Here is a 57671-nt window from a genome sequence, read left to right on the forward strand (position 1 = left end):
CGGGAAGTGATGTTTCAAGGGATTGGCCGCTCCGGGACCGTCCGCGTAGACACGTGTCCGGTGCTCCCAGCCGAGCGACTAGAGAACACTACGCCGCCGGGCCGGGCGATGCAAACAGCCGCCGGCCGGACCCCGGGGAGAGGGGGCCGGCCGGCGGCGGCAGTGCGGCGGGGGCTCAGCTGTTAGTCGGGAACCCGAGGTTGATGCCGCCGTGCGAGGGGTCCAGCCAGCGCTGGGTGACGGCCTTGCCGCGGGTGAAGAACTGCACGCCGTCCGGGCCGTACGCGTGGGCGTCGCCGAAGAGCGAGGACTTCCAGCCGCCGAAGGAGTAGTAGGCGACCGGCACCGGGATCGGCACGTTGATGCCGACCATGCCGACCTCCACCTCGTACTGGAAGCGCCGGGCCGCACCGCCGTCGTTGGTGAAGATGGCGGTGCCGTTGCCGTAGGGGTTGGCGTTGATGAGCGCCACGCCCTCCTCGTAGGAGGAGACCCGCACGACCGACAGCACCGGGCCGAAGATCTCGTCGTTGTAGACGGACATGCCGGGCTTGACGTGGTCGAACAGGGTGGGGCCGAGCCAGAAGCCGTCCGAGGTCGGCGCGCCGTTGCGGTCCTCGGCGGTGATCGGGTGCTTGCGGCCGTCGACCGCGAGCTCGGCGCCGTCGGCGACACCGGACTCGACGTAGGAGGTGACCTTGTCCCGGTGCTGGCCGGTGACCAGCGGGCCCATCTCGGAGTCGCCGTTGCAGCCCGGGCCGACCTTCAGGTTGGCGATCCGCTGCTTGATCTTGTCGACCAGCTCATCGCCGATCGGGTCGACGGCGACCAGCACCGAGATGGCCATGCAGCGCTCGCCGGCCGCGCCGAAACCGGCGTTGATGGCCGCGTCGGCGCTGAGGTCCAGATCGGCGTCCGGCAGGACGAGCATGTGGTTCTTGGCGCCGCCGAGCGCCTGCACGCGCTTGCCGTAGCGGGTGCCGGTCTCGTAGACGTAGCGGGCGATCGGGGTGGAGCCGACGAAGCTGACCGACTTGATGTCGGGGTGCTCCAGCAGACGGTCGACGGAGACCTTGTCACCGTGCACGACGTTGAACACACCGTCCGGCAGCCCGGCCTCCTTCCACAGCTCGGCCAGGAAGTTGGCGGCGGACGGGTCCTTCTCGGACGGCTTCAGGACGACGGTGTTGCCGGCCGCGATCGCGATCGGGAAGAACCACATCGGCACCATCGCCGGGAAGTTGAACGGCGAGATGACGGCCACCGGGCCGAGCGGCTGGCGGATCGAGTAGACGTCGATGCCGGTGGACGCCTGCTCGGTGAAGCCGCCCTTGACGAGCTGCGGGATGCCGCAGGCGTACTCGACGACCTCCAGGCCGCGGGCGATCTCGCCGAGCGCGTCGGAGTGCACCTTGCCGTGCTCGGCGACGATGATCGCGGCCAGCTCGTCCCGGCGGGCGTTGAGCAGCTCGCGGAAGTTGAAGAGCACCGTGGTGCGCTTGGCGATCGAGGCGTTGCGCCACTCGACGAAGGCCGAGGCGGCGGCGGCCACCGCCTGGTCGACCTCGTCGATCCCGGCGAAGTCGACGTGACCCGAGACCTGGCCGGTGGCCGGGTCGAAGAGGTCACCGCGGCGGGGTGCGGCGCCGGCAGTGGCGACCGGCCGGCCACCGATCCAGTGAATGATGTGCTTGCTCATGGTCCGTCTGCCTCCGAAGTCCCGGGCGGCGTCCTGCCGCCGGTCCCTTGTGTGGCGCCGCCCGCGAGAGGGCCGGGCGACGGGATCACGGGGCTACCGCGCTCATCACCCAGTCTGCTGGCCGTCACCGCCCGCCTCAACGAACAGGCTGACGGGGATCCGGGATTCAGCCTTACAGGTCGTCGGCCGTATCGGCCGGACGGGCGAAGCTCAGGCCCCACCGGACCCCGTCGCCCCGTCCGCCTCCTCCCGGGCACCGGCCGACCGCGCGCCCGCCGCGTCCTCGACCGGTGCCGCCTCGCCGGTGTCCTCCACGAGCTCCCGGTCCTCCCGGTCCTCCCGGTCCCCCAGGGCCTCGACGTCGTCCTCGACCTCCCGGTCCTCCAGGGCCTCGACGTCCTCCAGGTACGGATCGTGCAATCCGTCCGCGGTCTCCTGGGTCTCCAGCAGGTCGAGGCGGAGGTCCTGCGACCACGCCAGCGCCCACCGCTTCAACCCGGCCACCGCGCCGGCCGCCGCTCCCCGGGCCCGGAACCGGCCGTCGGCGGCGTCGGCCAGCGTCTCCAGCCGGTCGGCGAGGACGGCGGGCTGGAAGTCCGCGTCCAGCGCGGTGGCCAGTGCGAGCAACTCCCCCTCCCGGTACCAGGCGGTCAGGGCGTGCACGTCGAGCAGGTCCCGGGGCAGGCCCCGGTCGGCGAGCAGCGCGGTGGCGAGTCCGGCCGCGTCCTCCAGGGCGACGACGGTCATCGTCAGCGGGGGCTCGCCGGCCGCCGGTGCGCCGAGGTCGAGGCGGACCGGGCGGTGGCCCAGTGGCTCCTTGCGCAGCTCCACCGTGTGCGACCGCCCGCCGAGCGTCAGCCGGACGGACAGCTGTTCCAGGCGCGGGGTGCCCGGGCGCTCGGCCACCCCGCCGCCCGCCGCCCGGTAGGCGGCGGCCAGCTCGGCGGCGGCCTGTGGCAGATCGGTGCCGCCGTCGGCCACCAGGGTCAGCCCGTCCTGGGCGCAGGCCGGCACCCCGTGGGCGCGCAGCGCGTGCCCGCCGGCGAGCGCGAGCCCGAGCCGGTCGCAGACGGGCCGGGCCGGCTCGGCGAGCCGCAACTGCGCCCGACCGGGGCGGAGGAAGGGGTCGACGGCGTCCGGGGCGGTGGTCATCCTTCCAGTCTGGCGCGGCCGCCCGGGCCGTGCGTCGGGCCGCGTCCGGTCGGCCGCCCCGGCTCCGGCGCCGCGGCGGCGTCACCAGTCGCTGAGCCGGGCGGCGGCCTCGTGCAGGGCGAGTTCCAGCACGACCGGGTCGTTGAGCCGTCCGGAGCCGTCGGGCGGGACGAGCCAGCGCACGCCGCGGCTCTGCCGTTCGGGGTGCGGTACGACGATCCAGGTGCCTTCGCCGGCGCACCGGACGCCCGTCCCGACCCAGCGCGCGGCCGTGCCGACGGGGACGAGGAAGCCGACGCTCTCGCCTGCGGAGTCGCCGAGGACCGGCCCGCAGGAGCGGGAGTCGAGGATGTCGATGACGGGACGGCCGAGCCGGCCGGGTACCGACAGTACGTCCCAGCGCCGGCCGGCCGGCAGCAGCATCAGGCCCAGCCCGCTGCGTTCCCACTGTTCCCGGAAGGCGTCCGGGTCCGGTGCCGCCTGGGCGAGCCAGTGCAGTCCGGTGCTCTCCATGTCCTGTCCCCGTTTCTCAGCGCGCTGCTGATCGTGGCGCGGCGGGAAACCGAGACCCGCCGTCACCAACGAGAGGCGGACGGCGGGTCTCTCTTACACGGATAGCGCGATCACCTCGCCGAACGGATGGATCGGCTCGAATCGGCTCGGCTCGGATCAGCTCGGATCGGCTCGGATCGGCTCGGATCGGCTCGGCTCGGATCGGCGGATTCTCCGCGCCGATCACCGGATCAGCCGGTGATCGGAGCGGAAGGCCGTCGGGACGGCCGCTCAGCTGTCGAAGCCCAGCCCCATCCGGTCGAGGGTGCGCAGCCAGAGGTTGCGGTGCCCACCGGTCCGGTCGGCGCGCTCCAGCGAGCGGGTGGTGAGCTCGATGCCGGCCCAGCGCACCGGCTCGGGCGGGAACGGCAGCGGCTTGGAGCGGACCATCTCCAGCGAGGTGCGCTCGGTGCGCTCCCCGGCCAGCAGGTCGAGCATCACCTCGGCGCCGAACCGGGTGGCGCCCACCCCCAGCCCGGTGTACCCGGCGGCGTAGGCGACCCGGCCGCGGTGGGCGGTGTCGAAGAACGCCGAGAACCGGCTGCAGGTGTCGATCGCGCCGCCCCAGGCGTGGGTGAAGCGCAGCCCCTCCAGCTGCGGGAAGCAGCGGAAGAAGTTGTGCGCCAGCGTGCGGAAGGTCTCCGGCCGCTGGTCGTACTCGTGCCGGACGTGTCCGCCGTAGTGGTAGACGGCGTCGTAGCCGCCCCAGAGGATGCGGTTGTCGGCGGAGAGCCGGAAGTAGTGGAACTTGTTGGCGCTGTCGCCGAGCCCCTGCCGCCCCTTCCAGCCGATCGCGGCGAGCTGCTCGGCGCTGAGCGGCTCGGTCATCAGCGCGTAGTCGTACACCGGGACGACGAACGGGCGGACCCGCTTGACCAGCGACGGGAAGACGTTGGTGCCGAGCGCGACCCGGCGGGCGAAGACCCGTCCGTACGGGGTGCGGACGGCCATGCCGCCGCCGTGTTCCCTGAGGTCCGTCGCCCGGGTGTGCTCGAAGATCCGCACGCCCTGGGAGAGGCAGGCGTCCTTGAGGCCCCAGGCGAGTTTGGCGGGGTGGACCATCGCCACGCCCTCCTTGTCCCAGAGCCCGCCGAGGAAGGTCGGCGAGTCGACCTCGGCCCGCAGCTCGTCGCGGTCGAGCACGGTGATGTCGAGTCCGTACTCGGCGACCGCCTCGGCGACCTCCTGCAGCTCGGCGAGCTGGTGGGGCTGGGTGGCGACGTCGATCTCGCCGGTGCGCTCCCACTCGGCGTCGATCCCGTAGCGCGCGATGGTCGCCTCGATGCCGTCCAGGTTGGCCGCGCCGAGGCGTTCGAGCTGGGCGAGTTCGGCGGGCCAGCGCTGCAGCCCGTTGCCGAAACCGTGGGTCAGGCTGGCCGCGCAGAATCCGCCGTTGCGCCCGGACGCGGCCCACCCCACCTCGTTGCCCTCGACCAGGACGACGTCCAGGGAAGGGTCGCGCTCCTTGGCGACGAGGGCGGTCCAGAGGCCGGAGTATCCGCCGCCGACGACCAGCAGGTCGCAGGTGGTGTCGCCGACGAGGGCGGGCAGCGCAGCCGGCCGGCCCGGGTCCTCCAGCCAGAAGGGGGTGGGCCTGGCGTCACTGAGCGCGCGGGCGGAGTCCATGCATTATCAGCCACTTTCTGCACATCGATGATGGTTGTCGGCCGCTCCCGACGCTACGTCGGGGGCGCCGGCGGTGCCGGTCAGGCGGTGGCCTTCCGGCGGTTCCCGAGCCACTGGCCGGCGACGGTCAGCACCACCGCGGCGATGAACATCGCGGTGCCGATGACGTTCACCTGCACCGGGATGCCGCGCTGCGAGGCGCCCCAGACGAACATCGGGAAGGTGACCGTGGTCGGGCCCGAGTTGAACTGGGTGATGATGAAGTCGTCGAAGGAGAGCGCGAAGCTGAGCAGCGCACCGGCGGCGATGCCGGGGGCGACCAGCGGCAGGGTGACCCGCAGGAAGGTCTGGGTCGGGGTCGCGTAGAGGTCCTGGGCTGCCTGTTCGAGCCTCGGGTCCATGCTCATCACCCGCGCCTTGACCGCCGTCACCACGAAGCTCAGGCAGAACATGATGTGCGCGATGAGGATCGTGGTGAAGCCGAACGGGATCCGCATGTTGAGGAAGAGCGTGCCGAGCGAGGCGGCCATCACCACCTCGGGCATGGCCATCGGCAGGAAGATCATCGCGGTGGTGGCGGAGCGGCCGCGGAAGCGGTAACGGGCCAGCGCGAAGGCGACCATGGTGCCGAGCACGGTGGCGCCGACGGTCGCGAGCACCGCGACCTCCAGGCTCAGCGACAGCGACTGGCACATGTCGGCCACACCGCAGGGATCGGTCCAGGCGTCGGTGGAGAACTCGGACCACTCGTAGTTGAACTTGCCGACCGGCTTGTTGAACGAGAAGGCCAGGACCACCAGGTTGGGCAGCACCAGGTAGGCCAGGGCCAGCAGGCCGGCCAGCACCACCAGGTGGGCCCGGATCCACTTGATCACTCGGGACATCAGACCAGTTCCTCCGTCCCGGCCTTGCGCATGTAGACCGTCACCATCCCCAGGATCAGGGCCATCAGGATGAAGCTCAGCGCTGCCGCGGTGGGGTAGTCGAGCACGTTGAGGAACTGCTTCTGGATGCCGTTGCCGACCATCTGCTCGCTCGGCGAGCCCAGCAGCTGGGCGTTGATGTAGTCGCCGGAGGCCGGGATGAAGGTGAGCAGCGTGCCCGCGACCACACCGGGCAGCGAGATCGGGAAGGTCACCTTGCGGAAGGTCGTGAACGGGCGGGCGTACAGGTCCCCGGCCGCCTCGTGCAGGCGCGGGTCGATCCGCTCCAGCGAGGTGTACAGCGGCAGGATCATGAACGGGAGGAAGTTGTAGGTCAGGCCGCACACCACCGCGAGCGGCGTGGCCAGCACCCGGTCGCCGGAGGTGAGGCCGACGGCGCTGGTCAGGTCCAGGACGTGCAGCGCGTTGAGCGCGCCGACCACCGGGCCGCCGTCCGAGAGGATCGTCTTCCAGGCCAGCGTGCGGATCAGGAAGCTGGTGAAGAACGGCGCGATCACCAGGATCAGGATGACGTTGCGCCAGCGCTTGCTCGCCTTGAAGGCGATCGTGTAGGCGAGCGGGTAGCCGATGGCCAGGCAGAACAGCGTGGCGGTGGCCGCGTAGCCGAACGAGCGGACGAAGTGCCAGCGGTACTCGACCAGGGCGTCCCAGTAGGTGGCGACGTGCCAGGTGACCTTGAAGCCGCTCTCCAGCGAGCCGGTCTGCAGCGAGGTGGAGGCCTGGTAGACCATCGGCACCGCGAAGAACACGACCAGCCAGGCTATGCCCGGCAGCAGCAGCCAGTACGGGGTGAGCTTTCGCCTGGGCCGCGCGGCCGGTCCGGGCAGCGGGCCGCCGTCGGGGGGTACGGCCTGCGGCGGCGCCACGGCGGTGGTGGTGGTCATGCCGCCTCCTCCCCGGTGCCCGCGTCGATCGCCTGGGCGGCGTCCAGGGCGAAGGAGTGCGCCGGGTTCCAGTGCAGGACGACCGGCGCACCGGGGACGATCCGGGTGTCGCGCTCCATGTTCTGCTCGAAGACGGTCACCTCCTGGCCGCCGTCGGTGCGCACCAGGTACTGGGTGGAGACGCCGATGAAGCTGGAGTCGACCACGGTGCCGCCCAGCCGGTTGCGGCCGTCGGCGACCTCGGCGGAGGAGTGCTCGATGGTGATCTTCTCCGGCCGGACGCCGAGGTGGACCTTCGTCGCGTCGGCGGCGCACCGGGCCTTCGGCACGGAGAGCCGGGCGCCGGCGGCGCTGAGCAGGAGGTCGCCGCCCTGCTGCCCGGTCACGTCGGCGGGCAGCAGGTTGGACTGGCCGAGGAAGTTGGCCACGAAGGTGGTGGCGGGGTTCTCGTAGAGCTCGGCGGGGGCGCCGAGCTGCTCGACCCGGCCGCCGTTCATCACCGCGATGGTGTCGGCCATCGTCATGGCCTCCTCCTGGTCGTGGGTGACGTGGACGAAGGTGATGCCGACCTCGGTCTGGATCCGCTTGAGCTCCAGCTGCATCTGGCGGCGGAGCTTGAGGTCGAGGGCGCCGAGCGGTTCGTCGAGGAGGAGCACCTGGGGGTGGTTGATCAGGGCGCGGGCGACGGCGACGCGCTGCTGCTGGCCGCCGGAGAGCTGGTGCGGCTTGCGGCGGGCGTACTGGCCGAGCTCCACCAGCTCCAGCATGTCGTCGACCTGCTTCTTGACGTCCTTCTTGCCGCGCCGGCGCAGGCCGAAGGCGACGTTCTCGAAGATGTCGAGGTGCGGGAAGAGCGCGTAGCTCTGGAAGACGGTGTTCACCGGGCGCTTGTACGGGGGCAGGGCGGTGACGTCCTGGCCGCCGATCAGGACGGTGCCGCTGGTGGGCTCCTCCAGCCCGGCGATCATGCGCAGGGTGGTGGTCTTGCCGCAGCCGGAGGCGCCGAGCAGGGCGAAGAAGGAGCCCTGCGGGACGGTCAGGTCGAGCGGGTGGACGGCGGTGAAGGCGCCGTAGGTCTTGCCGATGCCGGTGAGGCGGACGTCGCCACCGGTGGCCGCGGAGCGCAGCTGCTCTGTCATGGGTGGTGTCTCTCTGGTTCTCTGCCGTCAGGGGGTCAGGCGCCGATGAGCTTGGAGAACTTCTCCTCGAAGGAGCTCTCCTCGGCCTCGGTCAGGCTGCGGAACACGTGCGCCTTCGCCGCCATCTCGGGGGTGGGGACGACCAGCGGGTTGGCCGCGGTGTCCGGGGCGATGGCCGCGAGCTCCTTCTCCATCCCGGTGACGGCGGAGACGTAGCCGATGCCCGCGGCCAGCTGCGCCGCGATCTTGGGCTGATAGTAGAAGTCGATCAGCTTCTCGGCGTTGGCCTTGTGCCGGGCCTTGGCCGGGACGAGCATGTTGTCGGTCCCGTAGACGAAGCCCTGCTCCGGGACGACGAACTCGATGTCCGGGTTGTCGGCGCGGAGTTGGATCAGGTCGCCGCCCCAGGCGACGCAGGCCGCGATGTCCCCGGAGGAGAGCTCCTGGCCGTAGTCGTTGCCGGTGAAGCGGCGGATCTGCTTGCTGTCCACCGCCTTCTGCAGCCGGGCGATCGCCGCGTCGTAGTCGTCGGCGGTGAACTTCGCCGGGTCCTTGCCCATGTCCAGCAGGGTCATCCCGACGCTGTCGCGCATCTCGGAGAGGAAGGTGACCCGGCCCTTGAGGTCCTGGTCCTCCAGCAGTTGGGCGACGCTGGTGACCTCCTTGCCCCTGGTCGCCTTCCGGTTGTACGCGATCACGACCTGGATGCCGGCCCACGGGTAGGAGTAGAGCCGGCCCGGGTCCCAGTCGGGGGCGCGGAAGCGGGCGTCCACGTTGGTGATCGCGGTGGTGACGTTGGCCGGGGTGAGCTTCTGCGCCCAGCCGAGCCGGATCAGCCGGGCGGCCATCCAGTCGGTGAGCACCATCAGGTCGCGGCCGGTGTCCTGGCCGGCCGCGAGCTGTGGCTTGACCTTGCCGAAGAACTCGACGTTGTCGTTGATGTCCTCGGCGTACTTGACCCTGATCCCGGTGGCCGCGGTGAAGGCCTCCAGCGAGCCGTGCTTCTCCTGGTCGTTCTCGTCGGTGTCGATGTAGAGCGGCCAGTTGGAGAAGCTCACCTCCCGCTCGCCCTCCGACAGGTCGGGGGCGGCGTTCGCGGTGGAGTCCCCGGTGCCGGCGGTGCCCGCCGCCGGGATGCCGCAGGCGGCCAGCGTGCCCGCACCGGCGGTGAGGGCGGCGGCGCGCAGCAGGGCCCGCCTGCCGACGGCGGCCCGGCCACTGGTCAGACTGCGTTCCCAGGCCCTGCGGACCGGTTCGGGCAGACCGTCGGTGAGCTCGTTGAACACCATGGAACGGGCCTCCTGGGGGGAGAGGTCGGGTCGGGGCGGTGGGGGAACGCCCCTGGGAGGGGTTATCTGTCTCCGAAGACGGTGCGGTGCCAGTCCTTGCGGGCCACCGCCGTGGTGTCGAACATGACGTGCTTGACCTGCGTGTACTCGTCCAGCGAGTACTGCGACATGTCCTTGCCGTAACCGGAGGACTTGTAGCCGCCGTGCGGCATCTCGCTGATGATCGGGATGTGGTCGTTGACCCAGACGCAGCCCGCCGCGATCTCCCGGGTGGCGCGCAGCGAACGGTGCACGTTGCTCGTCCAGGCCGAGGCGGCCAGGCCGTACGGGGTGTCGTTGGCCAGCCGCAGGCCCTCGTCGTCGCCGTCGAAGGGCAGCACGACCAGGACCGGGCCGAAGATCTCGCCCTGGACGATCTCGCTGTCCTGCGCCGCGTCGGTGACGAGAGTCGGCAGGTAGTAGGCGCCGCGGGTGAGGTCGGTGCCGTCGTGGCCCTTCTCGGGAGCGTGTCCGCCGGTGACGACGGTGGCGCCGTACCCGCGGGCCCGCTCGACGAAGCCGGCCACCCGGTCGCGGTGGGTGTGGGAGACCAGCGGGCCGAGGTCGGTCCGCGGGTCCAGCGGGTCGCCGAGCCGGATCGTGCGGTAGAGGTCGGCGACGTCCGCCACGAAGGCGTCGTAGAGCGGGCGCTGCACGTACGCGCGGGTGGCGGCGGTGCAGTCCTGACCGCTGTTGATCAGCGAGGCGGCGACCGCTCCGTGCACGGCGGCGTCCAGGTCGGCGTCGTCGAAGACCACGAACGGGGCCTTGCCGCCCAGCTCCAGGTGGGTGCGCTTGACGGTCGCGGTGGCGAGTTCGGCGACCCGTCGGCCGACCGGGGTGGAGCCGGTGAAGGAGACCATCGCGACGTCCGGGTGCGCGACCAGGCGCTCGCCGGCGGTGCGCCCGGCGCCGGTGACCACGTTGACCACGCCGTCCGGGATGCCGGCCGCGGTGCAGGCCCGGGCGAACATCACCGAGGTCAGCGGGGTCAGCTCGGCCGGCTTGAGGACGATGGTGTTGCCCGCCGCGATGGCCGGGAGGATCTTCCAGGCGGCCATCTGGAGCGGGTAGTTCCACGGCGAGATCGAGCCGACCACGCCGATCGGCTCGCGCCGCACGTACGAGGTGTGGTCCCCCGAGTACTCGCCGGCCGCCTTGCCCTCCAGGTTGCGGGCGGCGCCCGCGAAGAAGGCGGCGTTGTCGATCGTGCCGGGGACGTCGAACTCGGTGGAGAGCTTGACCGGCTTGCCGGTCTGCGCGGACTCCACCCGGGCGAGGTCGGCGCCGGCCTCGGTGAGCACGGCGGCGAGCCTGGTCAGCGCCTCCGAGCGGGCGCCCGGGGTGGCGCCGGCCCACTCGGGCAGCGCGGCCCGGGCGGCGGCCACGGCGGCGTCGACCTGCTCGGTGGAGGCGAGGGAGATCTGCTCGACCACGCTGCCGTCCGCCGGGTTGACGACCTGGAAGGGCTCGCCGCTCCCCCGGCTCTGCCGGCCGGCGATGTACTGCGCGCCCGCGCCGAAGTCGGTCAGGTCCATCTGTTCCTCCAAGTGCCGGTGGTTCGACTGCCCGCAAGGCGAAAGACCGCCTGATCCGCCATGGTGCAGGGGCCGGCGGGCAGGGGACCGCACCGGCGTCGTACGACTGGTCGAGTCGCCGCGTCCTCGGTGCGGGGGGAAACCGGCCCGGTCGGTCACCGGGATGCGCGATCCTGACAGCCGGGCGTGACCCCGGCAAGGGATTCCGGTGTTGCTTTCCGGTCACGCGACGGATTCCCGCGGTTGTGTCGTCTTTCGCCACAGCCGACCCGCTGACCATGCCCTTTGCCGCCGGGGCGTGACAAGGGTCACCCCGGAAAGCTAGCCGCGCAGGGCCTTACAGGGTGCAAGGGTTCCGGCAGGGCGACAGTTCGTCGCCGCGCGCGATGATTCACCTGACACTCTGAACCCTGGAGGCCCGCGATGCTCCCCACCGTCGCCCGTGTGCTCGACCTGGAGGTGATGCGGCGCGGCCTCCCCCAGGTCGTCGCCGGCACCGACCACCTGGAGCGCCCGGTCCGCTGGGTCCACGTCAGCGAACTGCCCGACGTCGCCGGGGTGCTCCAGGGCGGCGAGCTGGTGCTGACCACCGGCATCGCGCTGCCCGAGGACCGCGAGGGACTGGCCCGGTACGTGCGCGAGCTGGACGAGGTCGGCGTGGCCGGCCTGGTCATCGAGTTCGGCCGGCGCTACTTCGACTCGCTGCCCCGCGCCCTGGTGCACGCCGCCGAGCAGCGCGGTCTCCCGCTGATCGCGCTCCGCCGCGAGCTGCGCTTCGTCGCCGTCACCGAGGCCGTGCACGCGCTGGTGGTGAACGCCCAGCTGGAGCAGCTGCGCACCTCGGAGGCGGTCCACCAGGTCTTCAACGAGCTGGTGGTGGAGGGCGCCGAACCGGCCGAGGTGGTCCGCCAGGTGGCCCGGATGGCGGGCGGGCCGGTGGTGCTGGAGAACCTCGCCCACCAGGTGCTGGCGCACGACACCGCAGGCCGGCCCGAGACCGAGCTGCTGGAGGACTGGGAACGCCGCTCGCGCGGGGTCCGCCCGCCCGGCCGCACCGGCCACGACCCGCGCAGCGGCTGGCTGGTCACCACGGTCGGCGCCCGCGGCCAGGACTGGGGCCGGCTCGTCCTGGTCGCCGACCCGGGGCCGCTGCCCGAGGGCACCGCGCACCCGCACACCATGCTGCTGGAGCGCGGCGCCTCCGCGCTCGCCCTCAACCGGCTGGTGGTGCGCGACCGCGAGAGCCTGGAGCGGCAGACCCACCGCACGCTGCTCTCCGGCATCCTCACCCATGCCCTGACCGTCTCCGAGGTGGCGCTGCGCGCCCAGGCCCTCGGCGTGCCGCTGGAGGGCCGCCGGCTGGTCGGGGTGGTCCTGCGGCAGCGGCGCGGACCGATCCCGGCCGCCCTGGAGGCCCAGGCCAGGCTGCGCGACTTCACCGAGCTGGCGGCCACCGCGATCCGGAGCTGCCGGCTCTCCGCACTCGTCGGCGCGCTGGACGACGAGGGCGTCGGCGTGCTGATCGCCCTCGCCGCCCAGCAGGACGAGCACGCCGCGCTGGACGCCTTCGCCGCGGCGCTGCGCCGGCTGACGGCGGAGGCCGACCGGGAGGCCGCCCCCGCGCCGGCGCCGGTGGTCGCCGCCGGCTCCTCGGTCGGCTCGGTGCGCGACGCCCGGCGCACCCTGCTGGAGGCCACTCAGGTCGCCGACGCCGCACTGCACGACGCCCCCGGCGGCCGGGCGGCCGCGTACTACCGGCTGCCCGACGTCCGGCTCCGCGGCCTGCTGCACCTGCTGCGCGACGACGCCCGGCTGCAGACCTACGTCGAGCGCGAGCTGGGCCCGCTGCTCGCCTACGACGCCGAGCACAACGCCCAGTTGGTGCAGATGCTGCGGATCTACCTGGAGCAGGGCCGGAACAAGTCGGCGGCGGCCGACGCCGCGCACCTGTCCCGGCCGTCCTTCTACGACCGGCTGCACAAGGTCGAACGGATCCTCGGCGTGGACCTCGACCAGGTGGAGTCCTGCCTCTCGCTGCACGTCGCGCTGCTCGGGCTGGACGCGGTGCGCCGCTGAGCCGCGGCCCCCTCGGCGGCCCCGTGCGGCTAGACCCCGGTGATGCGACCCCAGACCTTGTGCAGGCCGGGGCGCTCGGCCGAGGTGACGTCGCGCATGGTGTGCAGCCGGGCCCGCATCTCGTCGGTCGGGAACAGCAGCGGGTGCTCCGCCAGCTCGGCCTTCTCCTTGTCCCCGCTGTCCGCCAGCACCTCGCGGGCGGCCGGCACCGGGCAGATGTACTGCACGGCGGCGGCCAGCTCGGCGGCCACCTCGGGTCGGTAGTAGTGGTCGATGAGCAACTCGGCGTTGGTCTTGTGGTCGGCCCGGTTGGGTATCAGCAGGCTCTCCGCCCAGAGCTCGCCGCCCTCCTCGGGCACCACGAAGGCGATGTCCGGGTTCTCGGCGGTGAGCTGGACGGCGTCACCGGAGTAGGCCTGGCAGGCCAGCGCGGCCCCCGAGGCCAGGTCGCTGGTGTAGTCGTTGCCCGTGAAGCGGCGGATGTGCCGGCCGTCGACCATCTTCTGGACCAGGTCCATCGCCCGGTGCGCGTCGTCCTCGGTGAAGGCCCCGATGTCGGCGCCGTACCCGAGCATCAGTAGGCCGAGCGCCTCGTCCAGCCCGGCGAACAGGGTGACCCGGCCCTTGAGGTCGGGGGCCCAGAGGTCCGCGGTGGACCTGATGTCGCGGCCCAGCTCCTTGCGGTTGTAGGCGATGCCGGTGATCCCGGACTGCCACGGCACGCTGCGCCGGCGCCCGGGGTCGAAGGCCGGGTTCGCCAGCTGGGGATCCAGCTGGGCGGTGACGTTGGGCAGGTTGGCGCGGTCCATGGCCTGCACCCAGCCGAGCGAGACGTACCGCCCGGCCATCCAGTCGCTGACCACCATGAGGTCCCGGCCGGGGTCGCTGCCCTGGGTGAGGACCGGGCCGATCTTCCCGAAGAACTCGTCGTTGTCGTTGATGTCCTCGGTGTAGGTGACCTTGATCCCGGTCCGCTCGGTGAAGGCGTCCAGGGTCGGCCGGTTGCCGTCGTCGTCGACGTCGATGTACTGCGTCCAGTTGGAGAACGCCAGCCGCTTCTCGCTCCCCGAGCGGTCGGGCGCGGAGCGGTGGTCCTCGGCCACGTAGGCGGACGGGATGCCGCAGCCGGTCAGGGCGCCGGCGCCGATCAGCCCGGCGGTGCCGAGCACGCCGCGGCGGGTGAGGGTGGTGCGGGACAAGGTGGGCCTCCGGGGCGTGGGACGGCCCCGGGCGCACGCGGGCACCCGGGGCCGTCCTGTCGGGTCTGGTACGTCGTCGGGCCACGTGCACGCCGGACTGTGTGCTGGTCGGACTACCTACTGGTCGGACTGCCTGCTGGTCGGACGGTCCGCCGGTCAGACGGTGTGCTCGTCGGTCAGCGACAGCACCTCGTCGAGCACCGCGAGACCGGCCTTGGCCTCCTCCTCCGTGACGGTGCACGGCGGGACGACGTGGAAGCGGTTCATGTTGACGAACGGCCAGAGCCCGCGCTTCTTGCAGGCGGCGGCCAGCTCGGCCATCGGCGCGTTGGCGGGGCCGGCCGCGTTGTACGGCACCAGCGGCTCGCGGGTGGCGCGGTCCTTGACCAGGTCCAGCGCCCAGAACACGCCGAGGCCGCGGACCTCGCCGATCGAGGGGTGCCGCTCGGCCAGCTCGCGCAGACCGGGGCCGATCACGTCCTCGCCGATCCGCGCGGCGTTCTCGACGATGCCCTCCTCCGCCATCGTGTTGATGGTGGCGACGGCCGAGGCGCAGGCCAGCGGGTGACCCGAGTAGGTGAGCCCGCCGGGGAACGGCCGCTCGGCGAAGGTCGCGGCGATCTCCGCGCTGATCGCCACCCCGCCGAGCGGGACGTACCCGGAGTTGACGCCCTTGGCGAAGGTCAGCAGGTCCGGGGTGACGCCCCAGTGGTCGGCGGCGAACCAGGCGCCGGTGCGGCCGAAGCCGGCCATCACCTCGTCCAGGATGAGGACGATGCCGTAGCGGTCGCAGATCTCGCGCACCCCGGCCAGGTAGCCCGGCGGCGGGATCAGGATGCCGGCGGTGCCGACCACGGTCTCCAGGATGATCGCCGCGACCGTGCCCGGGCCCTCGAACGCGATCACCTGCTCCAGGTGCTCCAGCGCGCGCTCGCACTCCTGCGCCTCGTTCTCGGCGTGGAAGTTGGAGCGGTAGGTGTACGGGCCCCAGAAGTGCACGACACCGGAGACGCCGGTCTCGTTGGCCCAGCGGCGCGGGTCGCCGGTGAGGGCGATCGCGTTGGCGGTGGCACCGTGGTACGAGCGGTAGGTCGCCATGACCTTCTGCCGCCCGGTGTGCAGCCGGGCCAGCCGGATGGCGTTCTCGTTGGCCTCGGCGCCGCCGTTGGTAAAGAAGATCTTGTCGAGGTCCCCGGGGGTCCGCTCGGCGATCAGCCGGGCGGCCTCGCTGCGCGACTCGACGGCGAAGCCGGGGGCGATGGTGCAGAGCTTCGCGGCCTGCTCCTGGATCGCGGCGACCACCTTCGGGTGCTGGTGCCCGATGTTGGTGTTCACCAGCTGCGAGGAGAAGTCGAGGTAGCGGTTGCCGTCGTAGTCCCAGAAGTACGAGCCCTCGGCGCCGGCCACCGCGAGGGGGTCGATCAGCGCCTGGGCGGACCACGAGTGGAAGACGTGCGCGCGGTCGGCGGCCTTGACGGCCTGGCCGGCGGCTGAGTCAGCGGTGGGGATGCTCATGCGGCAAGGCTAGGGAGTCGCGGTGCCGAAGTGCAGGTTCATCCTGTCAGGCGGTCACCCGAACGGCCGACAGGATGGCAAGGCGAAGGGCCCGGATCGTTCCCGACCCGGGCCCATCGCCAGACCCTGAACCGCGACTGGATCGCAGTGAACCGACTAGATCGCAGTCATACCCCGCCCGACGGTCACGACCTGCTAGATCGCAGTCATACCCCGCCCCACGGTCACGACCTGCTAGATCGCAGTCATGACGTGCTTCACCCGGGTGTAGTCCTCGAACCCGTAGGAGGAGAGGTCCTTGCCGTAGCCCGACTTCTTGAAGCCGCCGTGCGGCATCTCCGCGACCAGCGGGATGTGGGTGTTGATCCAGACGCAGCCGAAGTCCAGGCGGCGAGACATCCGCATGGCGCGGGCGTGGTCCTTGGTCCAGACCGAGGAGGCCAGCGCGTACTCGACGCCGTTGGCGTAGCCGACCGCCTGGTCCTCGTCGGAGAACTTCTGCACGGTGATGACCGGGCCGAAGACCTCGTTCTGGATGATCTCGTCGTCCTGGTTCAGCCCGGAGACGACGGTCGGGGCGTAGAAGTAGCCCTTGTCGCCGACCCGGTGGCCGCCGGCCTCGACCTTGGCGTGCGTCGGCAGGCGGTCGATGAAGCCGGTGACCTGCTTCAGCTGGTTGGCGTTGTTCAGCGGGCCGTACAGCACGTCCTCGTCGTCCACGCCACCGGTCTTGGTCTCGGCCGCGGCCTTGGCCAGCGCCTCGACGAAGGCGTCGTGGATCGACTCGTGCACCAGCACGCGGGTGGCGGCCGTACAGTCCTGGCCGGCGTTGAAGAAGCCGGCGACCGAGATGCCCTCGACGGCCTCGGCGATGTCCGCGTCCTCGAAGACCACGACCGGGGCCTTGCCGCCCAGCTCGAGGTGGACGCGCTTGACGTCCTTGGCCGCCGACTCGGCGACCGAGATGCCGGCGCGCACCGAGCCGGTGATGGAGGCCATCGCCGGGGTGGGGTGCTCGACCATGGCCTGGCCGGTCTCGCGGTCGCCGCAGATCACGTTGAAGACGCCGGCCGGCAGCTCCATGTCCTTGAGGATGCCGCCGATGATCTCGGCCAGCAGCACGGTGGAGGCCGGGGTGGTGTCCGACGGCTTCAGCACCACGGTGTTGCCCGCGGCGATGGCCGGGGCGAACTTCCAGACGGCCATCATCATCGGGTAGTTCCACGGCGCGACCTGGGCGCAGACGCCGACCGGCTCGCGGCGGACGATCGAGGTCATCCCGTCCATGTACTCGCCCGCGGCCTTGCCCTCCAGCAGGCGGGCGGCGCCGGCGAAGAAGCGGATCTGGTCCACCATCGGGCCGATCTCCTCGGAGAGGGTCAGCGCGCGGGGCTTGCCGGTGTTGCGGACCTCGGCGTCCACGATCTCGTCGGCACGGGACTCGACCGCGTCGGCGATCTTGAGGAGCAGCTTCTGGCGGGTGCTCGGGGTGGCGTCGCGCCAGACCGGGAAAGCGGCGTCGGCGGAGGCCATCGCGGCGTCGACATCGGCGGCGCCGGACAGCGGGGACGTCGCGTAGACCTCGCCGGTGGTGGGGTCCACGATGTCGAGCGTGCGGCCGTCCGCCGCATCGACGAACTCACCGTTGATGTAGTTGCGCAGCGTGCGAAGGTCGCTCACGGGTCTCTCCTCGGTCTGGGCCTGCGGCATTGCAGATTCCGGCGCCATGGTACGTCGGCGGATCCGCCGGGCGAAGGGCGCCGAGTGGCCGCGCCGGGCGCGGCGCGGTCCACTGTTCGGGGGAACGCGCGCTGCGCTGCGAAGCCGCGCGCGTACCGGACCAGGGTAGCCGTACGACAGCCGGTATCGACAGGACAACTTCGACACGGCAATGAAATCCGTACATGATTTCCAAGATCACGACGAAATCAGCAGCTGCCGCGCTTGCGAACAGAGGGCCGATCAGGCACAGTGGCGGCGTGGCCAACCGCGACCGGAACGCCAGCGTTCCCCTCGACGCCGCCTCCAAGGCGATCATCGAGCAGCTCCAGGAGGACGGGCGCCGCCCGTACGCCGCCATCGGCAAGGCCGTCGGCCTGTCCGAGGCAGCCGTACGGCAACGCGTCCAGAAGCTGCTCGACCAAGGCGTGATGCAGATCGTCGCCGTCACGGACCCGCTCACCGTCGGCTTCACCCGCCAGGCGATGGTCGGGATCCGGGTCGAGGGCGACATCGAGCCCGTCGCCGACGCGTTGGCCGCCCTCGACGAGGTCGACTACGTCGTCTGCACCGCAGGCTCGTTCGATCTCCTGGCCGAGCTGGTCTGCGAGGACGACGAGCACCTGCTCGAAATGATCAACAAGCGCATCCGCGCGCTTCCCGGCGTGCGGAGCACCGAGAGCTTCGTTTACCTGAAGCTCCGGAAACAGACCTACACCTGGGGCACCCGATGACAGCCGACCCGGCGCAGAAGGACCTTTCCAAGACCGCCTACGACCACCTGTGGATGCACTTCACCCGCATGTCGTCGTACGAGAACTCCCCCGTGCCGACGATCGCCAGGGGCGAGGGCACCTACATCTGGGACGACAAGGGCCGGAAGTACATCGACGGCCTCTCCGGCCTGTTCGTGGTGCAGGCCGGCCACGGCCGCGTCGAGCTCGCCGAGGCCGCTGCCAAGCAGGCCAAGGAGCTCGCCTTCTTCCCGGTGTGGAGCTACGCCCACCCGAAGGCCGTCGAGCTGGCCGAGCGCCTGGCCAACTACGCCCCGGGCGACCTGAACAAGGTGTTCTTCTCCACCGGTGGCGGCGAGGCCGTCGAGACCGCGTGGAAGCTGGCCAAGCAGTACTTCAAGCTGACCGGCAAGCCCACCAAGTACAAGGTCATCTCGCGTGCGGTCGCCTACCACGGCACCCCGCAGGGCGCCCTGTCGATCACCGGCCTGCCGGGCCTGAAGGCCCCGTTCGAGCCGCTGGTGCCGGGCACCCACAAGGCCCCGAACACCAACATCTACCGTGCCCCGGCCTTCCTCGAAGGCCCGGACGGCACCGTCGACCCCGAGGCCTACGGCCGCTGGTGCGCCGACGAGATCGAGGTGGCGATCCTCAACGAGGGCGCCGAGACCGTCGCCGCCGTCTTCGTCGAGCCGGTGCAGAACGCCGGTGGCTGCTTCCCGCCGCCGCCCGGGTACTTCCAGCGCCTGCGCGAGATCTGCGACCGCCACGACGTGCTGCTGGTCTCGGACGAGGTCATCTGCGCCTTCGGCCGCCTGGGCACCATGTTCGGCGCCGACAAGTTCGGCTACCAGCCCGACATGATCACCTGCGCCAAGGGCATGACCTCGGGCTACTCCCCGATCGGCGCCACGATCATCTCGGACCGCCTGGCCGAGCCGTTCTACAAGGGTGACAACACCTTCCTGCACGGCTACACCTTCGGTGGCCACCCGGTCTCCTCCGCGGTGGCGCTCGCCAACCTCGACATCTTCGAGCGCGAGGGCCTGAACCAGCACGTGCTGGACAACGAGGCGAACTTCCTCGGCACCCTGAACAAGCTGCGCGACCTGCCGATCGTGGGCGACGTCCGCGGCAACGGGTACTTCTACGGCATCGAGCTCGTGAAGGACAAGGTCACCAAGGAGTCGTTCAACGACGACGAGGTGGAGCGCGTGCTCTACGGCTTCCTGTCGAAGGCGCTCTTCGACAACGGCCTGTACTGCCGCGCCGACGACCGTGGCGACCCGGTCGTCCAGCTGGCCCCGCCGCTGATCTCCGACCAGTCGACCTTCGACGAGATCGAGCAGATCCTGCGGACCAGCCTCACCGACGCGTGGGCCAAGATCTGACGACCTGATCTTCCTTCCCCACCCTCCGCCGCAGGGCGGTCCCGCTCCCCGCGGGACCGCCCTGCGGCGTTTCCCGGACGATCTCTCGGACCAAACACGCCTGTTTCCGGGTGATTTGCCCCTGATGGGCCAGTGCGCCGCCACCGCACCGGGCCCCGGTCGTTCTAATCTGACGACTGTCATATCCCTGCGGCCACCCAGGATGGAACCTCATGTCAGCGGCCCCGCCTGACAACGACGTGCTGTGGGCCCGGGGGATCGTCAAGTCCCATCACGGCACCCCCGCCCTGCGCGGCATCTCGCTCGGCGTCCGGGACGGCGAGGTGCTGGCGGTCACCGGCCCGCGCGGCTCCGGCAAGAGCACCCTGCTCGGCTGTCTCTCCGCCCTCATCCCGGTCGACGAGGGGGAGGTCTGGTTCAACAGCGCCCCCGTCCACACCCTCGGCCGGGCCGGCCGCGAACGGCTGCGCCGCGACCGCTTCGGCTTCGTCGGCTCCGAACCGCACCTGGTGCCCGAACTGACCGCCCGGGAGAACGTCGCCCTGCCCCTGCTGCTGGCCGGCGCCGGCAACAAGGCCGCGTACACCGCCGCCACCGAGTGGCTGGAGCGGCTCGACATCGGCGACATCGCCCGGCTGCGGCCCGACCGCCTGATCCAGAGCCAGCGCCAGCGGATCGCCGTCGCCCGCGCGCTCGCCCCGCTGCCCCCGGTCGTCTTCGCCGACGACCCGACCGCGCCGCTGCACCGCGAGGCCGCCGACCAGATCCTGCGGATACTGACCAGCGCGGCCCGCTCGCACCAGCTCACCCTCGTCCTGGCCACCCACGACCCCGAGCTCGTCCGGTACGCGGACCGCGCCGTCGCGCTCGTCGACGGACGGCTGGCCGCCCCCGCCGCCCCCGTCCCGCGCGGCACCCCCGGACCGGCCGGAACCGCCGGAACCGCCGCCGCGCCGGGAGCCACCGGAGCGTCCGCCGTGTCGGCCACGCGCCGATGACGCCGCCCCGCCGCTGAAAGAGTCGACGTGTTCTATCTCCGTCTGGCCCGGGGCTACCGGGTGCCCGACCTCGGCCGCTGGCTGCTCACCGCGCTGGCCGGCGCGGTCGTCGCCGCGTTCCTGCTGCGCGCCCTCGGCCGGGCGATGAGCGACCCGGCGGGCGGCGCCGACGCCGTCGCCCGGCTGCTCTGGTGCCTGCCCCCGCTCGCCGCGGTCGCCTGGTTCGCCGCCGTGGCCGCCCGCGCGGTACCGGCCCGGCGCCCCGAACGGATCACCGGCCTCACCGCGGCCGGCGCCGGCTCCGCCCGGATCCGGACCCTGATCGCCGGCGAGATCGCGCTCGCCTGCACCCTCGGCTCCGCGCTGACCCTGCTGCTCTTCCTGGTCCTGCGCAACGACATCGCCGGGCCCTCGCTCGCCCCCGAGGTCGGCATGGGCCTTCCGCTGCCGGCCGCCGCGCCCGTCACGCTGATCGCCCTGGTCCCGCTCACCGCGGGGATCGCGGCGGCCGCCGCGGTGCCGATCGCCGAGACCCTGCCCGGCAGGCGGCAGCCCGTACCGACCGGCTTCGGCCCCCTGCGGATCGCCCTGCCGGTCGGACTGGCCGTGATCGGCCTCGCCCTGGAACTCATCGCGCTGCGTCCCGGCGCCGCCGCCGACGGCCGCCCGATCCACCTGCCGGCCGGGCTCGGCTCCACCAGCACCGCCGCGCTGGGCGGCTGGGCGGCGAGCGCCGTCGGGCTCGCCCTGCTCACCGGCCCGCTGCTGTCGTGGACCGGAACGCTGCTCGCCGTCGGCCGGCCGACCCCGCTGCGGCTGCTCGCCGGACGGGGGCTGACCGCGCAGGCCCGCCGGCTCGGCCCGCCGCTGGCCGTGCTCACCCTGGCGGTCGCGGTGGTGCTCACCACCATCCGCTACTGGATCGGGGTGCCCGGCAGCGCCGACACCCTGCCCGCCGTCGAGGCCTGTCTGGTGCTGGGCTGCGCGGTGGCCGCCGTGGTGTCCCGGCTGGCCGAGCTCCGCACCGCCCGCCGGGACGTCGCCGACGCCTTGCTGCGGATCGGCACTCCGCCCCGGTTGCTGTTCGGCGCGGTGGCCCTGCGGACCCTCGCGGTCGGCACCGTGCTGCTGGTCACCGGCGGGCTGACCGCCGCGCTGGCGGCCGCCGGTCTGCGCTGAACCGGCGCCCGCACCGGGCCGGCGGGGCCGGTCCGGTGTCTCAGCCCGCCGCGGCGAGCTGGCCGCAGGCGCCGTCGATCTCCTGGCCGCGGGTGTCACGGACGGTGGTGGGCACGCCGTGCGCCTGCAGCCGGCGGACGAACTCGCGCTCGTCCTCGGGCCGGGAGGCCGTCCACTTGGAACCCGGCGTCGGGTTCAGCGGGATCAGGTTGACGTGCACCCGGTGGTTCTTGATCAGCCGGCCGAGCAGGTCCGCCCGCCACGCCTGGTCGTTGATGTCCTTGATCAGCGCGTACTCGATGGAGATCCGGCGACCGGACTTCTCCGCGTAGTTCCACGCCGCGTCCAGCACCTCGGCGACCTTCCACCGGGTGTTGACCGGCACCAGCTCGTCACGCAGCTCGTCGTCCGGGGCGTGCAGCGACAGCGCGAGGCGGCAGGAGAGGCCCTCGTCCGCGAGGCGGTTCATCGCCGGCACCAGGCCCACGGTGGAGACGGTGATGCCGCGCTGGGAGAGGCCGAAACCGTCCGGCGCCGGGTCGGTGAGCCGGCGGATCGAGGCCAGCACGCGGTTGTAGTTCGCCAGCGGCTCGCCCATGCCCATGAAGACCACGTTGGAGAGGCGGGCCTCACCGCCCGGGATCTCGCCCTCCTTGAGCGCGCGCATCCCGGCCGCGATCTGCTCGACGATCTCGGCGGTGGAGAGGTTGCGCGTCAGCCCGGCCTGGCCGGTCGCGCAGAACGGGCAGTTCATGCCGCAGCCCGCCTGCGAGCTGATGCACATGGTGACCCGGTCCGGGTAGCGCATCAGCACCGACTCGACGAGCGTGCCGTCGAACAGCTTCCAGAGCGTCTTGCGGGTGTTGTCGTCGTCGCACGACACGTGCCGGACCACCGACATCAGCTCGGGCAGCAGGCTCTCGGTGAGCTTCTCCCGACTGGCGGCGGGGATGTCCGTCCAGCTCGCCGGGTCGTTCGACATCCGGCCGAAGTAGTGGTTCGAGAGCTGCTTGGCGCGGAACGGCTGCTCGCCCAGCTCGGCGACGGCCTCCTTGCGCTCGACGGGGCTCAGGTCGGCGAGGTGTCGCGGGGGCTTGGCGCCACGCGGCGCGACAAAGGTGAGTTCTCCGGGCTTAGGCATGGTTCATCCAGTGTCGCAGACGTTCGGACCTCGCCAGACGGCCGAGGGGCTCCGGACGCCAGGCGTCCGGAGCCCCTCGACGGCTCCCACCGTTCGGACCCGCCCGGCCGGCTCAGCTGCCGACGAAGGCCGCCAGCAGCAGCCACACCACCGGGGCGGTCGGCAGGAGCGAGTCCAGCCGGTCCATGATGCCGCCGTGGCCGGGCAGCAGCGTGCCCATGTCCTTGATGCCGAGGTCACGCTTGATCATCGACTCGCCCAGGTCCCCCAGGGTCGCCACGACCGCCGCGCAGCCGCCCAGGATCAGGCCCTGCCACCAGCTGCCGCCGTCGATGATCAGCTCCATCAGCAGCGCGCCCGCCAGCATCGACAGGCCGATGCCGCCGGCCAGGCCCTCACGGGTCTTGCCCGGGCTGATCGTCGGGGCGAGCTTGTTCTTGCCGAACTTGTAGCCCACCGCGTAGGCGCCGGTGTCGCTGCAGACGGTGACGATCAGGAACAGCACGATCCGCTGCGGGCCGTCGTCCGCCGCCAGCATCATCGCCACGAAGGTGGCCAGGAACGGCACGTAGAACGCGGTGAAGATGCCCGCCGTTATGTCCCGCAGGTAGTTCTCCGGCGGTTCGGCCATCCGCCAGACCATCACCGCCAGGCCGGTCAGCGCCAGCGAGGCCGCCGCCCACTGGACGCCGGCCCAGTACCCGGTGGCGATCATCGCGATGCCGCCCGCGACCAGCGGGACCAGCGGCGCCTTGATCTGCTTGCGCTCGGCCAGCCGGCTGGTCAGCTCCCAGATCCCGACCGACACGGCCGCGATCACCACGAACAGGAACAGCGCCTTCACCACGAACAGCGAGGCGATGATCACCGCGCCGAGGCCGACGCCCACGCCTATCGCGGCCTGGAGGTTGCGACCGCCGCGCTGCTTGCGGGGCTGCGGCTGCGGAGCGGGCTGGGCCACGGGTGTCTCCTGCCCTGGGTGGGACAACGGCACAGGGTGGGGCTGCCCGGCCGCCGGGTGGCTCTGCGGCGGCGCGGAGTACGCCGGGACGCCCGGGTACGGCGGGCCGCCGCGGCCGGGAGCCGGGGCGGTCTCGTCGGTGATCGCGCGCAGCACGACCGTCTCCGCCGCGCCCGGCACCGCCGTCCGGGGCTGCTCGTCCCGGAACAGCGGTCCGCTCAGCCGACCGGCCTCCCGGGTCGGCCCCTCGGCGGGGTCGGGCCCTGGGTCGGCCGGTACGGGGGGCATGACCTGAGTCTCCTCCGCGTCACCGCCCCAGTACACCGGAGGCTGCTGCGAGTGACCCGTTCGGTGGCCGGGGTCACCCGCAGCGCCCGGTGCGGCCGGCTGCGGCGCGTGCGCCGGCCGGTACGGGGGGTGCGGCTGGTACTGCTGGTGCTGCTGATCGGATGGGCCCCAGTAGCCAGGGGCGTCAGGGGCGTCGTTCATCAGACTTCGAGCAGCTCGGCTTCCTTGTGCTTCAGCAGCTCGTCGACGGCGGCCACGTACTTGGCCGTGGTGTCGTCGAGCTCCTTCTCGGCGCGACGGCCGTCGTCCTCGCCGATCTCGCCGTCCTTGACCAGCTTGTCGATGCTGTCCTTGGCCTTGCGGCGCACGGAACGGATCGAGACCTTCGCGTCCTCGCCCTTGCCGCGGGCGACCTTGATGTAGTCGCGGCGACGCTCCTCGGTGAGCTCGGGGAGCACCACCCGGATGATGGACCCGTCGTTGGACGGGTTGACGCCGAGGTCGGAGTCGCGGATCGCCTGCTCGATGGCCTTCAGCGCGGTCTTGTCGAACGGCGAGACGATGGCCATCCGCGGCTCCGGCACGGAGAACGAGGCCAGCTGGTTGATCGGCGTCACGGCGCCGTAGTACTCGGCCACGATCTTGGCGAACATCGCCGGGTGCGCACGGCCGGTCCGGATGGCGGCGAAGTCGTTCTTGGCGACCTCGACGGCCTTCTCCATCTTCTCCTCGGCCTCGAGGAGGGTCTCTTCGATCACTGTGTACTCCCTGTCCGGTTCATCTGCTGTTGTCCCGACCGGTGTCGGTGTCGATGCCGGTCGCGGTGTGGCGGCCGCCGATCGCGGTGCCGGCGTAGCGACGCCGTCCCGTACGGCTGATTGCTGCTCAGGCCCGGACAGAATCCTGGCTGATGAGTGTGCCGATCTTCTCACTCTTCACCGCACGCGCGATATTGCCCTCCGCCAGCAGCTCGAAGACGAGCATCGGGAGGTTGTTGTCCTTGCACAGCGTGATCGCGGTGAGGTCGGCGACCTTGAGGTCGCGCGCGATGACCTCGGAGTACTCCAGCGCGTCGAATTTGACGGCGTCCGGGTTGGTCCGGGGGTCGGAGTCGTAGACGCCGTCCACGCCGTTCTTGCCCATCAGCAGCACGTCCGCGTGGATCTCCAGCGCACGCTGGACGGCCGTGGTGTCGGTGGAGAAGTAGGGCATGCCCATACCGGCGCCGAAGATCACCACGCGGCCCTTCTCCAGGTGCCGGACGGCGCGCAGCGGCAGGTACGGCTCGGCGACCTGGCCCATGGTGATCGCGGTCTGGACCCGGGTCTCGATGCCCTCCTTGACCAGGAAGTCCTGCAGCGCCAGGCAGTTCATCACGGTGCCGAGCATGCCCATGTAGTCGGAGCGGGCCCGGTCCATGCCGCGCACCTGGAGTTCGGCGCCGCGGAAGAAGTTGCCACCACCGATGACCACCGCGACCTCGGTACCGGCGCGGACGACCGTGGCGATCTCACGGGCGATCGCGTGCACGACGTCCGGGTCGACGCCGAGCCCGCCGCCACCGGCGAAAGCCTCACCGGACAGCTTCAGCAGCACCCGGCGGGGCGAGCCGGCCTGGGGGTCCTGCGCGGTCTCCTGCGTCTCCTGCATGGACTTCTCCTTCTACACCTACTGGTTCACAGGCGCGGGTGTGCGGATCCCCGACCTGCGCGTACACGCGAGGAGGCCACTGCCGCGGGAACCGGTACGGTGTCCTGCACGGCAATGGCCTCCTCGTCGTTCATGGTGCCGACGCGGCCCGCCCATAGACGGATGACGCTGGGTGAGCCCGTTCGGCGCGTCCCTCCCGCCCTGGTCAGCGGGCGGGGGCGGTTCCCAGCCTAAACGTGCCGGGAGTCCGGTGGAACGTGGCTCAGGCGCCGACGCGGAAGCGGGCGAAGCGCTTGAGGGCGACGCCGTTCTCCTCGAGGACCTTGGCGACGGTCTTCTTGTTGTCCTTCGCGAAGGCCTGCTCCAGGACGGAGAACTCCTTCACGAAGCCGGTGACGCGACCCTCGACGATCTTCGGCAGGGCAGCCTCGGGCTTGCCCTCCTCGCGCGCGGTGGCCTCGGCGACGCGACGCTCGTTCTCGATGTCCTCGGCCGGGATGTCCTCGCGGGAGAGGTACTTCGGCGCGAAGGCGGCGATGTGCTGCGCGACGTCCTTGGCGACCTCGGCGTTCTCCTTGTCCAGCTCGACCAGGACGCCGACGGCCGGCGGGAGGTCGGGGCTGGTCTTGTGGAGGTAGACCGCGACGAAGCCGTCACCCGCGAACTGGGCGAAGCGACGGAAGACGATCTTCTCGCCCAGGGTGGCGTTGGCCTCGTCCACGAACTGCTGGACGGTCTTGCCGGGCTCGATCTCGGAAGCCAGCGCGGCGTCCAGGTCGGCCGGAGCGGACGCGGCGACGTGGGCGGCGATCGCGTCGGCGACCTGCACGAAGTTGTCACCCTTGGCGACGAAGTCGGTCTCGCAGTTGATCTCGACCAGAACGCCGGACTTCTTGTCCTCGGCGATCAGCGCGGCGACGGCGCCGTTGGAGGCGTCACGGCCCTCGCGCTTGGCGACGCCCTTCTGGCCCTTGATGCGCAGCAGCTCGACGGCCTTGTCGACGTTGCCCTCGGCCTCGTCCAGAGCCTTCTTGCAGTCCATCATGCCGGCGCCGGTGAGCTCACGGAGCTTCTTGACGTCCGCGGCGGTGAAGTTCGCCATGGTGTGAATCTCTTCTCGCGTCTCGCGTGTCTGCGTGGGGTTGTGCCGGGACCACTGGTCCGGTCCCGGCACGGGAGAGAGGGGCACTTACCGGTGTCGTACCGGCGAGTGCCCCTCACCCTTGGTACGTCAGGCCTGCTCGGCCGGAGCCTCGTCGGCGGCCGCGGCCTCGGCGACGGGGGCCTCGGCGGCGGGGGCCTCGACCTCGGCAGCAGCCTCGGCGGCGGGGGCCTCGGTGGCGGCGTCGGCGTCGGCGGCCGGAGCCTCCTCAGCCTTCTTCTCGCCCTCGATGAGGTCCTTCTCCCAGTCGGCCAGCGGCTGGTCGGCGCCCGGCTCGGCCTTCGCGTCGCCCTTGGCGACACCCGCGCGGGACTTGAGGCCCTCGGCGACGGCGTCGGCGATCACACGGGTCAGCAGGGTGACGGAGCGGATCGCGTCGTCGTTGCCCGGGATCTTGTAGTCGACCTCGTCGGGGTCACAGTTGGTGTCGAGGATCGCGACGACCGGGATGTTGAGCTTCCGGGCCTCGCCGACAGCGATGTGCTCCTTCTTGGTGTCCACGATCCAGACGGCGCTGGGAACGCGCTGCATGTCGCGGATACCGCCGAGGGTCTTCTCGAGCTTGGTGTGCTCGCGCTCCAGAACCAGGAGCTCCTTCTTGGTGAGGCCGGAGCCGGCCACGTCCGTGAAGTCGATCTCGCCGAGCTCCTTCATCCGCTGAAGGCGCTTGTAGACGGTCTGGAAGTTGGTCAGCATGCCGCCGAGCCAGCGCTGGTTCACGTAGGGCATGCCCACGCGGGTGGCCTGCTCGGCGATGGCCTCCTGGGCCTGCTTCTTCGTGCCGACGAAGAGGACGCTGCCGCCGTGGGCAACGGTCTCCTTGATGAACTCGAAGGCGCGGTCGATGTAGTTCAGCGACTGCAGGAGGTCGATGATGTAGATGCCGTTGCGCTCCGTGATGATGAAGCGCTTCATCTTCGGGTTCCAGCGGCGGGTCTGGTGACCGAAGTGGACGCCGCTCTCCAGCAGCTCCCGCATCGTGACGACGGCCATAGCCGTACTCCTAAGGTGTTGCGCCCGGCTCCGCGCAGTCGACGTGGTGGGTCGCGCGGTGGCGCTCCCCGCTCGGCGTCTGCGTACGGCCGGGTCAGGCTCGGTTTTGTCCGTGACAGTCAGGTGACAGCCACGCCTGACGCCCCGAACGTGCCGAGCCGCTTCGGCCCGAGTGGTCCGGAGACCCTTCGGGCTCGGCGGACCGAGCGGCACTCGCACCTGGCGGGGGCGGCGGCTGAGCCGCATCCGTCCACCGGTGGCGGGGCGTGCGAAGTCGACCCGGCGGACCGGGTCGCGTGTGAAGTGTACGGGAAGCGCCGAGCCGCGGGCGACTCCACAGGGACCGGAGGTCGGTGGGGAGGCGGGCGGGGAAGCGGGAGGGAGGGTGGACGGGACCGTGCCGGGACGGCCGGTGGGGCGGTGGACGGGGGCAGGACCGCGGGGGCGGTGGGGCGGCCTGGCCCGGGCTGGGGTAGGGAGGCCGGGGGGGTGGGGGCGAGGGGGTACGTGCAGGGGTGGGTGCGGGGGCGTGCGTGCAGGGGTGGGTGCGGGGGCGTGCGTGCAGGGGTGGGTGCGGGGGCGTGCTCGGAGGAGCTCGCGCCGGGGGTGCACTCGGGGCGCGTCACCCGTGGGAGGGATGGTGGCTGTCCACAGGGGCCGGTTGTCCACAGGAATCGGGGTGGGGCTGGTCGGGCTCGCGCACCCCGGAGAACCTCGGCGGCATGACAACCGCCCTGGAAGCCACCGCTCCGTTCGTTCCGCCCGTCTCCGCCGCCGCGCCGTCCGGGATCACGTCGTCCACCACCGCGTCGTCCGGCGCCCTCGGCGGGGTCGGGGGCTTGTCGTCGCCTCCGCCACTCGGGCCGGGGCCCGGACCCAACCGCCGGCTGCTGCTGCTCGCGCTTGTGACGGTGACGGCCCTGCTGCTGACCGTTCTGCCGGGGCCGGTGGGCCATGCCGCCGAGACGGCGGGGCACGGCTCGCGCGACTCCGTGGATGCCGGTGCCGGTGCCAGTGCCAGTGCCAGCGCCAGTGGCAGTTCTGGGGGCGGTGCCGATTCCGGGGACGGACGGGCGTGGCCGGTGGGCGGTCCGGGTGGGCTGGTCAGGCGCTTCGAGGCACCGGCCACACCATGGGCCGCCGGACACCGGGGCGTCGATCTCGCCGCCACGGGTGGTGCGGACATCCGGGCGGCCGCCCCCGGGGTGGTCTCCTTCTCCGGCCTGGTGGCGGGCCGGCCGGTGGTCACCGTCACCCACCCGGCCTCAGGATCTCCGCCGCTGCGGACCACCTATCTGCCGGTCACCGGGAGCCTCGCCACCGGCACTACCGTCACGGCCGGCGAAGTGATCGGGCAGCTCACCCCCGGTGCTGTTCACTGCGCCGGCCACGACTGCCTGCACTGGGGGCTGCTGCGCGGCGACCGGTACCTCGATCCCCTGGCCCTCTTCGGAGCCGGTGCGGCCCGACTGCTCCCGCTCGGACGGGAGCGCTGAGAGCGGTGCTCGGACGGGAGCGCTGAGACCGGCTCGATCAGCTCCCGCCCAGGCCGTGCAGGGCGAGCGCGACCGCGGCGTCCGCGATCACTTCCTGGCTCGGGGCCGGTCCACCGGTGGGACGCTGCTCGGCCTGCCGAACGGCGGCCTCCACGATTCCCTGGAGCAGCCCGGCAGCCAGCCGCGGCTGCTCGTGACCGAGGTCCTGGAGGGCCTGGACCACCAGGCCGACGAGCTTGCCGTGGGCCGCCCGGATCCGCTCGCGCGCCGCTTCGTCCAGCTCCAGCGCCGAGATCGCCGCCACCGCCCGGTGCCGAGGGTCCCCGGCCAGCGCGAGCTGACCTCGGACGTAGGCCTCGATCCGGGCCGCCGCGGTGTCGCAGCTCTCCATCCCGGCCTCGATCTCGGCCGCCCAGAGCGGGAAGTCGACCTCGCAGAGCAGCTCGACCACGGCGGCGCGGGAACGGAAGTACTCGTAGACCGAGGAGCGCGCCAGACCGGTGCGCGCCGCGAGCGCGGGGAAGGTCAGGGCATCCATTCCCCCCTCGGTGAGCAGGCTGCGGGCAGCATCGAGGAGGGCTGCCCGCTGCAGCTGTCGGTGCTCGGCCAAAGTGGCCGCTCGGATCTTCGGCACTGTCCCACTGTACGGAGCCCTACACCCCGCCGATACGGCGCCGCGCATGACGGGGTGCGTGGAGGGGATCCGGCAGCAGGCCGGAAGCACCCCGCAGGCGGCCCGCAACGGGTCGGAGCTGCTGAACGATCGGGCGCCGGAGGGGCCGCTACCGGATGGCGGAGGGGCCGCTACCGGATGTCCGACAGCTTGGCTCGCAACTGCAGCACCGACTTGGTGTGGATCTGGCTGACCCGGCTCTCCGTCACCCCCAGCACCTGGCCGATCTCCGCGAGGGTGAGGCCCTCGTAGTAGTAGAGCGTCACGACGGTCTTCTCACGCTCGGGCAGGGTGTTGATCGCCTGTGCCAGCAGTCTGCGCAGCTCCCGGTCCTCGGCCACCTCCACGGGGTTGTCCGCGCCGCGGTCCTCCAGGGTGTCGCCCAGGCTCGGCCGGTCCCCGCCCTCGCCCACCGGGTGGAGCAGTTCGTCCAGCGCCACCACGTTGGCGAGGGAGAGCTGGCTGAAGATGGCGTGCAGGTCCTCGATCGCGATGCCCATCTCGGCCGCGACCTCGGGCTCGTGCGGTGTGCGGCGCAGCCGGGCCTCCAGGGTCGCGTACGTCCGTTCGACCGCCTTCGCCTTCTGCCGCACCGAACGCGGGATCCAGTCCAGGGCCCGGAGCTCGTCGATGATCGCGCCGCGGATCCGGCTGATCGCGTAGGTCTCGAACTTGATGGCCCGATCGATGTCGAACTTCTCGATCGCGTCGATCAGCCCGAAGACACCCGAGGAGACGAAGTCCGCCTGCTCGACGTTGGAGGGCAGACCGACCCCGACCCGGCCCGCCACGTATTTGACGAGCGGTGAGTAGTGCAGGATCAGCTGCTCCCGCAATCGCTGGTCGCCCGTCTCCTTGTAGGAGCGCCAGAGCGCTTCCAGCGCCGTGCGGTCGGAGCCGACGCCCGACTCCCGCCGTGGTGCCGGCGTCCCGACGGGAGCGGGCACCTCCGCGGGTGTGGACGTCTCCGCGAGTACGGGCGCGGCGTCCTGGCCCTGGGCCGGGCCGGGGACGGCGGCCACGTCGGGGGCGGTAGCCACTTCGGACGTACCGGCCGCTTCGGAAGCGTCCGGCGGACCGGGCTCGTCCGGCCGACCGGCGTACGCGCCGGTGTGCGCCGGTCGGCCACCCTGCCGGGCAAGGGCCCCCATCGCACCCGTCGCCTTGGGCGGGAACTCGGTCACGGGGCGCCGCTCGGTCCGCGGCCCTCCCGAGGACCGGGCGCCACCGGTCACTCTGTGTCCGGGAATGTGTGTGGGCATGCGTTGGTCTGCGCCGTTCTGCCGAGTCATGTGCTGATAGGGAAGGCATGGCGAGCGTAGCGTGACCGACTCACTGCAATGTGCTACCGCCACTCGGTCGTCCCCCGATCCGGTGGCGTTCGTGTCGCCGGTGCCCGGCGGCGGGGGTGAACGCCTCGACCGGCGATTCACCGCCCCACCTCCCGCCGACGGCGGCGCACCCGGCCGCCTCCCGATTCGTCCTGATCCGCCCGATCGGTCACCGGCCACGCACCAGTCGCCAGTGGGCACCGTGCCGTTCCACGAAGCCGAGTGACCCCAACTCGTAGAGCCGGTGCAGCACTTCGTCCGGCGGGAGACCCGACTGCCGGGCCAGGCGTTCCACCGGCGCACCCTCCGCCGTCGCCGGCACCGCCTCCAGGACCCTCGCCACGACCGGCTCCAGGAGGTCCCTCGGCAGCACCGGCCCGCCGCGCTGGGGCGCGAGGTCGTCACCGATCGCGCCGATCAGCTCGGCCACCTCCGCCGCGTCGGTGACCAGCGTGGCGCCGCCGCGAATCAGGGCGTGCACTCCGGCCGAGAGCTCCGACGTCACCGGACCGGCGACACCCATCGTGTGCCGGTTGAGGTCCCGGGCGCGTCTGGCCGTACTCAGCGCCCCGCTGCGCAACGCCGCCTCGACCACCACCGTTCCTCGGGTGAGGGCCGCGATCACGCGATTGCGCAGCACGAACCGGAACCGGTTCGGGTGCTCCCCCGGTGGAAGCTCGCTCAGCAGCAGTCCCTGGGAGGCGATCCGTCGGATCAACTGGGCGTTGCCCCTCGGGTAGGCCACATCGACCCCGCAGGCGAGGACTCCGATACTCATCCCCCCGACGGCCAGCGCGCCCCGGTGGGCGGCCGCGTCGATCCCGTACGCCGCGCCGGAGGCCACCACCCACCCGCGTTCGGCCAGTTGCGCCGACAGCTCCCCCGCGACGTGCGCTCCGTAGGCCGTGCAGGCCCGCGCGCCGACGACCGCGACCGAGCGGAGGGCGAGCAGTCGCAGGGAACCCGTCCCGGACACCCAGAGCCCGAGCGGTCTGCCGGCTCCCAGGTCGTCGAGTTGGCTCGGCCATTCCGTGTCGCCCGGAATGATGAAGCGTCCACCGGCCGTACGCACTCGCTCCAGGTCCGCGACGGGGTCGACGTCGACCAGCCTGGCCCGGTAGGCGGCGAGCCGCTCCGCGTCCAGGCCCGGATGGTCGGGGACGGTGCCGTCCCGGATCGCCCGGACGACGTCGGCGGCGTCGAGCTGGGTGAGCCACCGGCCCAGGACGGCGTCGCCCGGTTCGCTGAGCCTGCTCAGCGCTGCCCTGGCGAGACGCTCGGGCTCGGCGTCCCGCCCCGCTTCGGAGGGGTGCTGAGGGTGGTTCATCGTCTGGTTCATGCTCAGGTCTCCTTGTCGCTCGGCCGCTGATCGGGTGTCGCGGCAGGTGGACCGGCACGGAGCAGCCGGTCGCCCTTCGGCCCGGCCGGCGGCAGCGGCTCGCCGCCGAGCCGGCCGAAGGAGCGCTCGGTCAACGGCAGCCCCTGCTCCACACCGGTGCGGAGCACCAGGGCCGTCCGTACGTCCCGCTGGTCCGGCCGCTCCCGCCCGGCGAGATCGGCGACCGTCCAGGCGACCCTGAGCACCCGGTCCAGGCCGCGGGCGGTCAGCAGACCGCGCTCCAGCTGTCGCGCGGCATCGTTCAGCGCGTTGGGGCCGAGCTGCCATCGGGTCCGCAGCTCATGGCCGGGCACTTCGGCATTGGTCCGCCACGGTGTGTGCGCCAGCCGTGCCGCCGCGCGCTCCCGCGCGGCAAGCACCCGGGCCGCCACGGTCGCGGTGCTCTCCGCCGTGGTGTCCCGCTCCATCAGCTCGACCCTGGTCACCGGAGCGACCTGGACCTGGAGGTCCACCCGGTCGAGCAGCGGTCCGGACAGCCGCCCCTGGTACCGGCTGACCATCGCCGGAGTGCATTCGCACCCTTCGCCCCGCCGCGAGTACCGCCCGCAGGGGCAGGGATTCGCGGCCAGGCAGAGCAGGAACCTGGCCGGCAGCCTGAGCGATCCGGCCGATCGGGCGATCACCACCTCCCCCGATTCGAGCGGCTGGCGCAGCGCGTCGAGCACCCTGACCGGGAACTCCGGCGCCTCGTCCAGGAACAGCACACCCCGGTGGGCCAGCGAGACCGCACCCGGTCGGGGCAGGCCGCTGCCGCCGCCGACGATGGCCGGCATGGTGGTGGAGTGGTGCGGTGCGCAGTACGGCGCGCAGTCGATCAGTGGCCGACCGGCCGGGAGCAGTCCGGCCACCGAGTGCACGGCGGTGACCTCCAGGGCCTCCTTCTGGGTGAGTGGCGGCAGCAGCGCCGGGAGCCGCTCCGCCAACATGGTCTTGCCCGCGCCCGGGGGACCCTTCAAGTACAGGTGGTGACCACCGGCGGCGGCGATCTCCAGCGCGCGTCGGGCCTCGTACTGGCCGGCGACGTCCGCCAGGTCCAGCCGGGCGGCCCGGTCGTCGGGCAGTCCGCGCACCCCTGCGGTGGGGAGCATCAACCCGGCCATCAGGGGATCCGGGCGGCCGCTGATCCGGTCGGGCGGCTCCTCCGGCTCGGGTGCGCCGGTCAGGACGGCGACGAGCTGCCGCAGGCTGCGCACGCCGATGACGGTCACGCCCGGGACCAGGGAGGCCTCGGCGGCAGTCTGTTCGGCCACCACGACCCGCTGGTAGCCGGCGTCGGCGGCGGCGAGCACGGACGGCAGGATGCCGCGTACCGGGCGCACCCGCCCGTCGAGCCCCAGCTCGCCGATGATCAGCAGTTCGGCGATGGAGGACGGATCCAACCGCTCGGCGGCGGCGAGGACGGCGCAGGCCACCGCGAGGTCGAAGCCGCTGCCACTCTTCGGTACCGAGGCGGGGCTGAGTCCGACGGTGAGCTTTCGCTGCGGCCAGACCTCGCCGCTGTTCACCAGGGCCGCGCGCACCCGGTCGCGGGCCTCGGAGAGGGCTTTGTCGGGCAGACCGACCAGGGTGAAGGCGGCGACTCCGGGCTCCAGATCGGCCTGGACCTCGACGATCACACCGTCGACGCCGACCAGCGCGACGGAACAGGTACGGGCGAAGGCCATCTCAGACCACCCCCCTCAGGTGGTCCACCGAGGCGGCGCCCCGGGCCCGGTTGATGACGGCCACGAGGTCGATCCGGACGCCGCCGGGCGGCACGGGCGGCCACTGCGGGTCCGCCGGCGCGGGGCTGTACCCGGGGCCGGCCAGCCTGGCGAAGTGGCCGGGCCAGCGCTCCGCCACCCAGCGCTCCGCCAATCGCTGGAGGCGGGCGGCCTTGGCTCGGTCGATGGCCTCGCTCGGCTGCTGGAATCCCCGCTCGGAGCGGGTCTTCACCTCACAGACGGCCAGGGTGTCGCCGTCGAGGGCGACGATGTCCAGCTCGCCCTCGACGCAGCGCCAGTTGCGGTCCAGGATCCTGAGGCCGCTCTCGGCGAGCCGCCGAGCGGCGACCCGCTCCCCATAGCGGCCCAGCCCGTTGTTCGTGCCGCGCCCCGACAGGGCCTTCCCCGGACCGCCCCGCTCAGGACCGGCCTGCTCGGGAACGGCTCGCTCAGGACCGGCCTGCTCCGGGTCGGCCTGCTCCGTGCGCGGCGGAGCCGGCCCGTTTCCGAGCCCGGACAGCTCCGCCTGGTGCTCCTCCGGTGCCCTCGCCGCCCTGCGCCGGGCCTGCCCACTCGGTCGGGCCTTGGGCGTCTCACTCTGCTTACGCGTGGTGCGCTTGGTGTCCTGCACGGTGACCACCTCCGACGCGGAGGTTTCCGTGCGACCCGGGGCACGGCCAGAGGGTTGCTATTTCCTGTGGATAACCCGGGCCTGTGGATAACTTCTGTCACTCGCAGGGGTGAGAATCCCGGGAAAGTCGAAATTCCCCTGGACACCGCGGGACCGAGCGGTCCAACGTCAGTTCCCGAACCCGGGCTCGTCCGAGGGCAGCTCCAGATCGCTCTTCGCGAGCTCCTCGATGTTCACGTCCTTGAAGGTCAGCACCCGGACCTTACGGACGAACCGGGCCGGCCGGTACATGTCCCAGACCCACGCATCCGCCATCGACACCTCGAAGAAGACCTCGCCCTGGACCGAGTGCACCTGCAGCTCGTAGTCGTTGGTGAGGTAGAAGCGTCGCTCGGTTTCAATCACGTACTTGAACAGGCCGACGACGTCCCGGTACTCCCGGTAGAGCTTGAGCTCCATCTCGGTCTCGTACTTCTCGAGATCTTCGGCACTCATCCAGGCGTCCCCTCAACTTGTCACGTCCACCCATTGTGGACCACCGCACTCACCCTCAGAGCCTTACCGGCGTGACTGGCGGCCCCTCGGCCAGCAGTCGCCCCACGAAGTCCGCCAGCCCGATCGGATAGATCGTTTCGGCGGTCTCCCCCAGCTCCTCGACCGTCCACCAGCGTGCCGCGAGCAGTTCGGCGTGCTCGTCCCTGCCCATCCTCGAATGATCGAGCACCGTCTCCACGGTCCGGGCCAGGTGGAACCACTGCTCCTGTTCGTAGCGCTGCTCCCGAAAGGAGTACGAAACCGTGTCGTACGCAACCACAGGCCCCAGGTCCACGCCCCGCAGCCCCGTCTCCTCGGCGAGCTCGCGCACCGCGGCCTCGCGAATGCTCTCCCCCGGTTCCAGGCCTCCTCCGGGGGTGAACCACCAGGTGACGTCCGGCACCACCGGATCCGAGCCCCGGAAGAGAAGCAGGCGGTCCTGCCCGTCCAACAGCAGGATCCGTGAAGCCTTGCGGTGCTTGGCCGTCATCGCCGCCCTCCCCCCTCCCCTCGTTCGTCGGGCCGATCCCCTCGATCCTGCCACCCGGCGGGACCTGCCGGGGCGATGTTCGGCAGAGCGATCGGGCCACGGTCACCGGCGGTCGCGCCGCCGTCGGCGCCGGCTCGAACTGAGGCTGCGCCGCCGACCGGGGCGGCGGCGCCCGCCGGAGCGGCGGCTGTGGCACCCCTCAAGCGTCGCGGCGGCGTCCCAGCCGGCGGGCCACACCGGCCGCCCCGCTCACTCCACAGGTCACGACGATCAGCGCCGCGCCTACAACGGTGGCGTAGAAGGCCGGCTCCAACGGTCCCGGCTCGCCGGCCTTCGGCCCACCGAGCGCGTCGAAGGCGGTGGTGCGGGCGAACAGACCCGTCCGGCCGAAGGGCAGAACGGTGGCCTCCACCCGGGCCTCCACCTCGGTGGCGGGGATCGTGCCGCCGTCGACCTCCAGGTGGAGGCGGGAGTCGAGCGACCCCTGCCGGTTGTCTCCCAGCAGGAACAGCCGGCCAGGAGGCACGTCCACGCTGAACGCGCTCCCCTGCGGGCCCTGCGCCTCCAGGTACGGCTCTTCCACCGGCTTGCCGTTGACGGTCAGCCGTTGGTCGTCCCCGATGGTCGCCACGGTGTCCCCGCCGACCGCGACCACGCGCTTGACCATGAGTTCACCGCCCCACGCCTGGTCGCGGAAGACCACGACGTCACCCCGGCCGACGTCCTTGCCGTCGATCTGCCGGGCGACGACGGTGTCCCCGACCTTGAGCGTCGGGGTCATCGAGCCGGTCGGAATGCCGTACGGCCGGTAGTCCAGCGCCATGACCACGAATCCGCCGACCAGCAGGACCAGACCGAGCCCGATCAGCACGCCCTGCAGCACCGCGGCCGGCTTGGGCCGGGACCGTCCGGTCGCGGGCGGGCGGTCCGCCGTCGGTGTCGCGACACTGCTCATCGAAACCATCCACCCCTGCCTGACCCGGGACCGCTCATGGCACGCCGGGGCCACAGGCGGAAAACCCGGCGGGCCGTGGCACGTCCGAGCAGATTACTCGTCGGTACCACGGCCCGCGCAAGACCCGGGGGCGACCCGGTGGTGGTCAGGACTGCTTCGCGCGCTCCGACCGGCCCTTCAGCCGGCGCACCAGCGGAAGCAGGCCGACCGCGCCGACCGCCCCGGCCACGGGCGGAACGAACGGCACGGCCGCCGCCAGACCCTTCTGGTCGAAGGTGTCCGGCACCGGCAGCGTCGACCAGTGGTTGATCGGCCAGGCCACCACGAAGGCCCGTCCGATGACCTCGTCCACCGGAACGGTGCCGCCACCCGGCTGGTCCATGTGGAAGCGGGAGTCCAGCGAGTCCGCGCGGTGGTCGCCCATCACCCAGATCCGGCCGTCCGGCACCTTCACCGGGCCGAAGGGCTTCGTCCCGCAGGGGGTGTTACCGGGGAACACATACGGCTCGTTGAGAGCGATCCCGTTGACCTTGACCGGCCCTTCGCCCTCGCACTCGACGGTGTCCCCACCGACCGCGATGACCCGCTTGATCAGGTCCTTCTCGTTCTCGGAGGGCATCAGGCCGACGAAGCTGAGCACGTCCTGCACCCCCCGCACGAAGGAGTTGTCGCTCTGCTTGGTGGGCTCGTCCGCCAGCCAGCCGCCCGGGTCGTGGAACACCACGACCTCGCCCCGCTCGGGCTCGGCTCCGAACCACGGGGTCAGCTTGTCCACCAGGACGCGGTCACCGACCTGAAGCGTGTTCTGCATCGACTCCGACGGAATGGAGAACGCCTGGACGAAGAAAGTCTTGATCACCAGCGCCAGGACCAGCGCGATGCCGATCAGAATCGGCAGTTCCTTCCAGAACGAGCGCTGCTTGTGCTCCTTGCCGCCGGCCTTCTCCTCCGACCCGCCGTCAGAGCTCACGTCGTCCCGGGCGTCGGAACCGTCGCCCGCACCACTGCCCTGCTCGTCCGCGGACTGAACCGCCGCGTCCTCCGCGGAACTCGAAGACACTGCGGACTCCGTCGACCGTTCCGCCCGATGACCGGAGCCCTCGGGCTCTCCGGCGCCTGAGCGGGCGCCGATCACCAAATCCCCCACAACGTCTCCTCCCAGCTGTGCGGACGCCTGCGCGTCCGCGCTCACAGTGCCGCACAGCGGGCACTACCTCCACCATCGACCGTGCCCCGGCCCCAGGGCCGCCCTCTTGGGGGACACCTGACACCGGCACAGCCTCCGGACGCGGCCGTTGTCGCGTACCGGCCGCACCAGCACTTCTCTATCACTCCCAGGCATCCGGCTCGCGCTCCCACGCACGCCGGCCGGCCCTCCACCGGTCAGCCGGGCCTACTCCCGAGGCCGCCCAGGCCTTCGGCCGATGAGCAGAAGGATGCCCAACACACCCATAACGAGCGGAGGTTCCTTCGGAAGCGGCCCAACATCCATCGCTTCCGGCCCAGTTCCACGGACGTCCGCGGACCGGGCCAGCGAGGAGAGTGAACCCGGCGCATCAAGTTGATGGACCCGGCCGACCGGCCAGGCCACCACGAACGCCTGACCGACCACACCACTCAGTGGGATGGTGCCCTGCCCCGGATTACCCATGTGAAAACGGGAGTCGGCCGACACGTCCCGATGATCGCCCATCACCCAGAGCCGCCCCTGCGGCACCTTCACCTTGAACGGCTGGCGGGACGGCGGGTTGCCCGGCGACAGGTACGGCTCGTCCACCGCCGTGCCGTTGACGCTGAGGCGGCCCTGCTCGTCGCAGCACTCCACGGTGTCCCCGCCGACACCGATCACCCGCTTGATCAGATCCTGCTCGCTGTCGGACGGCAGCAGCCCGACGAAAGTGAGGACCTGCTTCGCCCCGCGAAGCACCGGCCCGTCCGTGGACGGCTTGTGGTCGGCCTCCAGCCAACCACCCGGGTCCTTGAACACCACGACGTCGCCGCGCCCCGGCTCGGCACCGAACCAGGGGGTGAGCTTGTCCACCAGCACCCGGTCGCCGATCTGGATGGTCTGCTCCATCGAACCGGAGGGGATGACGAACACCTGCACCATGAAGGTCTTCATCACCAGTGCCACCAGCAGTGCCACCAGGACGATCAGCGGGATCTCGTGCAGGAGCGAGCGCTTGCGGCGGCGCGCGGCCCGGCGGGCGGTACGCCGACGGTCGGCCCGCCCGCGGATGGGCGTCGCTGCCTCCGGGCCGGTCGCCCCCGGTCCGCGTGCTCCCGCCGGATCGTCCGGTACCGCGTCGGACGGTCGGTCCGCCAGGCGGCCCCTACCTCTGGTCCCCATGGCCACCGGTCCCCCCTACCGCGGCGAACGCCGCCGACCGGTCCAGGCCGGTCCAGTGGCCGACCGGGTAGACCACCCACTCCGCCCGTCCGATCACCTTGCCCTCGGGCACGAACCCGCCACCGGGCTCACCCAGGTGGTCCCGCGAGTCACGGGAGGCATCGCGGTGGTCCCCCATGACCCACAGCTTGCCGGCCGGCACCACCACATCGAAGGCCACCTTCGACGGCTCGTCCCCCGGTGCGAGGTAGGAGGACTCGTCGACCGGCACGCCGTTGACGGTGATCCGCGCGCCCGGCCCGGTACTGGTCACCCGGTCCCCGCCGACGCCGATGACGCGCTTGACGTAGACCGAGTCGTCGGCCGGCGCCAGTCCGAGGTCCCGGACGAGCGAGCGCAGTGCGTTCCCGAACCCGGTCGGCTCGGCCGACCCACGCAGGAAGGAGCCCCTCCCGTCGAAGACCACGACATCACCGCGCTGCGGATGCCCTCCGAAGGAGTAGGCCAGTTGGTTCGCGATCAGGCGGTCGCCCGGGCGCAGGCTGTTCTCCATCGACCCGGACGGCACCGCGAACGGCCGCGCCACGAAGGCGTTCACCAGGAGCAGGGACAGCAGGCAGATACCCACCAGCAGAAGGAGGTCACGCGAGCGCGAACGGGGCGCCACCCCGGGCTCGTCCACCGAAACGTCGGCGGAAGCGTCCGCCGAGTCCTCCACCGAGCCGTCGGCCGAGGTCCTTGCGGATTCCGGGACCGCCTCCCGGGGCGCCTGGGCCTCGGGGACGCGCCGGGTGCCCGGCTCGACCACCGGCTCCACCATCGGCGCCGTGGCGGGCACCGGCGCCGCGGCGGGCGCGGTCGTGGAAACGGCCGCGGACCGCGACGGCGAGTCCGCACCGGTGGGTGCGGGACAGCCGTCGCGGTCCGCGGATGGTTCGTGCGTGCTCATCGGGGGGTGAGCTTACCGTGCGGCAGCCGCGCCCCCTAGAGCGCTCCGATCCCCCGGGGAGTACCGGGGGACGGTGGATCAGCGGTCGCGCTTCTCCTTGATCTTCGCGGCCTTGCCGCGGAGGTCACGCAGGTAGTACAGCTTGGCGCGGCGAACCGCACCGCGGGTCACGACCTCGATCTTCTCGACGACCGGGGTGTGCACCGGGAAGGTGCGCTCCACGCCGACGTTGAAGCTGACCTTGCGAACGGTGAAGGTCTCGCCGACACCGGCGCCGTGGCGGCGGATGACGACGCCCTGGAAGACCTGGACACGAGAGCGGTTGCCCTCGATGACCCGGACGTGGACCTTCAGGGTGTCACCGGCGCGGAAGGCCGGAATGTCGCTACGCAGCGAGGCCGCGTCGACAGCAGCGAGCTTGTTGCTCATGTTGCTCTCCATCGCAGGCGCCACGGGCCGCCCACGGAAGTTCGTCACAATGGGGTTCGCTGCGGGCCGCATCGGTTGGCGATGTTCCCCCCGTGGCGAGGGCACCGGACCACGTGACTCCTACGTGAGGAGACCAGCGACAGACAGCAGCGACCTATTCTTCCACACCATCGACCACAGACCGAAATCGACCGAGGTGCTCGTCCCAGGCCAGGCCGAGGATGCTCAGCGCCTCACGGTCCTTCTTGTCGAAGCCGGCGTACTGCCAGCGCTCGACCAGATCGGGGCGGTTCGCCAGGGTCCGGGCGAAGGCCTGCTCGCGCCGCCAGCGGGCGATCCGGCCGTGGTTGCCGCTGAGCAGGACGTCCGGCACGGTCCGGCCGCGCCACTCGGCGGGCTTGGTGTAGACCGGGCCCTCCAGCAGGTCGGCCATGGCGCCGGGCGCGAAGGAGTCGTCCCGGTGGGACTCGGCGTTGCCGAGCACCCCGGGCAGCAGCCGGGCGATCGCCTCGACCATCACCAGCACGGCGACCTCGCCGCCGGCCAGGACGTAGTCGCCGATCGACACCTCGACCACCGGCATCCGGGTGGCCGCCTCCTCGATCACCCGCCGGTCGATGCCCTCGTACCGGGCCGGAGTGAAGGTGAGCCACGGGCGTCCGGCGAGCTCCTGGGCCAGCTCCTGGGTGAAGGGGCGCCCGCTCGGGGTGGGCACCACCAGCGTGGGCACCTCCCCGTCGGGGCCCGCGCTCAGCACGCCGTCCAGCGCCTCACCCCACGGCTCGGGCTTCATCACCATGCCCGGTCCGCCGCCGTACGGGCTGTCGTCCACCGTGCGGTGGATGTCGTGCGTCCAGCCGCGCAGGTCGTGGACGTGCACATCCAGCTGACCGCGGGCGCGGGCCTTGCCGACCAGGGAGATGTTCAGCGGCTCCAGGTACTCGGGGAAGATCGTGACGACGTCGATCCGCATCCCGTCCTGGACGCCCCGCACCGCGGGCGGCTCCTGCGGCGACAGCTCCTCGGCGGTCACTCCGACTCCTCCGGATCCACCGACTCGTCCGACCCGTCCGACTTGTCCGACCTGTCTGACCCCGCCGACCCGTCCGACGCATCCGCGTCGTCCGACTCGCCCCGCACGACCTCGGCCTGCTCCGGGTCGATCAGGCCGCCCGGCGGGTCGATGACGACGCGCTGGTTCTCCAGGTCGATGGTCGGCACGATGCGGGTGACGAAGGGCACCAGCACCTCCGTCCCGTCGGGCTTCTCCACCGTGAGCAGGTCCTGGTACGGGAGGTGGACGACCTCGGTGAGCTCGCCGACCGGGGTGCCGTCGAGCAGGACGACGTCCAGACCGATCAGCTGGTGGTCGTAGTACTCCTCCGGGTCCTCGGGGCTCTCCTCCGGGTCGACCTCGGCGATCAGGACGGTGCCGCGCAGGGCTTCTGCGTCGTTGCGGTCCTTGACGCCGGCGAAGCGCAGCAGCAGCCGGCCGCTGTGCACCTTGCCGGACTCGACGGTCAGCGGTCCGGCCGACGCGGGGTCGGTGAGGAGGACGGCACCCGGACCGAGCCGGAGTTCCGGCTCATCGGTGCGGACCTCGACACTGACATCCCCCTTGATGCCGTGGGCGCGGCCGATCTTGCCGACGACGAGCTGCACGGTGATCGTTCTCCTGGGTGCTGGGTGCTGGGTGCTGACGCTGGGCACTGGGTGTGGGTGCTGGTACGGGGTACCAACGGTGTGGTCGCCGCGACGGGTCCCGGTGCTGGAGCACAGGGCCGCGGAGGCGGGGGCACGGCGAGAAGGCGGTCGGGAACAGAGAAAGGCCGGCCGGGACGACATGCGTCCCGACCGGCCTCAAGCCTGACGGCTGAACGAGCAGCAGCGTCAGCGAATGCTGTCCACGTCGACCAGGTCGACACGGACGTTGCGACCGCCGAGGGCGCCGACAACGGTGCGCAGTGCACGCGCCGTGCGGCCGCCCCGGCCGATCACCTTGCCGAGGTCATCGGGGTGCACACGCACCTCGATGGTGTTCCCCCGACGCAGGTTGCGCGAACGCACCTGCACCTCGTCGGGGTGCTCGACGATGCCCTTCACCAAGTGGTCGAGGGCGTCCTCGATCACGATCAGGCCTCGACGGCGGCGTCGGCGTCAGCCTCCGCCTTGTCCGACTTCTTGGCCTTCGGGGTGATGGCAACACCGGTGGTGGCGTCCTCGAAGCCGGCGACGGCCTTCGCGAACAGGTGCGAGAAGTCCTCGACCTTGGGCTCGGCAACCAGCAGCGGAGCCGGGGCCGGCAGGCCCTTGAACTTCTGCCAGTCGCCGGTCAGCTTGAGGATGGCGAGAACCGGCTCGGTCGGCTGGGCGCCGACGGACAGCCAGTACTGGGCGCGCTCGCCGTCGACCTCGATCTTCGAGGGGTTGTAGGTCGGCTGGTAGATGCCGATCTCCTCGATCGCGCGGCCGTCACGCTTGGTGCGCGAGTCGGCGACGACGATGCGGTAGTGCGGGGAGCGAATCTTGCCGAGACGCTTGAGCTTGATCTTGACTGCCACGGGAGTGGATTCTCCTGGTGTTGACGTGGGTGAGCGGCCGCACCGTCGCGTGGGGTTGCGAGGCTGGCCGTTCAAGGGACACGCCAGCCGTAGGAGAGAGGGGTCCTGCTCGGCTGCCGAGTACTCAGCTGTCCATTCTGCCATACCGGCGCGAACCGCCTCGCCGCCGCCCGCTCGGCCCGACCGCCACCGACCACGGCCCGAAGCCGCCCGGTCAACGCTCGGTCACGCCCAGAAGCGCTCGTCCGGCACTGGCCCGGCATCCGACCGGCACTCGCCCGGCAACCGACCGGCAACCGACCGGCACAGCCACTCCCCGGAGCCGCCCGGCCGACACCCGGCCACGGCCCACCACCGCCCCTCACCGGCCCACCACTCGGACCGCCACACCACCGGCCGGCGCGGTCCACCCGCGGCCGACCGCCGAAACAGGTCGACCGGGAGCCCCCGCTCCCGGTCAGCCCAACACATCACAGCCGCCGGTCAGGGCCGCCGATCGGTCGTCCCGATCAGCCCTGCCGGCCGAGGCCGTCGATCGCTCCGGCCGGACGCACTGCCCGCACAGTCGCCGGCCGGCTCCCCACGCTACGCGATCTTGAACGGCTGCTGGCAGGCACCGCAGACGATGGACGCCTGCGCGAGGACCGACGGCACGACGCGGACGTTGCGCCCGCACCCGCAGACCGCCTTGACCCGGACGCCGCCCCCGGAGGAGCCGTGCCGGGCCGCCGGACCGCGGAAGGCGCGCGAGACGCCGTCCCCGGCCACCGCCTCCTGGTGGGCGCCGAGAGCCCGGTCCAGCCGCTCGATGGTCTCGGCGTACCGCTCCTGCGTCTCCTTGAGCATGGTCACCTGGGAGAAGCCGCTGCTCGCATGCGGCTCGACCGGGTGCGCCAGGCCCAGCTCGGAAGCCAGGAGCAGGAAGCGCCGGTTGTGGTAGCGGCCGGCCCGCGAGGTGTCCCGGATGTCCCGGGCCGCGGCCAGACCGTGGGCAGCCTCGTGGAGGAGCCGCTCGAAACCGAGCCGCGTGCCACAGGCCGAGGAGGACTCGCCGATCAACGCCTCGGGCGAGGCGAGGTCGGGGAGGTCCTGATGGAAGGCCTGGATGTCACTCCAGGCGGCGGCCAGTTCGGCCGCGAGAACGAGGGGCTGTGTCGTGCTCACGCTAGACCAACGACGGAGTGCGAGCCGATGTTCCGCGTGTTCCCGATCTCCTGGAATTCCCAGGAAACTCTCAGGAATGTACGAGCGCGCGCGAAATGCGCGTTCCGGATCTGACGCAAGACCAACCCCCTGCCGGTTTGGGCCCGTCGTAGCTCGGCGGACCTCGTCATTTCCGTCCGGGGGGCGGGCTGTCGCACCCAGGACGTACGGCCCGTGGTCCTGTCGAGTTGACAGGGCCACGGGCCGTACACCGTACCGCTATTCCGTTAATACCGGCAGTTGACCGGCCAGTAGGGATGTCGACTGGTGAGACGGGCGGCGGACGGTTACCGCCGGAATTCCCGACGGCGGTTGTCGACCGGATGTCCGACGGATGTCTCACGGTTGTCGGGCAGCTGCCGGATCATTGCCGTCCGCTGCCAGAAATCGCCAGTACCTGTCGGTTTCCAACATCGACGACCAACGTCAGCCATCGCCTCGCCCGGGGCGTCCCGAGACCGCACCAGGCCCGTCCGGCGGGCCGCGGGTCAACCGGCCCGAGATCCGCCGGTCCGCCCACGTCCGAGCGGTCCCAGCGGTCCCAGCAGCCCGAGCCCGAACGGCCCCAGCGGTCCCAGCGGCCCCAGCAGCCCGAACGGCCCAACCGACCCGAACGCCCCCACAGACGCAGACCCGCCGGCGCACCGCTGTCGGTGCGCCGGCGGATCCGCGCGCCGTTCAGTGGGCGGCGCGGGCCGGTCGGTGGACGTGGCCGGTCAGCGGCCGGGCAGTCGCCGGTCAGCGGCCGATCAGTAGGCGCGGGCCACGATCGCGATGTTGCCGTCCTGGTCGTCCGTCTGCGGCACCGAGCCGTCGGCGGCCACGATGCAGCGCACCGAGACGCCCTGCTCGGCCAGCTTGGCCTCGCCCTCCGGGCCCAGCTCGGCCCAGGAGATCCGGCCCCAGCCGGTGGCGGCGGCCTCGACGGCCTCGTCCAGGTTGGTCACGTCGACCGTGCGGGACTCGCGGCGCTCGCGGGACTGGCGCAGCAGCAGCGCCTGGTCCTCCTCCAGGACACCCGGGAGCAGCTCGGCCAGCGCGTCGATCGAGACCGGCTCCTTGCCGCCGGGGATGCGGCGGGCCAGCATCGCGGTGCCGTTCTCCAGGTCGCGCGGGCCGACCTCGATGCGCAGCGGCACGCCCTTGAGCTCCCAGTCCACGGCGCGGCGGCCGAACGGGGTGTCGGTGCGGTCGTCGACGACCACGCGGATGCCGACGGCCTCCAGCCGGGCGCCGATCTCGCGCACCTTGGCGATGACCGCGTCGTCGCCCTTGATGGCGAGGACGACGGCCTGGACGGCGGCCAGGCGCGGGGGCACCCGCAGGCCGTTGTCGTCGCCGTGGGACATGATCAGGCCGCCGACCATACGGGTCGAGACGCCCCAGGAGGTCTGCCAGACGTACTCGCGCTCGGCGCCCTGGAGCTGGTAGGTGGTGTTGAACGCCTTGGCGAAGTTCTGGCCCAGCTCGTGGCTGGTGCCCATCTGCAGCGCCTTGCCGTCGCCCATCATGCCTTCGAGGGTGAGGGTGTTGATCGCGCCGGCGAAGCGCTCCTTGGCGGTCTTGCGGCCGAGCACGACATCGATGCCGAGCACGTTGGTCATGAAGTCGCCGTAGACCTGGGTGTGGATCATCGAGGCGTACTCACGGGCGTCCTCGTACGTGGCGTGGGCGGTGTGGCCCTCCTGCCAGAGGAACTCGGTGGTCCGGAGGAAGACCCGCGGACGCAGCTCCCAGCGGACGACGTTGGCCCACTGGTTGATCAGCAGGGGCAGGTCGCGGTGGCTCTGCACCCACTTCGAGAAGTACTCGTTGATGATGGTCTCGGAGGTCGGCCGGACGACGACCGGCTCGTCCAGCTGCTTGCCGCCGCCGTGGGTGACCACGGCGAGCTCGGGGGCGAAGCCTTCGACGTGCTCCGCTTCCTTGGTCAGGTAGGACTGCGGGATGAACATCGGGAAGTAGGCGTTCTGCGCGCCTGCCTTCTTGATGCGGGCGTCCATCTCCTGCTGCATCCGCTCCCACAGGCCGTAGCCGTACGGTCGGATGACCATGGTGCCGCGCACCGGACCGTTGTCGGCCAGCTCAGCCTTGTTGATGAGGTCCTGGTACCAGCGCGGGAAGTCGTCCGCCTGGGGGGTGAGAACGGGTGCCTTTGCCATGGGGCGAATGGTACGGGGACAAGGGGCCTGACTTCGAATCCGTTCCACGGAACCGGTTCGCGCGCAAGCCGTCCCCTTCCCGCCCGGGCCGGGACGGTGCCCGGGCCGCCCGGCGGCCGAAGGGCGCCCCGGTTCCGCCAGGGGGCGCACGACCGCGACACGCGCGCACCACCCTGCACCCCTCTGGACGCCGCGCCCGAGCCGCTGTTCGCTGGAGTGGGGCGGGACTTTGGGGGAGCCGTAGCAGGACACCGAAGGACCGGATGGGAGGCCGCGATGGCTTCAGCTCGAACGACCGGCACGACCGTACGACCCACAGGCGCACATCCGCACGACCGGCGGGCCGCGGGGGCGTGGCCCGCGCGGGCGCGCGACTGGGCGGAGATCCAGGAACGCATGCTGGTACCGCTCTACGAGGCGGTCTACGCCCGGCTGGAGGTCGGCCCGGCGAGCAGCGTGCTCGGCCTGGGCTGCCGCTCCGGCCTGGCGCTGCTGCTGGCCGCCGGGCGGGGTGCCCAGGTCGCCGGTCTGGAGCCGCACGACGAGCTGCGCGAGCTGGCGCGGGACCGTCGGCTGAAGGTGGGCGCGGGTGCCCGGCCACCGGCGGAGGTCCCCCGCTCGGCCTATTCGCTGGTCACGGTTTTCGAGCAGCTGCCGGGGGCCGCCGATCCGCAGCGCGTGGTGACCGACGCGGCCCGGCTGACGCTGCGCGGCGGGCACGTGGTGCTGGCCGCCTGGGGCCCGCCGGAGCGCTGCGAGAGCGCGGCCGTCCTGGACGTGGCCCGGCGGATGGCCGGGCGCACCACCGCACGCGACCCGTTCGGGCTGAGCACGCCCGGCGCCCTGGAGGACCTGCTCGGGCCGGCCCGCCTGCGCCCGGCCGGCAGCGGCCGGGTGAGCTGCCCGTTCGCCTATCCGGACCTGGACAGCGCGGTGCGCGGACTGCTCTCCACCGGTCTCTACGACGCGGCGGCGGAGTTCTCCGGGCTGTCGCTGGTGGCGAAGGAGCTGGAGGAGGCGCTGCAGCCGTACCTGCGGCCGGACGGCTCGGTCCGGATGGAGAACGTGTTCCGGTACCTGATCGCCGACCAGCCGCGGTAGCCCGACCGGCCCGGGAGCGACCGGCCCCGGAGTGACCGGCCCCGGAGCGACCGGCCCCGGAGCGACCGGCGAGCGACCGCGTGGCCCACAGCGCGACAGAACCGCACCACAGCACCACCGAGCCGCCGAACAGCGAACAGCCGAGCCGCACCACCGGACAGCCCAGCCGCCGCACCGCCCCACCACCGGAGCCGGAACGGGGGCGCCCGCAGCCATCGCGGACGCCCCCGTTCGGCCGGCTCACGCCTGGTCGAGCGCCTTCCGGGGCACCCCGGCGGCCCGGTACGCCGCCTCCTCGTCCAGCGTCTCGGCCTCCAGCAGCGCGGCCGCCAGCGCGTCCAGCCTGGCCCGCTGCTCGGTCAGCAGCCGCACCGCCTCCTCGTAGCACTCGGCGACGATCCGCCGGGCCTCCTCGTCGACCGCGTCCAGCGTGGTCGGCGCCGCGGAGAGCCCGTACGCGCCCTGCGGGTCGGAGGGGACGGCCGTGAGCCGGCCGACCCGCTCGCTCATCCCCCAGCGGCCGGCCATCCCCCGGGCGATGTTGGTGACCTGCTCCAGGTCGCTCTCCGCACCGGTGGTGATCACCCCGTAGACCACCTGCTCGGCGGCCATCCCACCGAGCGCGCCGATGATCCGGCCGCGCAGGTAGGGCTCGGTGTACGAGTAGCGGTCGGTCTCGGGGGTGGACAGGGTGACGCCGAGGGCGCGGCCGCGCGGCACGATGGTGATCTTGCGGACCGGGTCGGCGCCGGGCTGGAGCATGCCGAGCAGGGCGTGGCCGCTCTCGTGGTACGCCGTGCGCTCCCGCTCGGCCTGCGGCATGACCAGCGGCCGGACGGCGCCCAGCTGGACCTTCTCCAGCGCGTCCGAGAGGTCCCGCTCCCCCACCGCGTCCTGCTTGCGCTTGACGGCCAGCAGGGCGGCCTCGTTGACCAGGTTCGCCAGCTCGGCGCCGGTCATGCCGGGGGTGACCTTGGCCAGCTGGTGGAGATCGGTGTCCCCGGCCAGCGGGACGGTCCGGGTGTGGATCCGCAGGATGGCCGCGCGGCCGTCGCGGTCCGGCGGGCTGACGGTGATCCGCCGGTCGAAGCGGCCGGGGCGCAGCAGGGCCGGGTCGAGGACGTCCGCCCGGTTGGTGGCGGCGATGACGATGACGCCCTCGGAGCCGGTGAAGCCGTCCATCTCGGTGAGGATCTGGTTGAGCGTCTGCTCGCGCTCGTCGTGGCCGCCCATGCCGCCGCTGCCGCCGCGCTGGCGGCCGATGGTGTCGATCTCGTCGATGAAGACGATCGCGGGGGCGACCTTGCGGGCCTCCGCGAACAGCTCCCGGACCCGGCCGGCGCCGACGCCGACGATCATCTCGATGAACTCCGAGGCCGAGGCGGAGAAGAACGGCACGTCGGCCTCGCCGGCGACGGCCCGGGCGAGCAGGGTCTTGCCGGTGCCGGGCGGACCGGCGAGCAGCACCCCGCGCGGCATCTTGGCGCCGAGCCGCCGGTAGTGCTGCGGGTTCTTCAGGAAGTCGACCACCTCGGCGAGTTCGGCCTCGACCTCGTCGATGCCGGCCACGTCGGCGAAGGTGGTGCGCTTGCCCTGCTCGGCGGTGACCGGCTTGGGCGGGGCCTTGCGGCCGAGCGGGCCGCCGCCCATGCCGCCGGCCATCCGGCGGGCCAGCAGCACCCAGATCAGGATCAGCAGGAGCATCGGGGCGAGCGAGATCAGCAGGTTGGCGAGGAAGCTGCGCTGCTGGACCACCGGCTTGGCGGTGACCTCGACGCCCTGCTGCTGGAGGGTGGTCCAGAGGCTGTCGCCCGCGAAGGACGGGCGCTGGGTGTCGAACTCGGTGTAGTCGCCCTTGGCGCCGTCCGGCTTGGGCGCCGCGCTCTTGAGGGTGCCCTCGATGGAGTCGCCCTTGGAGTAGATCTTGGTGACGTTGCCGTTGTTGAGCTGGTTGTTGAACTCCGTGTAGGAGATCGTCGTCGCGCCGGCGTTGCCGAAGAAGGACAGCAGCAGGTCGGTGATCAGGAACACCACGAGGGCGGTGAGCACGAGGCCGATCCAGCCGCCGGGCATCTTGCGACGGGGCGGCTGCGGGGGTGGGGCACCCTCGGAGCGCCAGGGCTGGTCGGGGGTCCGGCGCGGCGGTACGGGATCGGTCACCTGTCGGACAATACGGACATTCATCCGGGTGAGACAGCCGCAACGCCGCGCCCGTACGGCCGCACCACGGGCACCCGGGGCGCCCCGGACACCCGCCACGCCGCGCCGCTCACCCCGCCTCGGCGCCGCGCCGCTCCCCCCGCGCCGCTCTCCCGCCCCGCGCCGCGCTACTCCCCCGCGCCGGGCCACTCCTCGGCGGTCAGCGCGAACCGCTCGTGGTCCCGCCAGGCGCCGCTCAGGAACAGCATCCGGGGCGTGTACCCCTCGTGCCGGAAGCCGAGCCGCTTGGCCAGCCCGATCGAACGCGCGTTGTCCGGCTGCACGTTGATCTCCAGGCGGTGCAGGCCGAGACCACCGGCCGTCTGCGGGGCGAAGCAGCGGTCCAGCACCAGCCGCATGCCCTCGCTCATCCGGCCGGTCCCGGCGAACGGCACGTACGAGTCGTAGCCGAGCGCGCCGTTGCAGAACCGGCCCATCACGATGTTGGCGACGTTCACCTTGCCGACCAGCCCACCGGTGGCCTGATCGACGATCAGGAAGGTGCGCAGACCGGCGCCCTGGCGCTCCAGGAGATCGGGGAGCCCGTTCGGCTCGACCGGGTTCCACCGCCCGATGTGCTCGGCGGACCGGCGGACGGCCTCGGCGTACGGAACCTCGTCGTCGGCCCGTGGGGCCCTGATCGTCACTCTCACCCCACCATCATCGGACATGTGAACGGCCCGCCACCCGGATACCCCGGGTGGCGGGCCGTTCGAACGCCGACGGCGGCCCCGGACGGTGCCGGGGGCGGGCCGGTGCCGCGGGAACCGCGGCAGGACCTACAGGACCTACAGCAGGTCCTTGAACTCCTTGGGCAGCTCGAAGTCGGACGGGCCCTTGCCCGCGCCGAGGCCGAAGGCGCCGCCCTGGGCCGGCGGCTGGCCGGCGCCCGGGCCGAGCGCGCGGCGCTCGGCGGCCGCGGCCTCCTCCTGCGCGCGCTTCAGCGGGTTGCCGCTCTTGCGCTTGCCCTTGGCGGCCGGGGCCTTCTTGGCGGACTTCTTCGAGCCGCCGCCCATTCCCGGGATCCCCGGCATACCGGGGATGCCCTTGCCGGAGGCCATCGCCGACATCATCTTGCGGGCCTCGAAGAACCGCTCGACCAGGTTGTTGACCTCGCCGACCTGGACGCCCGAACCCTTGGCGATGCGCAGCCGGCGCGAGCCGTTGATGAGCTTGGGGTCGGTCCGCTCGGCCGGGGTCATCGACTTGATGATGGCGCCGACGCGGTCGACGTCCTTGTCGTCGATGTTGTTGATCTGGTCGCGGATCTGGCCCATGCCGGGCAGCATGCCCAGCAGCTTGGAGATCGAGCCCATCTTCCGGACCTGCTCCAGCTGGTCCAGGAAGTCGTCGAGCGTGAAGTCCTTGCCGCCGCCCTGCAGCTTGGAGGCGATCTTCTCGGCCTCGGCCTGCGAGAAGGTCTGCTCGGCCTTCTCGATCAGCGAGAGCATGTCGCCCATGCCGAGGATGCGCGAGGCCATCCGGTCCGGGTGGAAGGCGTCGAAGTCGTCGACCTTCTCGCCGTTGGAGGCGAACATGATCTGCCGGCCGGTGACGTGCGCGACCGACAGGGCGGCGCCACCGCGGGCGTCGCCGTCGAGCTTGGACAGCACCACACCGGTGAAGTCGACACCGTCGAGGAAGGCCTGCGCGGTGGTGACCGCGTCCTGGCCGATCATCGCGTCGACGACGAACAGGACCTCGTCCGGGTTCACCGCGGCCCGGATGTCGGCGGCCTGCTGCATCAGCTCGGCGTCGATGCCCAGACGGCCGGCGGTGTCGACGACGACGACGTCGTACTGCTTCTGCTTGGCGTACTCGATCGAGTCGCGGGCGACCTGCACCGGGTCGCCGACGCCGTTGCCCGGCTGCGGGCCGTAGAAGGCCACGCCCGCGCGCTCCGCGACCACCTGGAGCTGGTTGACGGCGTTGGGGCGCTGGAGGTCGCAGGCGACCAGCAGCGGGGTGTGCTTCTGCTGCTTCAGCCAGTGGCCGAGCTTGCCGGCGAGGGTGGTCTTACCGGCGCCCTGGAGGCCGGCGAGCATGATCACCGTGGGGCCGCTCTTGGCGAACCTCACCCGGCGGGTCTCGCCGCCGAGGATCGCGATGAGCTCCTCGTTGACGATCTTGATGATCTGCTGGGCGGGGTTCAGCGCGCCGGAGACCTCGGCGCCGAGGGCCCGCTCCTTGACCTGCTTGATGAAGGCCCGCACGACCGGCAGCGCGACGTCCGCCTCCAGCAGCGCGATGCGGATCTCGCGGGTGGTGGCGTCGATGTCCGCCTCGCTGAGGCGGCCCTTGCCCCGGAGGTTCTTGAACGTCGCTGCGAGGCGATCGGAAAGGGTGTCGAACACGTCGTCGCGGGTCCTCTGCGGCATCGGGATCAGTACGGTCGTCGCCCCCAAGGGTATCCGTCCGCCCTGGCAACGGTCTCCACCCCCGGACGAACCGGCCCGGGGGCGCCCGGAGCGGGCGGCTCCGACGGCCGCCCGCAGGCCCCGCGGCCGCCCCGCGAGGGCGGCGACGGGGCCCCGGCGGGCGTCGGGGCCCGGTCAGCCCAGCGCCGCCCGGACGGCCTGCGCCACCTCCCCGGCCCGCCGGCCGGAGAGCGGCCGGCCCGCCTGGTCGGTCAGGTAGAAGGAGTCCACGGCCTCCGCCCCGAGCGTGCTGACGTGCGCCGTCCGGACCCGGACGCCGGCGCCGTCCAGGGCCCGGCCGATCCGGTGCAGCAGGCCGGGGGCGTCATGGGCGCGCACCTCCAGCACCGTCGCCGTCGCCGAGGCCACCTCGGGCGCGACGGCGACCACCGGTGGCGGGGTGGGGATGCCGCGCCGGCGCGGGGCGGCCGCGTCGCGCTCGGCGAGCCGCCGCGAGACGTCCAGCGAGCCGTCCAGCGCCCGGCGCAGGTCGGCCCGGAGCCGGGCCGCCTCGGGCAGCTCGCCGAACTCGGCGGCCACCGTCCAGGACAGCAGCAGCACCGGGCCGGCGCCGATCGGGTCCAGCTCGCGCAGGCCCGCCGAGCGGACGGTCAGCCGGTGCAGGGCCAGCACCCCGGCGACCGTGCCGAGCAGACCCGGCCGGTCGGGCACGGCGAGGGTCAGCCGCACGCCCATCGGCTCGGTGCCCGGCTGGTCGTCCCCGTCGGCCTGGGCCAGCAGCGAGAGCGCCGGACCGCCCGTCCGGGCCGCCTCGACGGCGAGCCGCTCCTGTTCGGCGGTCGGCGCCGCCTCCCCCGCGTGGGAGCCCCACCGGCCCGGGTCTGGCGACGGGTACGCGCCGGCCAGCCGGTCGGCGGCCCGGGCCGCCAGGCCCTCCACCAGCGAGGCCCGCCAGCGGCTCCAGGCGGCCGGGCCGGTGGCGGTCGCGTCGGCCTCGGTCAGCGCGTGCAGCAGCTCCAGCTGCGGCAGGGTGACGACCACCTTGGTGATCGCCTCCACGGTGGCGGGGTCGTCCGGATCCCGCCGGGTCGCGGTCTCCACCAGCGTCAGGTGGTGGCGGACCAGCACGGCGAGGGTCTCCACGGACTCGTGGTCGAAGCCCATCCGGGCGGCCACGTCGCGGACGATCACCTCGCCCGCCTCGCTGTGGTCGCCGGGCCAGCCCTTGCCGATGTCGTGCAGCAGCGCCGCGACCAGCAGGAGGTCCGGCCGGGCCACCCGGCGGGTCATCGCGGCGGCCCGCACGGCCGTCTCCACCAGGTGCCGGTCGACCGTCCAGCGGTGCACCGCGTTGCGCTGCGGGCGGCAGCGCACGCGCTCCCAGTCCGGCAGCAGCCGGGTGATCAGCCCCTCCGCCTCCAGCGCCTCCCAGACCGGCAGGCAGGCCTCCCCGGCGCCGAGCAGGGTGACCAGTTGCTCGCGCGCCTCGTCCGGCCAGGGCACCGGCAGCGGGCGGCACTCGGCGGCCAGCCGGCGGACCGTCGCGTAGGAGATGGTGAGCCCGTTCTGCGCCGCCGCGGCCGCCGCGCGCAGCGGCAGCACCGGGTCGGCGGCCGGGCGGGCCCCCTGGGCGAGCACCGCCTCGCCGTCCTGCTCGACGACGCCCTCGGCGAGCGGTCGGCGCTGGACCGCGCCGCGGGCCACCGCGCCGCCGCCCCGACCGGTGCCGGTGAACGGGAAGGAGAGCCGGGAGGAGCGCCGGCCCCGGGTGGTCCTGGCGGCCAGCACCCGGTCCACCGCCCGCCAGGTGACGTCACTCGCGTAGGCGATGGTCCGCGCGGCCTCGTACACCTGGCGCAGCAGGGTGTCGGCGTCCAGTACGCCGAGCCGTTCGGCGACCTGGTCCTGGTCCTGGAGGCTGAGCCGCTCCGTGGCCCGGCCGGTGACCAGGTGCAGCGCGTCCCGCACGTCCGCCAGCCGCAGGGCGGCGGCGTCCAGGCCGTCGCGCGGGGCGTCGGCCAGCCAGGTGGCGGCGATCGCGTTGAGCGCGACCACGTCGCGCAGGCCGCCGCGGGCCTCCTTGAGGTCCGGCTCCAGCAGGAAGGAGAGCTCGCCGTGGCGCTCGGCCCGCTCGCGGCCGAGTTCGCGCAGCTCGGGCAGGCGGTTCGGGGCGCCGGCGCGCCAGTCGGCGAGCACGGCGGAGCGCAGCCCGGCGGTGAGCTCCCGGTCGCCGGCGATGTGCCGGGCGTCGAGCAGGCCGAGCTGGGCCTTGAGGTCGTCGGCGGCGACGGTCCGAGCCTCGGCGAGGGTGCGGACGGAGTGGTCGAGCGAGGCGCCGGCGTCCCAGACCGGGTACCAGATGCGTTCGGGCAGTTCCGGGTCGAGCGGACCGTCGTGCAGCAGCAGGACGTCGAGGTCGCTGCGCGGGGAGAGTTCGCCGCGCCCGTAGCCGCCGACCGCGACCAGGGCGACGCCGGCCGGGGCACCGGCCGCCGCCAGCAGTCCGGCCAGCCACTCGTCGGTGAGCGCGGCCAGCGCGGTGCGGCGGGCGGTTCCGACGAGGCCGGGCGTGTCCAGCAGTCGGGCCCGGGCGGCGCCGTGGTCGGGCGGGCCGTCGTCCCCGGACGGGCGCACGGGGGGAGTCGCGGGAGTCGCGGGCCCGGCGGCGGGCCGGGAGGGCGGGTCTGGCTGCGTGGTCATCGGGGGTCCCGTCCGTCGTCGTCCGGTCTGAGCGCGCGCTGGTCGAGCGGGCGGCGCCCGGGTCGCGCGGGGAACGCCGATTCGCGCGAGGAGCGCTGATACGCCGTCAGCGGACCCGCGACCACGGGGTGGTCACGGGCCCGCCGGCGGGATCGTGCTGAATGCTAGGCCCTGTCCTGGAGGAAGGGGTCCTGGTCAGAGGGCGTCGGGGCCGCGCTCACCGGTCCGGACCCGCACGGCGGTCTCGACCGGGACGCTCCAGACCTTGCCGTCGCCGATCTTGCCGGTCCGGGCGGCCTTCACCAGGACGTCGATCAGCTGGTCGGCGTCGTCGTCCTCGACCAGGACCTCGATTCTGACCTTGGGTACCAGGTCCACGGTGTACTCCGCCCCCCGGTAGACCTCGGTGTGACCTCGCTGGCGGCCGTAACCGCTCGCCTCGGTGACGGTCAGCCCGTGCACCCCGAAGGCCTGCAGGGCGGCCTTCACGTCGTCCAGGCGGTGCGGCTTGATGACTGCGGTGATGAGCTTCATCAGGCGTCGACCCCGGTCTTCTCGGTGTTCTTCCCGGCGGCCCTGGCGGCGGGCCCGGACGTGGACTCGGCGACCACCGCGGCGGCCGTCCTGGCCGGGCCGGCCCCCAGCGCGCTGAAGTCGTAGGCGGACTCGGCGTGCTCGGCCTGGTCGATGCCGGCCACCTCGACCTCCTCGGCGACCCGGAACCCGACCGTGCTGTCGATCGCCTTGGCCAGCAGCCAGGAGACGACGAAGGAGTAGGCAGCGACCACGGCCACGCCCATCGCCTGCTTGCCGAGCTGCTCCAGGCCACCGCCGTAGAACAGGCCCTTGGCGGTCTGGCCGACGGTGCCGGTGGCGAAGAGGCCGACCAGCAGCGAGCCGATGGCACCGCCGACCGCGTGCACGCCGACCACGTCGAGCGAGTCGTCGAAGCCGAAGCGGTACTTGAGGCTGATCGCCGCGGCGCAGACGGCGCCGGCGATCAGGCCGATCGCGACCGCGCCGAGCGGGCTGACCGAACCGCACGCGGGGGTGATGGCGACCAGACCGGCCACCGCGCCGGAGGCGGCGCCCAGCGTGGTGAACGCGCCGTGCCGCAGCTTCTCGTAGATCAGCCAGCCGAGCAGCGCGGCCGCCGTGGCCACCTGGGTGTTGACGAAGGCCATCGCGGCGACGCCGTTGGCGGCCAGCGCCGAGCCCGCGTTGAAGCCGAACCAGCCGAACCAGAGCAGCCCGGAGCCGAGCATGACCAGCGGCAGGCTGTGCGGGCGCATCGGGTCCTTCCGGAAGCCGACCCGCTTGCCCAGCACCAGGCAGAGCGCCAGGCCCGCGACGCCCGCGTTGATGTGCACGGCGGTGCCGCCGGCGAAGTCGATCACGCCGTTGCGGTCACCGAGCCAGCCGCCGTTGCCGCCGTCGAAGAAGAAGACCCAGTGCGCGACCGGGAAGTAGACGACGGTCACCCAGAGGGCGATGAACAGGCCCCAGGCGGTGAACTTGGCGCGGTCCGCGACGGCCCCGCTGATCAGGGCCGGGGTGATGATCGCGAACATCAGCTGGAAGGCGGAGAACGCGGTGACCGGGATGGTCCCGGTCAGGTCGTTCAGCCCGACCCCGTGCATTCCGAGGAAGTCCAGGTTGCCGATCAGCCCGGCGCCGGCGTCGGGGCCGAAGCTGAGCGAGTACCCGTAGAGGACCCAGAGCACGCTGACGATGCCCAGCGAGAGGAAGCTCATCGCCAGCATGTTGAGTGTGCTCTTGGCCCTGACCATGCCCCCGTAGAAGAAGGCCAGCCCGGGGGTCATCACCATGACCAGGGCCGCGCAAATGAGCACGAAGGCGGTATCGCCCGCGCTGAAGCCGTCCGGCATCGGCGTCTCCTCATGAATGGAAGCCGCTCCACACCCGGGATACCTGTCCCGTGCCACCCGGGGTGTCGGCGATGGGAGGAGCGTGCCGAAGTCGGGTTTCGACCGATGCGACCCGGTGTTTCGCGACCGTGACGACGGCGACGCGCGGGTTACGCCTACGTGAACCACGGCCGTGCCGCCGGGCCCGGTGGGTTACCGTGCCGCCCCGCGGCACGCGCGGTGCCGGACACACCACCGACCGTGGCGGCGGCGGCCGTCACGGTCGGTGGGGGCTGAGGAGGCTCAGGGGGCCGGGGGGCGGGAAGGCTGGGGGGGCGGGCGCCGGTGCGGGTCAGACCACCGAGACGTACTCCGGGATGTCCTGGACCACCCGCTCCTTGAGCCGGCTGATCGCGTCCACCCCGCCGTACCGGGCGGCAGCGGCCTCGGTGGTCTTGCGGACCCTGGAGTTGAGCCGCTCGGAGCGCACCTTGGTGGCGATCTCCACCGCCTGCTCGGCCATCACCACGGCCTGCTCGGGCTCACGCTGCAGCAGGTGCACGCTGGCCATGCCGATCAGGTTGAAGGCGTAGGAGCGGACGTGGTCGCCGTCCTGGCGGAAGAGGTCGACCGCCCGCTCCATGACCGGGGCGGACATCGAGGCGTACAGCTCGGCCCGGTCCGAGTGGTA

At 72.1% G+C, this 57671-nt stretch carries 50 protein-coding genes (1 of these 50 running past the window's edge); 7 read left to right on the plus strand and 43 right to left on the minus strand.

From position 1 onward, the window contains the following. Window positions 1-175: 175 nt before the first annotated feature. From ACZ4UX_RS28985 to ACZ4UX_RS29025, 9 genes are all read right to left on the minus strand, one after another. Entirely contained in the window at window positions 176-1699 is a 1524-nt protein-coding gene (locus ACZ4UX_RS28985; RefSeq protein WP_329489800.1) for a CoA-acylating methylmalonate-semialdehyde dehydrogenase, read from the minus strand. 210 nt (window positions 1700-1909) lie between these two features. Continuing rightward, a complete protein-coding gene (locus tag ACZ4UX_RS28990; RefSeq protein ID WP_465708824.1) occupies window positions 1910-2851 on the minus strand; it encodes a hypothetical protein in 942 nt (313 codons plus the stop codon). 81 nt (window positions 2852-2932) lie between these two features. Further along, complete coding sequence (locus ACZ4UX_RS28995; protein ID WP_352291685.1) at window positions 2933-3364, minus strand: hypothetical protein; 432 nt, start codon at window positions 3362-3364, stop codon at window positions 2933-2935. A gap of 270 nt (window positions 3365-3634) precedes the next feature. After that, the gene (locus ACZ4UX_RS29000; protein ID WP_329489797.1) at window positions 3635-5029 is read right to left on the minus strand and encodes an NAD(P)/FAD-dependent oxidoreductase; all 1395 of its coding nucleotides are present in this window, start codon (window positions 5027-5029) and stop codon (window positions 3635-3637) included. 80 nt (window positions 5030-5109) lie between these two features. Beyond that, complete coding sequence (locus tag ACZ4UX_RS29005; protein ID WP_329489796.1) at window positions 5110-5913, minus strand: ABC transporter permease; 804 nt, start codon at window positions 5911-5913, stop codon at window positions 5110-5112. Beyond that, the gene (locus ACZ4UX_RS29010) at window positions 5913-6857 is read right to left on the minus strand and encodes an ABC transporter permease (protein WP_352291681.1); all 945 of its coding nucleotides are present in this window, start codon (window positions 6855-6857) and stop codon (window positions 5913-5915) included. The genes ACZ4UX_RS29005 and ACZ4UX_RS29010 overlap by 1 nt, the downstream gene beginning before the upstream one ends. Beyond that, window positions 6854-7996 (minus strand): ABC transporter ATP-binding protein, encoded by a 1143-nt coding sequence (locus ACZ4UX_RS29015; protein WP_465708825.1) that lies wholly within the window; start codon window positions 7994-7996, stop codon window positions 6854-6856. The genes ACZ4UX_RS29010 and ACZ4UX_RS29015 overlap by 4 nt, the downstream gene beginning before the upstream one ends. Before the next feature lie 35 nt (window positions 7997-8031). After that, window positions 8032-9285, minus strand: coding sequence for a polyamine ABC transporter substrate-binding protein (locus tag ACZ4UX_RS29020; protein WP_465708826.1), 1254 nt, complete (start codon window positions 9283-9285; stop codon window positions 8032-8034). Window positions 9286-9347: 62 nt separating this feature from the next. Next, window positions 9348-10862 (minus strand): gamma-aminobutyraldehyde dehydrogenase, encoded by a 1515-nt coding sequence (locus tag ACZ4UX_RS29025; RefSeq protein ID WP_465708827.1) that lies wholly within the window; start codon window positions 10860-10862, stop codon window positions 9348-9350. A gap of 423 nt (window positions 10863-11285) precedes the next feature. Here ACZ4UX_RS29025 and ACZ4UX_RS29030 point away from each other — a divergent pair, with 423 nt between their 5' ends. Continuing rightward, window positions 11286-12938: a PucR family transcriptional regulator gene (locus ACZ4UX_RS29030; RefSeq protein WP_329489791.1), complete on the plus strand. Its 1653-nt coding sequence runs from the start codon at window positions 11286-11288 to the stop codon at window positions 12936-12938. Between the two features lie 29 nt (window positions 12939-12967). Here ACZ4UX_RS29030 and ACZ4UX_RS29035 read toward each other — a convergent pair whose 3' ends face one another. The 3 genes from ACZ4UX_RS29035 to ACZ4UX_RS29045 all read right to left on the minus strand — a co-directional run bounded on the left by ACZ4UX_RS29035 (window position 12968) and on the right by ACZ4UX_RS29045 (window position 17362). Next, window positions 12968-14137, minus strand: a complete 1170-nt coding sequence (locus ACZ4UX_RS29035; protein WP_465708828.1) for a polyamine ABC transporter substrate-binding protein — start codon at window positions 14135-14137, stop codon at window positions 12968-12970. A gap of 156 nt (window positions 14138-14293) precedes the next feature. Then, window positions 14294-15652 carry an aminotransferase class III-fold pyridoxal phosphate-dependent enzyme gene (locus ACZ4UX_RS29040; RefSeq protein ID WP_465708829.1) on the minus strand — a complete coding sequence of 453 codons (1359 nt, stop codon included), beginning with the start codon at window positions 15650-15652 and terminating at the stop codon, window positions 14294-14296. A 234-nt stretch (window positions 15653-15886) separates the two neighbouring features. Further along, window positions 15887-17362: a gamma-aminobutyraldehyde dehydrogenase gene (locus ACZ4UX_RS29045; protein ID WP_352291673.1), complete on the minus strand. Its 1476-nt coding sequence runs from the start codon at window positions 17360-17362 to the stop codon at window positions 15887-15889. A gap of 269 nt (window positions 17363-17631) precedes the next feature. On the opposite strand from ACZ4UX_RS29045, the gene ACZ4UX_RS29050 reads away from it, so the two are divergent. The 4 genes from ACZ4UX_RS29050 (at window position 17632) to ACZ4UX_RS29065 (ending at window position 21673) form a co-directional block, all read left to right on the plus strand. Next, window positions 17632-18105 (plus strand): Lrp/AsnC family transcriptional regulator, encoded by a 474-nt coding sequence (locus tag ACZ4UX_RS29050; protein ID WP_030306695.1) that lies wholly within the window; start codon window positions 17632-17634, stop codon window positions 18103-18105. Beyond that, window positions 18102-19496: an aspartate aminotransferase family protein gene (locus tag ACZ4UX_RS29055; protein WP_329489787.1), complete on the plus strand. Its 1395-nt coding sequence runs from the start codon at window positions 18102-18104 to the stop codon at window positions 19494-19496. Before ACZ4UX_RS29050 ends, ACZ4UX_RS29055 begins: the two co-directional genes overlap by 4 nt. 212 nt (window positions 19497-19708) lie before the next feature. Then, complete coding sequence (locus tag ACZ4UX_RS29060) at window positions 19709-20494, plus strand: ABC transporter ATP-binding protein (protein ID WP_380391020.1); 786 nt, start codon at window positions 19709-19711, stop codon at window positions 20492-20494. A 27-nt stretch (window positions 20495-20521) separates the two neighbouring features. After that, complete coding sequence (locus ACZ4UX_RS29065) at window positions 20522-21673, plus strand: hypothetical protein (RefSeq protein WP_352291669.1); 1152 nt, start codon at window positions 20522-20524, stop codon at window positions 21671-21673. Between the two features lie 40 nt (window positions 21674-21713). Here the strand turns inward: ACZ4UX_RS29065 and rlmN are convergent, their stop codons facing one another. From rlmN to rpsB, 6 genes are all read right to left on the minus strand, one after another. Beyond that, window positions 21714-22814, minus strand: coding sequence for a dual-specificity RNA methyltransferase RlmN (gene rlmN, locus ACZ4UX_RS29070; protein ID WP_329489784.1), 1101 nt, complete (start codon window positions 22812-22814; stop codon window positions 21714-21716). A gap of 112 nt (window positions 22815-22926) precedes the next feature. Further along, a complete protein-coding gene (locus ACZ4UX_RS29075) occupies window positions 22927-24063 on the minus strand; it encodes a phosphatidate cytidylyltransferase (protein ID WP_465708830.1) in 1137 nt (378 codons plus the stop codon). Window positions 24064-24263: 200 nt separating this feature from the next. Then, a complete protein-coding gene (gene frr / locus ACZ4UX_RS29080; protein WP_465708831.1) occupies window positions 24264-24821 on the minus strand; it encodes a ribosome recycling factor in 558 nt (185 codons plus the stop codon). Window positions 24822-24948: 127 nt separating this feature from the next. After that, window positions 24949-25713 (minus strand): UMP kinase, encoded by a 765-nt coding sequence (gene pyrH / locus ACZ4UX_RS29085; protein WP_329489781.1) that lies wholly within the window; start codon window positions 25711-25713, stop codon window positions 24949-24951. Between the two features lie 262 nt (window positions 25714-25975). After that, window positions 25976-26815: a translation elongation factor Ts gene (tsf, locus tag ACZ4UX_RS29090; protein ID WP_329489780.1), complete on the minus strand. Its 840-nt coding sequence runs from the start codon at window positions 26813-26815 to the stop codon at window positions 25976-25978. Window positions 26816-26944: 129 nt separating this feature from the next. After that, window positions 26945-27868 (minus strand): 30S ribosomal protein S2, encoded by a 924-nt coding sequence (rpsB, locus tag ACZ4UX_RS29095; RefSeq protein ID WP_329489779.1) that lies wholly within the window; start codon window positions 27866-27868, stop codon window positions 26945-26947. A 722-nt stretch (window positions 27869-28590) separates the two neighbouring features. Here rpsB and ACZ4UX_RS29100 point away from each other — a divergent pair. Further along, window positions 28591-29364, plus strand: coding sequence for a M23 family metallopeptidase (locus tag ACZ4UX_RS29100; RefSeq protein WP_465708832.1), 774 nt, complete (start codon window positions 28591-28593; stop codon window positions 29362-29364). Between the two features lie 37 nt (window positions 29365-29401). On the opposite strand, the gene ACZ4UX_RS29105 is transcribed toward ACZ4UX_RS29100, so the two are convergent. The 18 genes from ACZ4UX_RS29105 to proS all read right to left on the minus strand — a co-directional run bounded on the left by ACZ4UX_RS29105 (window position 29402) and on the right by proS (window position 46734). Further along, complete coding sequence (locus ACZ4UX_RS29105) at window positions 29402-29974, minus strand: TetR/AcrR family transcriptional regulator (RefSeq protein WP_352291695.1); 573 nt, start codon at window positions 29972-29974, stop codon at window positions 29402-29404. Between the two features lie 194 nt (window positions 29975-30168). Continuing rightward, window positions 30169-31059, minus strand: a complete 891-nt coding sequence (whiG, locus tag ACZ4UX_RS29110) for an RNA polymerase sigma factor WhiG (RefSeq protein WP_465708861.1) — start codon at window positions 31057-31059, stop codon at window positions 30169-30171. A gap of 478 nt (window positions 31060-31537) precedes the next feature. Further along, complete coding sequence (gene dprA, locus ACZ4UX_RS29115) at window positions 31538-32707, minus strand: DNA-processing protein DprA (protein WP_465708833.1); 1170 nt, start codon at window positions 32705-32707, stop codon at window positions 31538-31540. A gap of 2 nt (window positions 32708-32709) precedes the next feature. Next, window positions 32710-34431 (minus strand): YifB family Mg chelatase-like AAA ATPase, encoded by a 1722-nt coding sequence (locus tag ACZ4UX_RS29120; protein WP_465708834.1) that lies wholly within the window; start codon window positions 34429-34431, stop codon window positions 32710-32712. A 1-nt stretch (window position 34432) separates the two neighbouring features. After that, window positions 34433-34867: a YraN family protein gene (locus ACZ4UX_RS29125; RefSeq protein WP_359807895.1), complete on the minus strand. Its 435-nt coding sequence runs from the start codon at window positions 34865-34867 to the stop codon at window positions 34433-34435. Window positions 34868-35269: 402 nt separating this feature from the next. Next, window positions 35270-35596, minus strand: a complete 327-nt coding sequence (locus ACZ4UX_RS29130) for a DUF2469 domain-containing protein (RefSeq protein WP_030306725.1) — start codon at window positions 35594-35596, stop codon at window positions 35270-35272. Window positions 35597-35651: 55 nt separating this feature from the next. Continuing rightward, window positions 35652-36125, minus strand: a complete 474-nt coding sequence (locus ACZ4UX_RS29135; protein ID WP_396491292.1) for an NUDIX hydrolase — start codon at window positions 36123-36125, stop codon at window positions 35652-35654. 199 nt (window positions 36126-36324) lie between these two features. Next, window positions 36325-37080: a signal peptidase I gene (gene lepB / locus ACZ4UX_RS29140; RefSeq protein WP_465708835.1), complete on the minus strand. Its 756-nt coding sequence runs from the start codon at window positions 37078-37080 to the stop codon at window positions 36325-36327. A gap of 145 nt (window positions 37081-37225) precedes the next feature. Continuing rightward, the gene (lepB, locus tag ACZ4UX_RS29145; RefSeq protein ID WP_465708836.1) at window positions 37226-38227 is read right to left on the minus strand and encodes a signal peptidase I; all 1002 of its coding nucleotides are present in this window, start codon (window positions 38225-38227) and stop codon (window positions 37226-37228) included. 246 nt (window positions 38228-38473) lie between these two features. After that, window positions 38474-39226 (minus strand): signal peptidase I, encoded by a 753-nt coding sequence (lepB, locus tag ACZ4UX_RS29150; protein ID WP_465708837.1) that lies wholly within the window; start codon window positions 39224-39226, stop codon window positions 38474-38476. Between the two features lie 187 nt (window positions 39227-39413). Next, the gene (lepB, locus tag ACZ4UX_RS29155; RefSeq protein WP_465708838.1) at window positions 39414-40379 is read right to left on the minus strand and encodes a signal peptidase I; all 966 of its coding nucleotides are present in this window, start codon (window positions 40377-40379) and stop codon (window positions 39414-39416) included. A gap of 78 nt (window positions 40380-40457) precedes the next feature. Continuing rightward, complete coding sequence (gene rplS, locus ACZ4UX_RS29160; RefSeq protein WP_063347674.1) at window positions 40458-40808, minus strand: 50S ribosomal protein L19; 351 nt, start codon at window positions 40806-40808, stop codon at window positions 40458-40460. Between the two features lie 154 nt (window positions 40809-40962). Further along, entirely contained in the window at window positions 40963-41781 is an 819-nt protein-coding gene (gene trmD / locus ACZ4UX_RS29165) for a tRNA (guanosine(37)-N1)-methyltransferase TrmD (protein WP_465708862.1), read from the minus strand. Between the two features lie 56 nt (window positions 41782-41837). Further along, window positions 41838-42470 carry a ribosome maturation factor RimM gene (gene rimM / locus ACZ4UX_RS29170; RefSeq protein WP_465708839.1) on the minus strand — a complete coding sequence of 211 codons (633 nt, stop codon included), beginning with the start codon at window positions 42468-42470 and terminating at the stop codon, window positions 41838-41840. Between the two features lie 228 nt (window positions 42471-42698). Further along, on the minus strand, window positions 42699-42938 hold the full coding sequence (locus ACZ4UX_RS29175) for an RNA-binding protein (protein WP_030306741.1): 240 nt from the start codon (window positions 42936-42938) through the stop codon (window positions 42699-42701). Window positions 42939-42940: 2 nt separating this feature from the next. Next, a complete protein-coding gene (gene rpsP / locus ACZ4UX_RS29180) occupies window positions 42941-43369 on the minus strand; it encodes a 30S ribosomal protein S16 (protein WP_329489770.1) in 429 nt (142 codons plus the stop codon). A gap of 585 nt (window positions 43370-43954) precedes the next feature. Continuing rightward, window positions 43955-44533 (minus strand): hypothetical protein, encoded by a 579-nt coding sequence (locus ACZ4UX_RS29185; protein ID WP_329489769.1) that lies wholly within the window; start codon window positions 44531-44533, stop codon window positions 43955-43957. 788 nt (window positions 44534-45321) lie between these two features. Continuing rightward, the gene (proS, locus tag ACZ4UX_RS29190) at window positions 45322-46734 is read right to left on the minus strand and encodes a proline--tRNA ligase (protein WP_329489768.1); all 1413 of its coding nucleotides are present in this window, start codon (window positions 46732-46734) and stop codon (window positions 45322-45324) included. A gap of 276 nt (window positions 46735-47010) precedes the next feature. Between proS and ACZ4UX_RS29195 the strand changes: the two genes are divergently transcribed. Further along, window positions 47011-47835: a class I SAM-dependent methyltransferase gene (locus ACZ4UX_RS29195; RefSeq protein ID WP_442906858.1), complete on the plus strand. Its 825-nt coding sequence runs from the start codon at window positions 47011-47013 to the stop codon at window positions 47833-47835. Window positions 47836-48075: 240 nt separating this feature from the next. On the opposite strand, the gene ftsH is transcribed toward ACZ4UX_RS29195, so the two are convergent. The 7 genes from ftsH to nsdA form a co-directional block, all read right to left on the minus strand. Beyond that, window positions 48076-50019, minus strand: a complete 1944-nt coding sequence (ftsH, locus tag ACZ4UX_RS29200) for an ATP-dependent zinc metalloprotease FtsH (RefSeq protein ID WP_465708840.1) — start codon at window positions 50017-50019, stop codon at window positions 48076-48078. A gap of 143 nt (window positions 50020-50162) precedes the next feature. Next, window positions 50163-50705, minus strand: coding sequence for a GNAT family N-acetyltransferase (locus ACZ4UX_RS29205; protein ID WP_329489765.1), 543 nt, complete (start codon window positions 50703-50705; stop codon window positions 50163-50165). A gap of 117 nt (window positions 50706-50822) precedes the next feature. Continuing rightward, window positions 50823-52388: a signal recognition particle protein gene (gene ffh / locus ACZ4UX_RS29210; protein ID WP_329492257.1), complete on the minus strand. Its 1566-nt coding sequence runs from the start codon at window positions 52386-52388 to the stop codon at window positions 50823-50825. A gap of 198 nt (window positions 52389-52586) precedes the next feature. Continuing rightward, a complete protein-coding gene (locus ACZ4UX_RS29215; protein ID WP_465708841.1) occupies window positions 52587-55112 on the minus strand; it encodes a [protein-PII] uridylyltransferase in 2526 nt (841 codons plus the stop codon). A 195-nt stretch (window positions 55113-55307) separates the two neighbouring features. Next, window positions 55308-55646 (minus strand): P-II family nitrogen regulator, encoded by a 339-nt coding sequence (locus ACZ4UX_RS29220; RefSeq protein WP_329489763.1) that lies wholly within the window; start codon window positions 55644-55646, stop codon window positions 55308-55310. Next, the gene (locus tag ACZ4UX_RS29225) at window positions 55646-57001 is read right to left on the minus strand and encodes an ammonium transporter (protein WP_465708842.1); all 1356 of its coding nucleotides are present in this window, start codon (window positions 56999-57001) and stop codon (window positions 55646-55648) included. The genes ACZ4UX_RS29220 and ACZ4UX_RS29225 overlap by 1 nt, the downstream gene beginning before the upstream one ends. A gap of 331 nt (window positions 57002-57332) precedes the next feature. Beyond that, on the minus strand, window positions 57333-57671 hold the 3' end of the coding sequence (gene nsdA, locus ACZ4UX_RS29230) for a transcriptional repressor NsdA (RefSeq protein WP_329489761.1). 1116 nt of this gene lie beyond the right edge of the window; only the last 339 of its 1455 coding nucleotides appear in the window; its start codon lies off the right edge, out of view; the stop codon is at window positions 57333-57335.

Source organism: Kitasatospora sp. NPDC028961 (genome assembly GCF_055564815.1).

Bases quoted from the DNA above. Each gene is read 5' to 3' on its own strand.
- pyrH (WP_329489781.1), bottom strand. From the start codon at position 25,713: ATGCAGGAGACGCAGGAGACCGCGCAGGACCCCCAGGCCGGCTCGCCC.
- ACZ4UX_RS29060 (WP_380391020.1), top strand. From the start codon at position 19,709: ATGTCAGCGGCCCCGCCTGACAACGACGTGCTGTGGGCCCGGGGGATC.
- ACZ4UX_RS29225 (WP_465708842.1), bottom strand. From the start codon at position 57,001: ATGCCGGACGGCTTCAGCGCGGGCGATACCGCCTTCGTGCTCATTTGC.
- ACZ4UX_RS29040 (WP_465708829.1), bottom strand. From the start codon at position 15,652: ATGAGCATCCCCACCGCTGACTCAGCCGCCGGCCAGGCCGTCAAGGCC.
- ACZ4UX_RS29045 (WP_352291673.1), bottom strand. From the start codon at position 17,362: ATGCCGCAGGCCCAGACCGAGGAGAGACCCGTGAGCGACCTTCGCACG.
- rplS (WP_063347674.1), bottom strand. From the start codon at position 40,808: ATGAGCAACAAGCTCGCTGCTGTCGACGCGGCCTCGCTGCGTAGCGAC.
- ACZ4UX_RS29205 (WP_329489765.1), bottom strand. From the start codon at position 50,705: ATGTCCGATGATGGTGGGGTGAGAGTGACGATCAGGGCCCCACGGGCC.
- ACZ4UX_RS29030 (WP_329489791.1), top strand. From the start codon at position 11,286: ATGCTCCCCACCGTCGCCCGTGTGCTCGACCTGGAGGTGATGCGGCGC.
- dprA (WP_465708833.1), bottom strand. From the start codon at position 32,707: ATGAACCAGACGATGAACCACCCTCAGCACCCCTCCGAAGCGGGGCGG.
- ACZ4UX_RS29010 (WP_352291681.1), bottom strand. From the start codon at position 6,857: ATGACCACCACCACCGCCGTGGCGCCGCCGCAGGCCGTACCCCCCGAC.
- trmD (WP_465708862.1), bottom strand. From the start codon at position 41,781: ATGCGGATCGACGTCGTCACGATCTTCCCCGAGTACCTGGAGCCGCTG.
- ACZ4UX_RS28995 (WP_352291685.1), bottom strand. From the start codon at position 3,364: ATGGAGAGCACCGGACTGCACTGGCTCGCCCAGGCGGCACCGGACCCG.
- ACZ4UX_RS29215 (WP_465708841.1), bottom strand. From the start codon at position 55,112: ATGACCACGCAGCCAGACCCGCCCTCCCGGCCCGCCGCCGGGCCCGCG.
- ACZ4UX_RS29120 (WP_465708834.1), bottom strand. From the start codon at position 34,431: ATGGCCTTCGCCCGTACCTGTTCCGTCGCGCTGGTCGGCGTCGACGGT.
- ACZ4UX_RS29100 (WP_465708832.1), top strand. From the start codon at position 28,591: ATGACAACCGCCCTGGAAGCCACCGCTCCGTTCGTTCCGCCCGTCTCC.
- rpsB (WP_329489779.1), bottom strand. From the start codon at position 27,868: ATGGCCGTCGTCACGATGCGGGAGCTGCTGGAGAGCGGCGTCCACTTC.
- ACZ4UX_RS29195 (WP_442906858.1), top strand. From the start codon at position 47,011: ATGGCTTCAGCTCGAACGACCGGCACGACCGTACGACCCACAGGCGCA.
- lepB (WP_465708838.1), bottom strand. From the start codon at position 40,379: ATGAGCACGCACGAACCATCCGCGGACCGCGACGGCTGTCCCGCACCC.
- ACZ4UX_RS28990 (WP_465708824.1), bottom strand. From the start codon at position 2,851: ATGACCACCGCCCCGGACGCCGTCGACCCCTTCCTCCGCCCCGGTCGG.
- ACZ4UX_RS29130 (WP_030306725.1), bottom strand. From the start codon at position 35,596: ATGAGTGCCGAAGATCTCGAGAAGTACGAGACCGAGATGGAGCTCAAG.
- ACZ4UX_RS29015 (WP_465708825.1), bottom strand. From the start codon at position 7,996: ATGACAGAGCAGCTGCGCTCCGCGGCCACCGGTGGCGACGTCCGCCTC.
- lepB (WP_465708835.1), bottom strand. From the start codon at position 37,080: ATGAGCAGTGTCGCGACACCGACGGCGGACCGCCCGCCCGCGACCGGA.
- ACZ4UX_RS29000 (WP_329489797.1), bottom strand. From the start codon at position 5,029: ATGGACTCCGCCCGCGCGCTCAGTGACGCCAGGCCCACCCCCTTCTGG.
- ACZ4UX_RS29055 (WP_329489787.1), top strand. From the start codon at position 18,102: ATGACAGCCGACCCGGCGCAGAAGGACCTTTCCAAGACCGCCTACGAC.
- ACZ4UX_RS29005 (WP_329489796.1), bottom strand. From the start codon at position 5,913: ATGTCCCGAGTGATCAAGTGGATCCGGGCCCACCTGGTGGTGCTGGCC.
- proS (WP_329489768.1), bottom strand. From the start codon at position 46,734: ATGGCAAAGGCACCCGTTCTCACCCCCCAGGCGGACGACTTCCCGCGC.
- ACZ4UX_RS28985 (WP_329489800.1), bottom strand. From the start codon at position 1,699: ATGAGCAAGCACATCATTCACTGGATCGGTGGCCGGCCGGTCGCCACT.
- ACZ4UX_RS29220 (WP_329489763.1), bottom strand. From the start codon at position 55,646: ATGAAGCTCATCACCGCAGTCATCAAGCCGCACCGCCTGGACGACGTG.
- ACZ4UX_RS29020 (WP_465708826.1), bottom strand. From the start codon at position 9,285: ATGGTGTTCAACGAGCTCACCGACGGTCTGCCCGAACCGGTCCGCAGG.
- rlmN (WP_329489784.1), bottom strand. From the start codon at position 22,814: ATGCCTAAGCCCGGAGAACTCACCTTTGTCGCGCCGCGTGGCGCCAAG.
- tsf (WP_329489780.1), bottom strand. From the start codon at position 26,815: ATGGCGAACTTCACCGCCGCGGACGTCAAGAAGCTCCGTGAGCTCACC.
- ACZ4UX_RS29025 (WP_465708827.1), bottom strand. From the start codon at position 10,862: ATGGACCTGACCGACTTCGGCGCGGGCGCGCAGTACATCGCCGGCCGG.
- ftsH (WP_465708840.1), bottom strand. From the start codon at position 50,019: ATGAATGTCCGTATTGTCCGACAGGTGACCGATCCCGTACCGCCGCGC.
- ACZ4UX_RS29135 (WP_396491292.1), bottom strand. From the start codon at position 36,125: ATGACGGCCAAGCACCGCAAGGCTTCACGGATCCTGCTGTTGGACGGG.
- ACZ4UX_RS29075 (WP_465708830.1), bottom strand. From the start codon at position 24,063: ATGCCCCCCGTACCGGCCGACCCAGGGCCCGACCCCGCCGAGGGGCCG.